The 57671-nt window shown below is 61.0% G+C and carries 49 protein-coding genes (1 of these 49 running past the window's edge); 30 read left to right on the top strand and 19 right to left on the bottom strand.

The features are described 5' to 3' along the window. On the bottom strand, nucleotides 1-177 hold the 5' portion of the coding sequence (gene mdcA / locus AO388_RS12715) for a malonate decarboxylase subunit alpha (protein ID WP_054081271.1). It extends 1500 nt beyond the left edge of the window; only the first 177 of its 1677 coding nucleotides appear in the window; it begins with the start codon at nucleotides 175-177; the stop codon falls past the left edge of the window. Between the two features lie 262 nt (nucleotides 178-439). On the opposite strand from mdcA, the gene AO388_RS12710 reads away from it, so the two are divergent. Next, on the top strand, nucleotides 440-844 hold the full coding sequence (locus tag AO388_RS12710) for a PAAR domain-containing protein (protein ID WP_003366077.1): 405 nt from the start codon (nucleotides 440-442) through the stop codon (nucleotides 842-844). Between the two features lie 186 nt (nucleotides 845-1030). Here AO388_RS12710 and AO388_RS12705 read toward each other — a convergent pair whose 3' ends face one another. Next, nucleotides 1031-1810: a ParA family protein gene (locus tag AO388_RS12705; protein WP_003432106.1), complete on the bottom strand. Its 780-nt coding sequence runs from the start codon at nucleotides 1808-1810 to the stop codon at nucleotides 1031-1033. A gap of 308 nt (nucleotides 1811-2118) precedes the next feature. Between AO388_RS12705 and AO388_RS12700 the strand changes: the two genes are divergently transcribed. From AO388_RS12700 to AO388_RS12615, 18 genes are all read left to right on the top strand, one after another. Next, the gene (locus AO388_RS12700; protein WP_003366073.1) at nucleotides 2119-2838 is read left to right on the top strand and encodes a beta-ketoacyl synthase chain length factor; all 720 of its coding nucleotides are present in this window, start codon (nucleotides 2119-2121) and stop codon (nucleotides 2836-2838) included. Next, a complete protein-coding gene (locus AO388_RS12695) occupies nucleotides 2814-3626 on the top strand; it encodes a lysophospholipid acyltransferase family protein (RefSeq protein ID WP_003366070.1) in 813 nt (270 codons plus the stop codon). The genes AO388_RS12700 and AO388_RS12695 overlap by 25 nt, the downstream gene beginning before the upstream one ends. Next, a complete protein-coding gene (locus AO388_RS12690) occupies nucleotides 3601-3861 on the top strand; it encodes a phosphopantetheine-binding protein (RefSeq protein WP_003316688.1) in 261 nt (86 codons plus the stop codon). The genes AO388_RS12695 and AO388_RS12690 overlap by 26 nt, the downstream gene beginning before the upstream one ends. Before the next feature lie 9 nt (nucleotides 3862-3870). After that, entirely contained in the window at nucleotides 3871-4125 is a 255-nt protein-coding gene (locus AO388_RS12685; protein WP_003432110.1) for an acyl carrier protein, read from the top strand. Further along, a complete protein-coding gene (locus AO388_RS12680; RefSeq protein ID WP_003432112.1) occupies nucleotides 4122-4667 on the top strand; it encodes a hypothetical protein in 546 nt (181 codons plus the stop codon). The genes AO388_RS12685 and AO388_RS12680 overlap by 4 nt, the downstream gene beginning before the upstream one ends. Nucleotides 4668-4677: 10 nt before the next feature. Next, complete coding sequence (locus AO388_RS12675; RefSeq protein WP_054081339.1) at nucleotides 4678-6360, top strand: acyl-CoA synthetase family protein; 1683 nt, start codon at nucleotides 4678-4680, stop codon at nucleotides 6358-6360. Then, nucleotides 6353-7087, top strand: a complete 735-nt coding sequence (locus tag AO388_RS12670) for a glycosyltransferase family 2 protein (protein WP_003366060.1) — start codon at nucleotides 6353-6355, stop codon at nucleotides 7085-7087. Before AO388_RS12675 ends, AO388_RS12670 begins: the two co-directional genes overlap by 8 nt. Further along, nucleotides 7084-8031, top strand: coding sequence for an LpxL/LpxP family acyltransferase (locus AO388_RS12665; RefSeq protein ID WP_058416550.1), 948 nt, complete (start codon nucleotides 7084-7086; stop codon nucleotides 8029-8031). Before AO388_RS12670 ends, AO388_RS12665 begins: the two co-directional genes overlap by 4 nt. Nucleotides 8032-8096: 65 nt before the next feature. Further along, nucleotides 8097-8546: an acyl-CoA thioesterase gene (locus AO388_RS12660; protein ID WP_003366054.1), complete on the top strand. Its 450-nt coding sequence runs from the start codon at nucleotides 8097-8099 to the stop codon at nucleotides 8544-8546. Further along, on the top strand, nucleotides 8543-9157 hold the full coding sequence (locus AO388_RS12655) for an outer membrane lipoprotein carrier protein LolA (protein ID WP_003432120.1): 615 nt from the start codon (nucleotides 8543-8545) through the stop codon (nucleotides 9155-9157). The genes AO388_RS12660 and AO388_RS12655 overlap by 4 nt, the downstream gene beginning before the upstream one ends. Further along, nucleotides 9141-11504: an MMPL family transporter gene (locus tag AO388_RS12650; protein ID WP_003432122.1), complete on the top strand. Its 2364-nt coding sequence runs from the start codon at nucleotides 9141-9143 to the stop codon at nucleotides 11502-11504. Before AO388_RS12655 ends, AO388_RS12650 begins: the two co-directional genes overlap by 17 nt. A 54-nt stretch (nucleotides 11505-11558) precedes the next feature. Then, a complete protein-coding gene (locus tag AO388_RS12645; RefSeq protein ID WP_058416549.1) occupies nucleotides 11559-12806 on the top strand; it encodes an NAD(P)/FAD-dependent oxidoreductase in 1248 nt (415 codons plus the stop codon). Then, nucleotides 12803-13537, top strand: coding sequence for a class I SAM-dependent methyltransferase (locus AO388_RS12640; RefSeq protein WP_058416548.1), 735 nt, complete (start codon nucleotides 12803-12805; stop codon nucleotides 13535-13537). Before AO388_RS12645 ends, AO388_RS12640 begins: the two co-directional genes overlap by 4 nt. Continuing rightward, complete coding sequence (locus tag AO388_RS12635; RefSeq protein ID WP_003366040.1) at nucleotides 13534-14016, top strand: hypothetical protein; 483 nt, start codon at nucleotides 13534-13536, stop codon at nucleotides 14014-14016. Before AO388_RS12640 ends, AO388_RS12635 begins: the two co-directional genes overlap by 4 nt. Then, the gene (locus AO388_RS12630; protein ID WP_058416547.1) at nucleotides 14013-15209 is read left to right on the top strand and encodes a beta-ketoacyl-[acyl-carrier-protein] synthase family protein; all 1197 of its coding nucleotides are present in this window, start codon (nucleotides 14013-14015) and stop codon (nucleotides 15207-15209) included. The genes AO388_RS12635 and AO388_RS12630 overlap by 4 nt, the downstream gene beginning before the upstream one ends. Continuing rightward, nucleotides 15206-15661, top strand: coding sequence for an ApeP family dehydratase (locus tag AO388_RS12625; RefSeq protein WP_003366036.1), 456 nt, complete (start codon nucleotides 15206-15208; stop codon nucleotides 15659-15661). Before AO388_RS12630 ends, AO388_RS12625 begins: the two co-directional genes overlap by 4 nt. Beyond that, a complete protein-coding gene (gene fabG / locus AO388_RS12620; protein ID WP_003366033.1) occupies nucleotides 15658-16386 on the top strand; it encodes a 3-oxoacyl-ACP reductase FabG in 729 nt (242 codons plus the stop codon). Before AO388_RS12625 ends, fabG begins: the two co-directional genes overlap by 4 nt. After that, a complete protein-coding gene (locus AO388_RS12615) occupies nucleotides 16386-17612 on the top strand; it encodes a beta-ketoacyl-ACP synthase (protein WP_058416546.1) in 1227 nt (408 codons plus the stop codon). Before fabG ends, AO388_RS12615 begins: the two co-directional genes overlap by 1 nt. A gap of 453 nt (nucleotides 17613-18065) precedes the next feature. Here the strand turns inward: AO388_RS12615 and AO388_RS29360 are convergent, their stop codons facing one another. Both AO388_RS29360 and AO388_RS12610 read right to left on the bottom strand, forming a co-directional pair. After that, on the bottom strand, nucleotides 18066-18350 hold the full coding sequence (locus AO388_RS29360) for a hypothetical protein (RefSeq protein ID WP_153003985.1): 285 nt from the start codon (nucleotides 18348-18350) through the stop codon (nucleotides 18066-18068). 13 nt (nucleotides 18351-18363) lie between these two features. Beyond that, nucleotides 18364-19254: a LysR family transcriptional regulator gene (locus AO388_RS12610; RefSeq protein WP_058397760.1), complete on the bottom strand. Its 891-nt coding sequence runs from the start codon at nucleotides 19252-19254 to the stop codon at nucleotides 18364-18366. A 115-nt stretch (nucleotides 19255-19369) separates the two neighbouring features. Here AO388_RS12610 and AO388_RS12605 point away from each other — a divergent pair, with 115 nt between their 5' ends. From AO388_RS12605 to AO388_RS12590, 4 genes are all read left to right on the top strand, one after another. Next, nucleotides 19370-20638, top strand: a complete 1269-nt coding sequence (locus AO388_RS12605; RefSeq protein ID WP_080376766.1) for an MFS transporter — start codon at nucleotides 19370-19372, stop codon at nucleotides 20636-20638. Between the two features lie 289 nt (nucleotides 20639-20927). Next, nucleotides 20928-22277 (top strand): GntP family permease, encoded by a 1350-nt coding sequence (locus AO388_RS12600; RefSeq protein ID WP_058416545.1) that lies wholly within the window; start codon nucleotides 20928-20930, stop codon nucleotides 22275-22277. Continuing rightward, the gene (locus AO388_RS12595) at nucleotides 22278-23138 is read left to right on the top strand and encodes a MurR/RpiR family transcriptional regulator (protein ID WP_058416544.1); all 861 of its coding nucleotides are present in this window, start codon (nucleotides 22278-22280) and stop codon (nucleotides 23136-23138) included. 3 nt (nucleotides 23139-23141) lie between these two features. Continuing rightward, nucleotides 23142-24617 carry an N-acyl-D-amino-acid deacylase family protein gene (locus AO388_RS12590; RefSeq protein WP_058416543.1) on the top strand — a complete coding sequence of 492 codons (1476 nt, stop codon included), beginning with the start codon at nucleotides 23142-23144 and terminating at the stop codon, nucleotides 24615-24617. A 60-nt stretch (nucleotides 24618-24677) separates the two neighbouring features. Here the strand turns inward: AO388_RS12590 and hemE are convergent, their stop codons facing one another. The 12 genes from hemE to AO388_RS12530 all read right to left on the bottom strand — a co-directional run bounded on the left by hemE (nucleotide 24678) and on the right by AO388_RS12530 (nucleotide 44226). Continuing rightward, a complete protein-coding gene (hemE, locus tag AO388_RS12585; protein WP_003366016.1) occupies nucleotides 24678-25742 on the bottom strand; it encodes a uroporphyrinogen decarboxylase in 1065 nt (354 codons plus the stop codon). A 139-nt stretch (nucleotides 25743-25881) separates the two neighbouring features. Beyond that, nucleotides 25882-29142: a dermonecrotic toxin domain-containing protein gene (locus tag AO388_RS12580; RefSeq protein ID WP_058416542.1), complete on the bottom strand. Its 3261-nt coding sequence runs from the start codon at nucleotides 29140-29142 to the stop codon at nucleotides 25882-25884. A 424-nt stretch (nucleotides 29143-29566) separates the two neighbouring features. After that, nucleotides 29567-30985, bottom strand: coding sequence for an FAD-dependent oxidoreductase (locus AO388_RS12575; protein WP_010438787.1), 1419 nt, complete (start codon nucleotides 30983-30985; stop codon nucleotides 29567-29569). Between the two features lie 121 nt (nucleotides 30986-31106). Continuing rightward, nucleotides 31107-35552, bottom strand: a complete 4446-nt coding sequence (gene gltB / locus AO388_RS12570) for a glutamate synthase large subunit (protein ID WP_058416541.1) — start codon at nucleotides 35550-35552, stop codon at nucleotides 31107-31109. 356 nt (nucleotides 35553-35908) lie between these two features. Further along, the gene (locus AO388_RS12565) at nucleotides 35909-37537 is read right to left on the bottom strand and encodes an SPOR domain-containing protein (protein ID WP_003432141.1); all 1629 of its coding nucleotides are present in this window, start codon (nucleotides 37535-37537) and stop codon (nucleotides 35909-35911) included. A gap of 10 nt (nucleotides 37538-37547) precedes the next feature. Continuing rightward, complete coding sequence (gene aroB, locus AO388_RS12560; RefSeq protein ID WP_044308720.1) at nucleotides 37548-38651, bottom strand: 3-dehydroquinate synthase; 1104 nt, start codon at nucleotides 38649-38651, stop codon at nucleotides 37548-37550. A 115-nt stretch (nucleotides 38652-38766) separates the two neighbouring features. Further along, nucleotides 38767-39285, bottom strand: coding sequence for a shikimate kinase AroK (aroK, locus tag AO388_RS12555; protein WP_003365999.1), 519 nt, complete (start codon nucleotides 39283-39285; stop codon nucleotides 38767-38769). Nucleotides 39286-39289: 4 nt separating this feature from the next. Then, on the bottom strand, nucleotides 39290-41395 hold the full coding sequence (pilQ, locus tag AO388_RS12550) for a type IV pilus secretin PilQ (RefSeq protein WP_024662382.1): 2106 nt from the start codon (nucleotides 41393-41395) through the stop codon (nucleotides 39290-39292). A gap of 47 nt (nucleotides 41396-41442) precedes the next feature. Continuing rightward, nucleotides 41443-41970, bottom strand: a complete 528-nt coding sequence (gene pilP, locus AO388_RS12545) for a type 4a pilus biogenesis lipoprotein PilP (RefSeq protein WP_003350151.1) — start codon at nucleotides 41968-41970, stop codon at nucleotides 41443-41445. Next, nucleotides 41967-42590 (bottom strand): type 4a pilus biogenesis protein PilO, encoded by a 624-nt coding sequence (pilO, locus tag AO388_RS12540; RefSeq protein ID WP_003432147.1) that lies wholly within the window; start codon nucleotides 42588-42590, stop codon nucleotides 41967-41969. Before pilO ends, pilP begins: the two co-directional genes overlap by 4 nt. Next, nucleotides 42587-43162: a PilN domain-containing protein gene (locus tag AO388_RS12535; protein ID WP_003365994.1), complete on the bottom strand. Its 576-nt coding sequence runs from the start codon at nucleotides 43160-43162 to the stop codon at nucleotides 42587-42589. The genes pilO and AO388_RS12535 overlap by 4 nt, the downstream gene beginning before the upstream one ends. Then, on the bottom strand, nucleotides 43162-44226 hold the full coding sequence (locus AO388_RS12530) for a pilus assembly protein PilM (protein WP_003365992.1): 1065 nt from the start codon (nucleotides 44224-44226) through the stop codon (nucleotides 43162-43164). The genes AO388_RS12535 and AO388_RS12530 overlap by 1 nt, the downstream gene beginning before the upstream one ends. Before the next feature lie 209 nt (nucleotides 44227-44435). On the opposite strand from AO388_RS12530, the gene AO388_RS12525 reads away from it, so the two are divergent. Continuing rightward, nucleotides 44436-46877 (top strand): penicillin-binding protein 1A, encoded by a 2442-nt coding sequence (locus tag AO388_RS12525; RefSeq protein WP_374271032.1) that lies wholly within the window; start codon nucleotides 44436-44438, stop codon nucleotides 46875-46877. Between the two features lie 353 nt (nucleotides 46878-47230). Here the strand turns inward: AO388_RS12525 and AO388_RS12520 are convergent, their stop codons facing one another. The 3 genes from AO388_RS12520 to rpmE form a co-directional block, all read right to left on the bottom strand. Continuing rightward, nucleotides 47231-48499, bottom strand: a complete 1269-nt coding sequence (locus AO388_RS12520) for a malic enzyme-like NAD(P)-binding protein (protein WP_003365988.1) — start codon at nucleotides 48497-48499, stop codon at nucleotides 47231-47233. A 182-nt stretch (nucleotides 48500-48681) separates the two neighbouring features. Then, on the bottom strand, nucleotides 48682-49485 hold the full coding sequence (locus AO388_RS12515; RefSeq protein ID WP_058416540.1) for a thermonuclease family protein: 804 nt from the start codon (nucleotides 49483-49485) through the stop codon (nucleotides 48682-48684). Nucleotides 49486-49498: 13 nt separating this feature from the next. Beyond that, nucleotides 49499-49720: a 50S ribosomal protein L31 gene (rpmE, locus tag AO388_RS12510; RefSeq protein WP_002551648.1), complete on the bottom strand. Its 222-nt coding sequence runs from the start codon at nucleotides 49718-49720 to the stop codon at nucleotides 49499-49501. A 169-nt stretch (nucleotides 49721-49889) separates the two neighbouring features. Here rpmE and AO388_RS12505 point away from each other — a divergent pair, with 169 nt between their 5' ends. The 6 genes from AO388_RS12505 to AO388_RS12480 all read left to right on the top strand — a co-directional run bounded on the left by AO388_RS12505 (nucleotide 49890) and on the right by AO388_RS12480 (nucleotide 57251). After that, nucleotides 49890-52109, top strand: coding sequence for a primosomal protein N' (locus AO388_RS12505; RefSeq protein WP_003365984.1), 2220 nt, complete (start codon nucleotides 49890-49892; stop codon nucleotides 52107-52109). Between the two features lie 97 nt (nucleotides 52110-52206). Beyond that, nucleotides 52207-53943 carry an arginine--tRNA ligase gene (argS, locus tag AO388_RS12500; RefSeq protein ID WP_003432149.1) on the top strand — a complete coding sequence of 579 codons (1737 nt, stop codon included), beginning with the start codon at nucleotides 52207-52209 and terminating at the stop codon, nucleotides 53941-53943. A 1-nt stretch (nucleotide 53944) separates the two neighbouring features. Continuing rightward, nucleotides 53945-54640 (top strand): SPOR domain-containing protein, encoded by a 696-nt coding sequence (locus AO388_RS12495; RefSeq protein ID WP_003432151.1) that lies wholly within the window; start codon nucleotides 53945-53947, stop codon nucleotides 54638-54640. 206 nt (nucleotides 54641-54846) lie between these two features. Continuing rightward, the gene (gene hslV / locus AO388_RS12490) at nucleotides 54847-55377 is read left to right on the top strand and encodes an ATP-dependent protease subunit HslV (RefSeq protein ID WP_003392345.1); all 531 of its coding nucleotides are present in this window, start codon (nucleotides 54847-54849) and stop codon (nucleotides 55375-55377) included. Between the two features lie 66 nt (nucleotides 55378-55443). After that, nucleotides 55444-56781, top strand: coding sequence for an ATP-dependent protease ATPase subunit HslU (gene hslU, locus AO388_RS12485; protein WP_024661527.1), 1338 nt, complete (start codon nucleotides 55444-55446; stop codon nucleotides 56779-56781). A gap of 92 nt (nucleotides 56782-56873) precedes the next feature. Then, complete coding sequence (locus AO388_RS12480; RefSeq protein ID WP_003316640.1) at nucleotides 56874-57251, top strand: gamma-butyrobetaine hydroxylase-like domain-containing protein; 378 nt, start codon at nucleotides 56874-56876, stop codon at nucleotides 57249-57251. The last annotated feature ends 420 nt before the right edge of the window (nucleotides 57252-57671 follow it).

Genomic DNA, 57671 nt, shown 5'->3' with positions numbered 1-57671 from the left:
ATTGTTGCCTTCAAGCACCACGCGGTCGCCGGAAACCAGCAGGGCCTCCAGCGCGGCGACGATATTGCCGGTCGGCAACACCACACCATCGGCCAACGCCCGCACTTGCTCCAGACGCCGCTGCTTCTCGCTGCGACGACGTGTCCAGCGTGCGTCGGGGGAAGTTGTTGTTGTCATGATCGCTCCACGATTTTGCTGTCGTCGGCCACCTTAGGAGCGATAGCGGTCAGGCATCAATCAAGCAGCGCGTCGAATCATTACGGCTGGAGTAACGATGGGGAAACGGACGTTTCGCCGGGTGCGTCGTCGCGCATGCAACATGCTCGAAACACCCGGCTGGTAATTGCGTAGGACCGGTCTTTAAAGGGCTCGGGGTGCTATCGGAATCCGTGTTTGCGCCTAGCCTTGAGGTTTTCCGTAACACAGAGGCAGTAGCGCGATGTCATTTATAGTCAGGGAAGGCGATCTCACTACCACCGGCGGCTTCGTGCTGGCCGCATCGGCAAGCGAAGTCATCGAACTGCGTCGTGTGGCGCGCATGGGTGACCCGGTGTGGTGCCCGGCCTGCAGGCAGATTGGCTTCATCGCCCAGGGAAACCCCACCTACATCGACGAACTTGTGGCGGTCGCTACTCAGGGTCATGAGGTGCAGTGTGGCTGTGCACCCGGCAGCAACACGCTGACCACCTCGCAGGAGCACGTCCGGGCCGACATGGACGCGACCGTCGCCATCCCCGAAGAACTGGCCTCGACAGCGCGACTCTATGCCGAACATCTGGCGCGCTCATTGAGAGACGGCAGCTATACGCCCGAAGTACTCAGGCCTCTTTCGCAGCCATGTTGAGTTGCGAATCTCGTGCCCATGCTCCGTATTCAGCATACACATGCTTTGTGGGAGTGAGCTTGCTCACGAATGCGCTGGTTTAAACGCCCTGCTTTCGGGGTCTGTACCGGCCCCTTCGCGAGCAAGCCCGCTCCCACATGACTTGCGTTTCAACTCTAGCGCCAAGGCTCCGTATAGGTATGCCCATCACGGATGGGCGTTGGTCTCGAGCAAGTGATGCAGTTCCATGAACTGCTGCGTCAGTTTGTGCCGTGGGTCGAGGTGGATCAGCGGCAGGTTGGCCTGATGCGACTCGCGCATTTTTACCGAGGCGTTGAGATAGACCGGCAGCACCGGCAGGCCTTCGGCAATCAGTTCGTCGAGCATCTGCTGCGGCAGGCTGGCTCTGGGCTGGAACTGGTTGACGATGATGCCTTCAACCTGAAGATCTTCGTTGTGGTCCTCTTTCAACTCCTCGATCTCGCGCATCAACCCATACAGCGCCTGTCGCGAGAAGCTGTCGCAGTCGAAAGGGATCAGCACCCGATCAGAGGCGATCAACGCCGAAACCGCATAAAAATTCAGTGCTGGCGGCGTATCCAGATAGATACGCTCGTAATCTTCGCTCAACTCGTCGAGCAGTTTGCGCAGCTTGTTGATCTTGTGCTTGGCCTCGAGCTTGGGCTGCAGGTCAGCAAGCTCTGCAGTCGCCGTGATCACGTGCAGGTTGTCGAACGGTGTTTCGTAGATATCGACATGGTTCTTTTTGGCGACCGGTGAGCCGGACAGCGTGTTCTTGAAGAACTCGGCAATCCCCATCGGAATGTCCTGACCGGTCAGGCCGGTGAGGTACTGAGTCGAGTTGGCCTGGGCATCGAGATCGATCAATAACGTCCGATAGCCTTCGTGAGCGCTGACTGCAGCCAGATTGCAGGCGATGCTCGATTTGCCGACACCGCCCTTCTGATTGAATACCACGCGACGCATGCTTTGGATTCCTTGAAAGATGAAGAAACAGCAGGAGTGGCCGATAACGACCGTAAGAGGAAATCGAGTCTAGACAGTGCATGTGACAACGGTGAGCTTAACGCAAAACAGTTGCTGGCCGGTTGTCATACAGAAAAACGACTTCAACCTTAAAATACACGCCTGTAAACGGTTTTTATGTAACAAATTTGCTAGTAATGAGCCCCATCAGGATAATGCGCGCACTCGGTCAATTACCGCACCCAGGCTGATATCGACCTGATATCGATGTAGCGAGAAACAAGCCCGCAGGGGCGGGAAGAGAAGCCTTGATCACCTTCAACATTGCACGATGGCAAGCCTGGGCGCCGGGCCTGGCGAGCGCGGAAGACTGGCAGCGATGGAGCCTCGATCCGACGCTGCTGGAAACCAGTGATGCAGCGCCAGACGTGTCTTTCCTTCCTGCGATGCAACGCCGCCGCCTGGGCCGCATGGCGAGAATGGCGTTTGCCGTCGGCTGGCCATTGACTGAAGGGCTGGAGCGCGTCCCGCTGGTGTTTGTCTCGCGCCACGGAGAAACCCCGAGGACCTTTGAAATCCTGCGTGATCTGGCCGCCAACGAGCCGCTTTCACCGACCCAGTTCAGCCTTTCAGTGCATAACGCCATCATTGGTCTGTGGTCGATCATGCGCGGTGAAACAAGTGAGATGACAGCCCTGGCCGCCACAGGCGACGGGCTGGAGTATGGAGCATTCGAGGCCGCAGCGTTGCTGGCCGAGGGAGCAGAAGCAGTATTGCTTGTGGTGACTGAAGAACAGCCGCCGCAAGCCTATGCCCAATGGATTGATGACGTGCCCTTTCCCTACGCGGTCGGCTTGCTGCTGACGCCGGGGAATGAGTGGCAACTGTCTCTGAACACCGATACGCAAGGCACCAAGCGCACTCAGTGGCCCCATGCCCTGAACCTGCTGCGGGCCTTGCACACTGATCAATCCGTCTGCCTGCACCCTTGGAATAACCGGTTATGGAACTGGCAACGCAGTCACTGAAAAAAGGTCGGGACGCCTATTACTGGCGTCTGCTGGCAACAGGCATCAGCTTTGCCCTGTTCGGGTTGAGCGGTTTATGCCTGCGGTTGTTCGTTTTTCCAGTATTGAGTTGCCTGCCTGGCAGTGTGGCCAGCCATCAGCGCCGCGCGCGACGGACCATCAGCCGCCTGTTCTGGCTGTTCATCCGCATCATGGCGCGCATGCGGGTGCTGACCTATGACGTACAAGGCGCCGAAAAGCTTGGTCGCCCAGGGCAGATGATCATCGCCAACCACCCGTCACTGATCGATGTCGTGTTTCTGATCGGGCTGGTGCGTGACGCCAACTGCGTGGTCAAACGCAGCCTGTGGGAGAACCCGTTCACCCGCGGCCCTGTGCGCTCCACCGGTTACATCAGCAACGACGGCAGCATGGAGATGCTAGACGCCGCCGTAGAGCGCCTGCAAAGCGGCCAGACACTGATCATTTTCCCGGAAGGCACGCGCACCCAGCCAGGCCAGCCGCCTGTCTTTCACCGCGGCGCGGCCGCCATTGCGCTGCGTGGCGCGAGCGTCATCACCCCGGTGACGATCAAGGTCCAGCCGACCACCCTGACCAAGGCCGAGCCTTGGTATCGCATTCCGCAACGCCGCGTGCACTTCACTTTGCGCGTCGGTGCCGATATAGAACCAACCGCCTTCAGTGCGCTAGGCCCACCGCCCCTGGCGTCCCGCAAGCTCAACGATTACCTGCATGACTATTTCACCAAGGAGCTCGCCTCAGATGAGCGATCTGCACCAGGACATTAAATTGTTGATCATCGATGCCCTGGGCCTCGAAGACATCACCCCGGAAGATATCGGCAACGATATGACGCTGTTTGGCGAAGGACTGGGACTGGACTCGGTGGATGCGCTCGAATTGGGCCTGGCCATCCAGAAGCGTTATGGCATCAGGATCGATGCCGATGCAAAGGACACCCGTAACCATTTCGCCAGCGTCGACAGCCTTGCGGCCTTCGTCAGCGCCAGACAACCGGCCTGAGAATTGAACATGCAAACCCGTGAAGACATCTTCGAAATCCTGCGCACCGCAATGGTGGAACTGTTCGAACTGGAGCCTGAGCGAGTCACGCTTGAAGCCAACCTGTATCAGGACCTGGAAATCGACAGCATCGATGCCGTGGACCTGATCGATCACATCAAACGCAAGACCGGCAAAAAGATTGCGGCTGAAGAGTTCAAGTCGGTGAGGACCGTGAATGACGTGGTAGAGGCCGTCTACAAACTGGTCAACACCGCCGAATGAAGCGGCTGATTGGCCTGATTCTGGTGCTGGCCGGCGTGCTCTATCCATTCGCCGTCTATTGGGGGACCGAGCATTTCGCCCCTTGGCAGTTCGCGCTGCTGCTGGGCAGCCTGTGGCTGGCGCGCGCCCTGACCGGAGAGCGCAGGCAAGGCAGCCTGGCGATGGCGATTGTAGCGCTGATCTTTTGCGCGGTGCTCGGCGCCCTCGACAGTCACATGATGCTGCGCTGGTACCCGGTACTGGTCAGCACCTTCATGCTCGGCCTGTTCGGCTCAAGCCTGGTCTACGGCCCGCCGATCGTGGAAAAGATGGCGCGCCTGAACCGTCCCGATCTGCCTGAGGCGGGTATCCGCTATACACGTAAAGTCACGCAGATTTGGTGCCTGTTCTTTCTCGTCAACGGCCTCACGTCAGCCATCCTGACACTGTGGGCACCGTTGTCATGGTGGACGCTGTACACAGGCCTGATTTCCTACGGCCTGATGGGCGTGTTATTCGCTGTTGAATGGATCGTCCGCCCACCCTCAGCGGGCGGCAAATGAAATGGATCGCATGAACTGGTTGAACCTGGAACACCTGCTGCTCGATGCGCTGCCCGACCGGCTGCTGACGCTGGCCCCGACCCTCGACCACGCGCAGTTTCGTGATCAGGCGCTCGGCGTGGCTGCGGGGCTGAACGCGCGCGGCATCACACGCCTTGCAGTGCACCTCGAGGATGCCGCCGACCTGGCCATTGCGTTGTTCGCGGCCTGGCGCGCAGGTGTGCACGTGTTGCTGCCCGCCGACTTGCAGGGCCAGACCCGCGAGCGCTGGGCGAATCAGGTCGACCTGTGGCTGACTGACCTGCCGGGTGACACCCACCTGAGCGACCTGCATGCCGCGCCTCTCCCCGCGGCAGCGCTGGACCTCGACCAGTGCCGGCTGAGCCTGTGCACCTCCGGCTCCAGCGGCGAGCCCAAACTGATCGAAAAACACCTGCGGCAACTGGCCAACGAAGTCTGCGGGCTGGAGCAGCTGTGGGGCGCGGAGCTCGGCACGGCATGCATGATCGGCAGCGTGGCGACGCAACATATTTACGGGCTGCTGTTTCGTTTGCTCTGGCCGCTGTGCGCGGCACGCCCGTTCGTGCGCCGTCAGTTGCCGTTCGCCGAAGACCTGCAACGCGCCAGCCGTGAATACCCGTCATTCGCCTGGGTCGCCAGCCCTGCGCTGCTCAAGCGCATGGGCGACAATCTCGACTGGCCGGGTCTTGCCGCCGTGCGCCGGGTGTTCTCTTCCGGCGGCGCATTGCCGGCCGAAGCCGCACAGAGCCTGCAGCAACGCCTCGGTCAGTGGCCGACGGAAATTCTCGGCAGCTCGGAAACCGGCGGCATCGCCTGGCGTCAGGGCGGGCAACGCTGGCAGGCCTTCGACGGCGTAGAGCTGAGTCAGGATGCGCAAGGTGCGCTGCGCATCAGCTCGCCCTATCTGCCGCCCGGCCATGTCGAGCAGACCGCCGATGCGGCGCTGATCGGTGCAGACGGGCGCTTCGAACTGCTGGGCAGGCTCGACCGCATCGTCAAACTCGAAGAGAAGCGCGTGTCCTTGCCGCTGATCGAGCAGGCCCTCGCGGCTCACCCGTGGGTGAGTGAAGCGCGCCTTGGCGTGGTGCAGGCAAACCGTGCCTCGCTGGGCGCGCTGCTGGTGCTGAGCGACGCGGGCTTGCTGGTCCTGCGCAATCAGGGCCGTCGGGCGCTCACCGAAGCCTTGCGGCAGTACCTGCAACCGCACTGCGAAACCATCGCCCTGCCGCGTCGCTGGCGTCTGCTGCGGCAGATGCCGCTCAACGCCCAGGGCAAGCTGCCTCAGGCAGAGGTCGAGGCGCTGCTGCTGGCGCCACGCTCGAAACAGCCGGAAGTGCTTGAGCAACAGAACGTCGAAGGCGAGCTGCACCTGCAATTGAGCGTCCCGCCCGATCTGGCGTTTTTCAGCGGCCACTTTCCCAAGGCGCCGATTTTGCCGGGCGTGGTGCAAGTCGACTGGGCGATCAGCCTGGGCCAGCGACTGCTCGACCTGCCATGCGGATTTGCCGGTATGGAGGTGCTCAAATTTCAACAACTGGTGCGTCCCGGTGATCGCCTCACGCTGACACTGCGCTTCGATGCGACACGCTCCAAGCTGCACTTCGCCTTTCGCAACGCCGACAACGCGCCCTGCTCCAGTGGCCGCATCCTCCTGGAGGACGACCATGCATAAGCCTTGCGTGATCATTCCGGTGTTTGACCACGAGCTGGCCGTGCCCAACGTGGTCAAGGCCGTGCGCAACGCCGGGTTGCCGTGCATTCTGGTGGACGATGCCAGCAGTCCGGCCTGCGAAGCCGTGTTACAGCAGTTGGCGCAGGGTGAGGCTATCCACCTGCTGCGCCTGCCGGTCAATCAGGGCAAGGGCGGCGCGGTAATGGCCGGCTTTCGCGAGGCGATCCGGCTGGGTTTCAGCCATGCGTTGCAGGTCGATGCCGATGGCCAGCATGATCTGAGTGATATTCCGGTGTTTCTGGAGCAGTCGCGCCAGCACCCGGATGCGCTGATCTGCGGTTATCCGCAGTTTGACGAGAGCGTGCCCAAAGGCCGTCTGTATGCACGCTACCTGACCCACGTCTGGGTGTGGATCAACACCCTGTCACTGCACATTCGCGATTCCATGTGCGGCTTTCGCCTCTATCCACTGGCCCCGGTCCTGGCGCTGATCGACAGCGTGCAGATCGGCAGACGCATGGATTTCGACTCGGAAATGCTCGTGCGCCTGTCCTGGCGCGGCCAGCCGATGCGCTGGCTGCCGACCCGCGTTCATTACCCGCAGGACGGCCTGTCGCATTTCCGCCTGTTTCATGACAACGCCCTGATTTCGAAAATGCACGCCAAGCTGTTCTTCGGCATGCTGCTACGCCTGCCAATGCTCCTGTGGCGACGGTGGCGGCCATGAGCATCGACAAGTCGCCCAAGGAGCATTGGGCCAGTCATCAGGAGCGCGGCAGCTTCATGCTCATGAAACTCACCGCCTGGGGCATGCGGGTGCTCGGTCGGCGCCTGCTCAGCCCGGTGCTGTATGGCATCGTCCTGTATTTCTTTGTCTTCGGCCGACGTGCCCGGCACAGCATCTGGCAATACCAGCAGCACCTGGCGGACTGGAGCGGCAAACCCGAACTGCGGCCCAGCCAGCGCCGGGTGTTCGGGCAGTTCATGGCATTCGCCGATGCCTTGCTCGACAAGCTCGACGTGTGGAACGGCAGGCTGGGTATCGATCAGATCGAGATCGTCGACCAGGCCTTGCTGCGCCAGAACCTGCGTGGCCAACGCGGACAGATGCTGGTCGGTGCGCACCTGGGCAACCTTGAAGTGTGCCGAGCGCTGGCCGAACTCGGCGAAAAGGTCACCATGAACGTGCTGGTGCACACCAAACATGCCGAACGCTTCAATCGCCTGCTCGGTGAAGCCGGCGCGACACATCTGCGCCTGATTCAGGTCAGCGAGCTGGACCCGGCCATCATGCTGCAATTAAGCCAGCGTCTGGACGAAGGCGAGTGGCTGGCCATCGCCGGTGACCGCGTCGCGCTGCATGGCGGGCGCAATGTGCAGGTCGACTTTCTCGGTCAGCCGGCCAACTTCCCGCAAGGCCCCTGGCTGCTGGCCGGGCTGCTCAAGTGCCCGGTCAACCTGTTCTTTTGCCTCAAGGGTGCGAAAGGCTATCGGGTAATTCTCGAACCGTTCGCCGACGCCATCGAGTGGCGGCGCAGCGACCGTGCCCAGGTCATCGAGCAGTGGACCACGTGTTATGCCGAGCGTCTTGGGCACTATTGCCTGGAAGCGCCGCAGCAGTGGTTCAATTTCTACCCATTCTGGAAGTCTGCCGATGAATCAGGCTCATGAGCTGATCGCGCTCGGCGGTCATGTGCTGCGTTGTAAAATCAGCGCGGATCGCCACAGGAGGTTACATGCGCAGTAAGGGTTTCCTGCACATCGACACTGAAATCGTCGTGCCGTTTTTCGACGTCGACATGATGAACATCGTCTGGCACGGGCACTACGTGAAGTACCTCGAAGTGGCGCGCTGCGCGCTGCTCGATCATATCGGCCATAACTACATGCAGATGCTCGAATCCGGTTATGGTTGGCCGGTGATCGATCTGCAATTGCGCTATGTGCGCAGCGCCGTGTTCGGTCAGACACTGAACGTGCGCGCCAGTCTGGTGGAGTGGGAGAACCGTCTGAAGATCAATTACCTGATCACCGATGCACACACCGGTGAGCGCCTGACCCGCGCCAGCACTGTGCAGGTCGCCGTCGACAGCCAGAGCCGGGAAATGCAACTGGCCTCGCCGCAGGTGTTCATCGATGCCGTCAAAACTGCCCTTGAGAGCACAATAGAGAGCGCCTCGCCATGAACCGCCCGCTTCGTACCTTGATTCTGCTGGGTCTGCTGTGCCTTTCTTCTCTGGCGCAGGCGTTCGATCTGCAACAACTGAGCGATCAGCTCGCCAAGCCTGCCGTGGTGCAGGGTCGTTTCGTTCAGGAAAAACACCTGCGCGCCCTGCCGCAACCGCTGCTCAGCAAGGGCCGCTTCGTGCTCGCCAGGGATTTCGGGCTGCTCTGGCTGCTGGAAACACCGCTCAAACAGGATTACCGCATCAATGCCGACGGTATTGCCCGTCGTGAAGCCGATGGCAATGTCAGCACCTGGAAGCCGGTGCCGAACAAGAACGCCGGCGCCGAGCAGAACCGTCTGTTCCTGGCGGTCTTGCAAGGCGACAGTAGCGGTCTGCAGCGGGATTTCGACTTGCAGCTCAAGGGCGAGGCGAATGCCTGGCACCTCACCCTGACGCCGCGTTCGATGCTGCTGCAACAAGTGTTCAAACAGATCAACATCGACGGTGGCGAACTGGTGCAGCGTATCGAGCTGCTGGAAACCCAGGGCGACAGCACGGTCCTGAAAATGATCGACAGCAGCAGTGCCCCGACCCTGACCGATGCGCAGCGTAATGACTTCAAAGACTGAGCGGCTGTTGCCGCGACTGTTCCTGCTGATTCTGGCGGGCGTACTGGCGCTCGCGGGCTGGCAGTGGCACGACCGCTCGCCGCTGTCGGCCAACCTGATGGAGCTGGTGCCGGGCACCGATAACGACGAACTGGTCGTGAGCGCCGAAAAGCGCATGCAGGAACCGCTCAACCGCGAAATGCTGGTGCTGGTGGGCCACAGCGATCGGCAGAAGGCTGTCGAACTGGCACGCAATCTGGCTGAACAATGGCAGTCGACCGGCCTGTTCGAGAAGGTCCAGTGGTCGCTGCAGGCCGATCTGCCCGCGTTGCGCACCCAGTTGCTGCAAGGGCGCATCGCCATGCTGCCGACAGCGGACCGCACACTGCTGATCGACGACCCGAAAACCTTCATCGAACAGCGCGTACAGACGCTGTTCGACCCGTTTGCCGGGTTCAGCCTGGTGCCTGGCCAGGATGACTGGCTGGGGCTGACCGGACGTATCCAGAACGGCCTGCCGAAGCAGGGCTCGGTCGAGGCGGACCTGGCCAGTGGCGCGCTGGTGGCCAGCGCCGAGGGCAAAAGCTGGGTACTGCTGCGTTCGCGAACCCGAACCGATGCCTTCGACATGCACCTGCCCGGCCAGGTCGCGGACCTGCTGGCGCAAGCGCGGGTGCAGGCCAGTCAGGCGGGTGGTCAATTGCTCGCGGCCAGCGGGCTGCTTTACGCTGCCGATGGGCAGAAGCAGGCCAGCCGGGAAATCACCTGGGTCGGCGGTGGCGCAACGGTCGGTATCCTGTTGTTGCTGTTACTCGCCTTCCGCCGCTGGAGCGTGCTGCTGGCATTCGTGCCGGTGGTGGTCGGCATGCTCTTCGGCGCGGTGGCCTGCGTTGCGATATTCGGCAGCATGCACGTCATGACGCTGGTGCTGGGCTCGAGCCTGATCGGGGTGGCGGTGGATTACCCGCTGCATTACCTGTCCAAGAGCTGGAGCCTCAAACCCTGGCGCAGCTGGCCCGCCTTGCGCCTGACCCTGCCGGGCCTGAGCCTGAGCCTGATCACCAGTTGCATCGGCTACCTGGCGCTGGCCTGGACGCCGTTTCCGGCACTCACGCAAATTGCGGTGTTCTCGGCGGCCGGCCTGATCGGCGCCTACCTGACGGCGGTGTGCCTGCTGCCCGCGCTGCTCGCAAAAGTCGAGATCAGCCCTGCCCAGTGGCCGCTGAAAATGGCGCAATTGATGCTCGATTGCCGCGCCGCCTTGCTGCTGCGCATCAGCACACCGATCCTGCTGGTGCTGCTGTTGGTCTTCTGTGGCGGCGGACTCTGGCACCTGACCACCAAGAACGATATCCGCCAATGGGTGGCAGCACCTCAGGCGTTGACCGATGAAGCCCAGGCCATCGCACGGATCACCGGTTATCAGCCCACCAGCCAGTTTTTTCTGGTGCGCGGCAAGGACCAACAGCAGTTGCTGGATCGGCAGTCCGAACTGACCCAACGGCTCGACCAGCTGGTCAGCATGGACAAGCTGCAGGGCTACATGGCACTCAACCAGTTGCTGGATTCGCCTGCCGAGCAGCAACTGACCCGTGATGCACTGGGCAAATTGCCGCAACACTGGGAGCCATTGGTACAGCTTGGCGTTCCGGCCAACGCACTGAAAACCGAACTCGCGCAATTGCAGGCACTGCCAACGCAAGACATTGATCAGGCGCTTCAAGGCCCGCTCAGCGAACCGTGGCGCACGCTCTGGCTGGGCGCCAGCGAAGATGCCGAAGGCGACGCTCAGGTAGCCAGCATCGTCAGCCTGCGTGGCATGAACAGCATGGCGTTGCTGCGCGTGCAGGCCATAGGACTGGAGGGCGTGCAACTGGTCGACCGCCTGGGTGAGCTCAACGAGGTGTTTGCCCACACGCAGATCAGCGCAGCGGAATTGAAGCTGGCATCGTGCGTACTGATCGTCCTGCTGCTGATCGCTCCGTTTGGCTTCGGCGGTGCGTTGCGCATCGTCGCCCTGCCCCTGCTGGCGGCCCTGTGCAGCCTCGCCAGCCTGGGCTGGCTCGGTCAGCCGCTGACTCTGTTCAGCCTGTTCGGCCTGTTGCTGGTCACGGCGATCAGCGTCGATTACGCCATCCTGATGCGCGAGCAGATAGGCGGCGCGGCAGTCAGCCTGCTGGGCACGCTGCTGGCAGCGGTCACCACTTGGCTGTCGTTCGGCCTGCTGGCCGTTTCCAGCACACCGGCGATCAGCAACTTCGGCCTGTCGGTCAGTCTGGGGCTGGCGTTCAGCTTCCTGCTGGCGCCCTGGGCCAGCCCGCGTAAAGCGCTTCATTCGCCAGCCAATGCTGAAGGGCCACACGCATGAGTCTTGCAGCGTTGTCGTCACTCCCAGCCACCGCCCAACCGAAAAGGAATACCTGTGCCCATCACTGATAGGGAAATTCGTCAGGTCGTCATCATCGGTGCCGGCCCGGCCGGTTCAATAGCGGCTGCCCTGCTCAAACGCCAGGGCCATGACGTGCTGATCATCGAGCGCCAGCTGTTTCCGCGCTTCTCCATCGGTGAAAGCCTGCTGTGCCACTGCCTGGACTTCGTCGAAGAAGCCGGGATGCTGGAGGCCGTGCAGGCCGCCGGTTTCCAGCCCAAAAATGGCGCAGCTTTCGCGCGTGGCGAGCAATACAGCGATTTCGACTTCAGCGATACGTTCAGCAACGGCAAGCCGACGACCTTTCAGGTGCAGCGCAGCGAGTTCGACAAACTGCTCGCCGATCAGGCTGCGCTGCAAGGCGTGGACATCCGCTATCAGGAAGAGATCGTCAGCGCCGACTTCGATGGTCCGCAGCCGGTTTTGCGTGTGAGGCGTGAGGACGGCAGCGAATACAGCGTGCAGGCCAGCTTCGTACTCGACGCCAGCGGCTATGGCCGTGTGCTGCCGCGCTTGCTGGATCTGGAAGCGCCGTCGGGTTTTCCGGTGCGCCAGGCGGTGTTCACCCATATCGAAGACCGCATCGAAAGCCCGCCCTTCGACCGCCGCAAGATTCTCGTCAGCATCCATCCGCAGCACAGCGATGTGTGGTTCTGGTCGATCCCGTTCAGCGAAGGCCGCTGTTCGATAGGCGTGGTCGCCTCGGCTGAACGCTTCAAGGACAAGCCCGAGGATCTGGATGCCTGCCTGCGCGCCTTTATCGATGAAACACCGCAACTGGCCAGCGTGCTGAAAAACGCAGTCTGGGATACGCCAGCGAGAACCATCGGTGGCTACTCGGCCAACGTCAAGACCCTGCACGGCAAAGGCTTTGCGCTGTTGGGCAATGCGGCGGAATTCCTCGACCCGGTGTTTTCGTCAGGCGTGACCATCGCCATGCGTTCGGCGAGCATGGCGGCTGGCGTGCTGAGCCGCCAGTTGCAGGGCGAAAACGTGGATTGGGAAAGCGAGTTCGCGGTGCCATTGAAACGTGGCGTCGACACCTTTCGCGCCTATGTCGATGGCTGGTACGACGGCACATTCCAGAGCGTGATTTTCTACCCCGGCAGCGCTCCGGACATCCGCCGCATGATCAGCTCGATTCTGGCCGGTTATGCCTGGGACGAACGCAATCCGTTTGTCAGCGAGCCCAAGCGCCGCCTGCGCACGCTTTCGGAAATCTGCGCGGACGGTGGTTCATGAGTCGACCGTTTCTGAGTGACAGTTATGTCGAGGAAACCCGCTTCGGCCTGTGGTTTCTGCGCAGCAACATCTGGCAGTACCGCGTGCTGCGCGTGGCGATAGACGACTTGCGCAGCCTGTTCGCCAGCCCGCCGCCGGTTGCGCCGGTGTTGCTCGACGCCGGGTGCGGGCAAGGCCGCTCGTTCCAGCATCTGAACAAGGTTTTTCAGCCGTCCAGGCTCATCGGTGTCGACGCCGATCCGCACAGCCTCGAGATGAGTCGCGAAGAGGCGCGTGCCAGAGGCGTAGAGGTCGAGCTGATCGGCAGCGACTGCGCAGCCCTGCCAGTACCCGACGCCAGCGTCGATTTGCTGTTCTGCCACCAGACTTTCCATCATCTGGTGGAGCAGGAACAAGCGCTGGCCGAGTTTTACCGGGTACTCAAACCGGGCGGCTACCTGCTGTTCGCCGAGTCGACCGAGGCGTACATCGACACCTGGGTAATTCGCTGGCTGTTCCGCCATCCGATGCATGTTCAGAAAAGCGCGGCGCAGTATCTGCAGATGATCCGCGACCAGGGTTTCGAGTTCGATGCACCGAATGTTTCGTACCCTTACCTGTGGTGGAGCCGCGCCAAGGACTTCGGCCTGCTCGAAGTCTTGAAACTGCAAAAGCCCAGGCCGTTCGGGCAACGTGAGGAAACGCTGGTCAATGTCGTGGCCCGCAAACCCCTGGAAGTGGAAGCATCATGATTCGCATACTGTTTTTAGCCTTCCTGCTGCTCGGCGGCTGTGCGGCACAAGCCCCGCTGCCGACCAGCGCACCGACCCTGCAATTGCCGATGCAACTGCACATCGAGCGTCGCCAGGCCGATCAGCATCAGGACTGGCTGCTGATCATCCAGCGCGAAAACGGCGGATTGCGCTGGTCGATGATGGACCCGCTGGGCATTCCCCAGGCGCGCCAGTTGCTGATCGACGGCAAATGGCAAGCCGACGGTTTGCTGCCGCCCAATCCCGAAGCTCGCGAGCTGTTCGCTGCGCTGATGTTCGCCATGACCCCGGACCTGGAAATGCATGGCCGCTACCCGACGGCTTACCGCCAGGGCATGCAGCGACGCCTGGACGATCGCTGGCTGGTCGAATATCAGTCGGCCAACGCGTTCACTATCCGCCTCAAGGACAGGCTGAGCTACAAGGTCACACCGCTGAACAACGAGAGCCTGCCATGACCGCCTATCTCAACGCGCTGGGCGTGATCTGCTCGCTGGGCGACAGCCGTGAAGAGGTGTCGCGCAGGCTGTTCGCAGGTGACAGCTCGGGCATGGTGTTCGAAAGCGGTTGGGTGCCGGAACGTGCGTTGCCGGTCGGTGCAGTCAAATCTGCATTGCCGCCCATTCCGCCTGCCGTGCATTTGCATCGCAGCCGCAATAACCAGCTGCTGCTGGCCGCCGCCCTGCAGATCGAGGAGGACATCAGCCAGGCCATCACCCGCTTCGGCGCCGGGCGGATTGGCGTGATCATCGGCACCAGCACCTCGGGCATCGATGAAGCGAGCGAGAGCATGGCCGTCTGGCTGCGTGAACGGACCTTCCCCGACGATTACGATTATCGGCAACAGGAACTGGGCGCACCGGCGAATTTTCTCGCCGCCTGGCTGCAATTGAGCGGCCCGGCCTACGTCATCTCGACAGCCTGCACCTCCAGCTCGCGGGCGTTGCTCAGTGCGCGGCGGGCGCTGGACATGGGCCTGTGCGATGCCGTGCTGTGCGGCGGCGTCGACAGCCTGTGCAGGCTGACCCTGCAGGGATTCTCGGCACTCGAGGCGATGTCGCCGCAGCTCTGCAATCCGTTCTCCAGCAACCGCAACGGGATCAATATCGGCGAGGCGGCCGCACTGTTCCTGATGACTCGCGAAGCCGACAGCAGGCACTCGATTGCCCTGCTGGGTGCAGGTGCCAGCTGCGACGCTCACCACATCTCGGCCCCCGAACCCACCGGCCGTGGTGCGCGCGATGCCATGCTGCAAGCGTTGCGCAATGCGCGACTCGAGGCGGAGCAGATCGGTTATCTGAACCTGCATGGCACCGCCACGCCGCACAACGATGCAATGGAGAGCCTGGCCGTGCAGGGCGTATTTCCCAACGGCGTGCCCTGCTCGTCAACCAAACCGCTCAGCGGCCACACCCTGGGCGCAGCGGGCGCGCTGGAAGCGGCGTTTTGCTGGCTGAGCCTGGCACCGCAGAATGCCGAACGGGCCCTGCCCCCGCACCTGTGGGACGGCGAGACCGATCCACTGCTGCCCGCGCTGCAATGGACACACGCAGGCTCGCGCCTGACACCTGAAAACGCTCGTTACATGATGAGCAATTCGTTTGCCTTCGGTGGCAACAACATCAGCCTGATTATCGGAGATGCCCCATGACCGAGTGGCCGCTCGCCGAACTCATCCCCCATGCCGGCGACATGATCCTTATCGATCAGGTGCTGAGCTTTGACGAAGAACAGATTCGAACCTGCCTGACCGTACGCGCCGACGGCCTGTTCAATCAAGCGGACGGCAGCCTGCCCGCATGGCTGGGCATAGAGCTGATGGCGCAGAGCGTCGCGGCCTATGCCGGTTGCAAGGCGCGCAACAACGGCGAAGCGGTCAAGCTGGGTTTTTTGCTTGGCAGCCGCAAGTTCGATTGCAACGTGACACGCTTCCCACTGGGCAGTGAACTGCACATCCATGCCGTGCGCTCCCTGCAGGACGACAACGGCATGGGCATGTTCGAATGCACCCTCACCGGCCCGGGTATCGAGGCTTTTGCCCGACTCAATGTATATTGCCCGCCCAACACTGCTGACTACCTGGCTGAAGGAGCCCCGGCATGACTGAATCGATACTGGTCACCGGCTCCAGCCGTGGCATCGGCCGCGCCATCGCCCTGCGTCTGGCGCAGGCCGGATACGACCTGATCCTGCATTGCCGCACTGGCCGCAGCGAAGCCGAAGCCGTGCAGGCCGAAGTCGTTGCGCTGGGCCGTCAGGCACGCGTGCTGCAATTCGATGTCTCGGACCGTGCCGCCTGCAAGGCAATTCTGGAACAGGATGTGGAGACGCATGGCGCCTATTACGGCGTGGTACTCAACGCCGGGCTGACCCGCGACGGCGCGTTTCCGGCGCTGAGCGACGATGACTGGGATCAGGTGCTGCGTACTAACCTGGACGGTTTCTATAATGTCCTGCACCCGTTGACGATGCCGATGATTCGCCGTCGTGCAGCAGGGCGCATCGTCTGCATCACCTCGGTTTCAGGGCTGATCGGCAATCGCGGCCAGGTCAATTACAGCGCTTCCAAGGCAGGGCTGATCGGTGCCGCCAAGGCGCTGGCCATCGAACTGGGCAAACGCAAGATCACCGTCAACTGCGTCGCGCCGGGGCTGATCGATACGGCCATGCTCGACGAGAACGTGCCCGTTGACGAACTGATGAAAATGATTCCTGCACAACGCATGGGCACGCCCGAGGAAGTGGCGGGGGCCGTGAATTTTCTGATGTCGGCCGAAGCGAGCTACATCACTCGTCAGGTTCTGGCCGTCAATGGGGGACTGTGTTGATGAAGCGTGTGGTAGTGACCGGCATGTCCGGCATCACTTCGGTGGGCAGCGACTGGCCGACTATCGATGCCAGCTTCACGGCCAATCGCAGCGGCATTCGCCGGATGGACGAGTGGAACCGTTTTGCCGAGCTCAATACCCGCCTGGCTGGCCCCATCGACGATTTCGTCGTGCCGGGGCACTGGACGCGCAAGCAACTGCGCAGCATGGGCCGCGTGTCCCGTCTGGCCGTGGCGGCTGCGGAGCAGGCCCTGATCGACGCCGGGCTGCTGAATGACCCGATCATTCGCGACGGCCGCATGGGCACGGCCTGCGGCTCGTCCACCGGCAGCACCGACGAGATCAAGGCTTTCGGCAACATGTTGATCAACTCGGTGGCTGTGGGCCTGAACGCCAACTCCTACGTGCGGATGATGCCGCACACCACCGCTGCCAACATCAGCATTTTCTTCGGCCTGACCGGACGCCTGATTCCGACCTCCAGCGCCTGTACCAGTGGCAGTCAGGGCATCGGCTATGCCTACGAGGCGATCAAGTTCGGCCGTCTGCCGCTGATGCTGGCGGGCGGGGCTGAAGAGCTGTGCCCGACCGAGGCCATGGTGTTCGACGCGCTGTACGCCACCAGCCTCAAGAATGATGCGCCCCACAGCACGCCACGCCCCTACGACAGCGGACGCGACGGCCTGGTGATCGGCGAAGGCGGCGGCATGCTGGTGCTTGAAGAGCTTGAGCATGCCCAGGCACGTGGCGCGCACATCTACGCCGAGATCGTCGGCTTCGGCAGCAACGCCGACGGCGCGCACAGCACTCGCCCCGAGCAGGCCACCATGCGCCGCGCGATGGAGCTGGCCCTCGAAGACGCCAACCTGCCGCCCGACGCCATCGGTTACGTCAACGGCCACGGCACCGCCACCGAACAGGGCGACATCGCCGAGACCCTGGCCACCAGCAGCCTGTTCGGCCCGCGCATGCCGCTCAGCTCGCAGAAAAGCTTCCTCGGCCACACGCTGGGAGCGTGCGGCGCGCTGGAGTCATGGTTCAGCATCGAAATGCTCAACAGCGATCGCTATATCCATACGCTCAACCTGGTCGCCATCGACTCACAGTGCGGTGAACTGGACTACATCGTCGGCGAACCAAGGTACATGAGCAACGAATACGTGATGAACAACAACTTCGCATTTGGCGGCGTGAACACCTCGCTGATCTTCAGGCGTTGGCGCTAAGGGTGTTCTCTGAGACGCCTGCCGCTCCTCATGCTCCAGTCCACACACTTGTCGTCCCACTCTCCGGCGTGGGAATGCAGCTCTGGTCGCTCTGCGTCCAATCTTTAGGTATCAACATGCCTACAAGAGAGGGCTGCTGCCCGCAGGACGTTCGGGACGTTAAGACCGGCTGAGAAGCGGCCCGGCCATGCCTGATGCACCGCATACACCGGTCCTGCTGCCGCTTCCCGGCAGATCGCGAGCAAGCTCGCTCCCACGGCCTGCGGCCAGAATCTCAACTATCGTGCGGCGCTCCGCTTCGTATGCCGTTCTGGACGCCCAGCGGCCCGGCCCACCGCATGCACCGGTCTTGCTGCCGGTTCCCGGCAGATCGCGAGCAAGCTCGCTCCCACGGCCTGCGGCCAGAATCTCAACTATCGTGCGGCGCTCCGCTTCGTATGCCGTTCTGGACGCTCAGCGGCCCGGCCCACCGCATGCACCGGTCTTGCTGCCGGTTCCCGGCAGATCGCGAGCAAGCTCGCTCCCACGGCCTGCGGCCAGAATCTCAACTATCGTGCGGCGCTCCGCTTCGTATGCCGTTCTGGACGCCCAGCGGCCCGGCACACCGCATGCACCGGTCTTGCTGCCGGTTCCCGGCAGATCGCGAGCAAGCTCGCTCCCACGGCCTGCGGCCAGAATCTCAACTATCGTGCGGCGCTCTGCGTCGCATGCCGTTCTGGACGCTCTGCGTCCTATCATCAGTACCCTTGAATCACCCCACATTGCGCGTTAACAGCTCGGTGAACGCCTTGGCCATGGGCGATTGTTCGTCCTTGCGTTGCACCAGCCACACCGCGCTGGTTGCGCCGGGGTCGAGGACGTTGCGGTAGACCACGCCGTCGATGCGCATTCGCCGGTAGGACGCAGGCAGTACGGTGACGCCCAATCCTGCTGCAACCAGGCCGATGATAGTCATCACTTCGCCCGCTTCCTGGGTGATCAGCGGGCTGAACCCCGCGGCGCGCGCCAGGCTCAGGACTTGCGCGTAGATGCCGCTGCCGTAGGTACGCGGGAAGAACACGAACGGCTCGGCGGCCAGCGCCGCCATGTAGATCCCTTCCTCGCTCCCTGCCGCCAGAGGATGGTCGGCACGCATGATCGCCACCAGCGGTTCACTGAGCAATTCGAACACCACCAGTGAATCGGGCAATGCCAGCGGGCGCATGATGCCGACCTGAATGGTTTTGTCCTCAAGACCTGCCGCCACTTCCTGACTGGTGATCTCGGTCAGGGTCAGGTGCACGTCCGGGTAGGCCTGGCGGAAAGCAAAAATCGCCTGCGGAATGCTCGACGTAAACGGCGCAGACGAGGTAAAGCCGATCTTCAGCTCGCCGATCTCACCCAATTGCGCACGCCGCGCCACGTCAGTGGCCTTGTCGACCTGCGCCAGCACCAGCCGTGCTTCGTCGAGAAACAGCCGCCCGGATTCGCTCAACTCGACGCGCCGGTTGGTGCGCTCGAACAAGCGCGTGCCAAGTTCCTGCTCCAGCGTCTGAATCTGCTGGCTGAGCGGCGGTTGCGAAATACCCAGCGCCTGCGCGGCGCGGCCAAAATGCAGCTCTTCGGCAACCGCGATGAAGTAACGCAGATGACGCAATTCCATGCGGCCTCCATTAAGTCGTTTTACCTATCAAACAGGTCGAACAATATATTGGATGGAATGATTAGCGAGCTATATGATTTTTTCATCGCCTGCTCAATCATGCCCTGAGGTCTTTGTGAACCCTGCCGTCGCCCCGCCCACCCCAGACCTGAACACCCCGGCCGTACAGTCGTCGACACTGCCCGGCGATACCTACATCGAAAAGAACACGCCGCTTTTCAAACGCACTGCGCTGGCGCTGTTCGCTGGCGGGTTTTCGACCTTTACCCTGCTGTACTGCGTTCAGCCGATGATGCCGACGCTGTCCAGCGAGTTCTCCCTGACGGCGGCACAAAGCAGCCTGATCCTGTCCGTCGCCACGGCAATGCTCGCCATCGGCCTGCTGATCACCGGGCCGATATCCGATCGGCTGGGGCGCAAGCCGGTGATGGTCATGGCGCTGTTCTGTGCGTCGCTGTTCACCATCGCCAGCGCCTTGATGCCTAGCTGGGAGGGCGTACTGATTACCCGCGCCCTGGTAGGCCTGTCACTGAGCGGCCTCGCGGCGGTGGCCATGACCTACCTGAGCGAGGAGATCCACCCCACCCATCTGGGTCTGGCGATGGGGCTGTATATCGGCGGCAGCGCCGTCGGTGGTATGAGCGGAAGGCTGATCGTCGGGGTGATGATCGACTATGTCAGCTGGCATGCGGCAATGCTGGTAGTTGGCGGGCTGGCGCTGATCGCCGCAGCGGTGTTCTGGAGGATCCTGCCGGCGTCACGCAACTTCCGCCCGCGCTCGCTGCACCCTCGCAGTCTGCTCGACGGGTTTGTGGTGCAGTTTCGCGATGCAGGCTTGCCGCTGCTGTTTCTGACCGGCTTTCTGCTGATGGGCGCATTCGTCACGCTGTTCAACTACATCGCCTACCGCTTTCTGAGCGCACCCTACAACCTGAGCCAGGCCGTGGTCGGGGTGTTTTCCGTGGTGTACCTGTCGGGCATCTACAGCTCGGCAAAGATCGGCTCGCTGGCTGACCGCCTTGGCCGCCGACAGGTGCTCTGGGCCGTGATCGTGATGATGCTGGCCGGCCTGCTGCTGACCCTGTTAACCCGGCTGCCGCTGGTGATCGTCGGCGTACTGATCTTCACTTTCGGCTTCTTCGGCGCACATTCGGTGGCCAGCAGCTGGGTCGGACGCAGGGCCACCACCGCCAGAGGCCAGGCCGCGTCCCTGTACCTGTTCTGTTACTACGCAGGCTCGAGCGTAGCCGGAACCGGCGGCGGCGTGTTCTGGCACTACGCGGGATGGAACGGCATCGGGCTGTTTATCGGCGTGTTGCTGCTGATCGCACTTGGGGTAGCGCTGCGGCTGGCAAGGTTGCAGCCGCTGGGGGCGAAGGTTTAGTCACCCGGCAGACGCAGGCGGATGGGGGGACGCAATGGCACTCCCATCAGCCACCTAACCCCTTCCAAGAAATTTATTTTCATATATTTGTTTATATTTCGTTTTCGTGTAATTTATTTTCATCACGAAAGCAGAGATAAAAACAATGAATACCTGTGATCGCCCTGAAACGCCCCTGCTCCACCTTATTGCGTCATCCCTGCCGAGTACCCCCGAGTCGCCTTCAGGCTGACGGCTTCAGCCGTCGGTATTGCGCTCTCGCCTACCCATTCTGCAAGGAACCGCCGCTATGTCGCCGTCTCCCGGTATTTCGCTGTTGGTCTACGCCGCTGTCGCCATCATCGCCTTGATCGTGCTGATCGCGCGTTACCGCCTCAATCCGTTTATCGTCATTACGCTTGTTTCGGTCGGTCTGGCCCTGGTCGCGGGAATGCCGGCCAGTGGCGTGGTCGCCTCCTATGAAGCGGGGGTTGGCAAGACGCTGGGGCATATCGCGCTGGTCGTGGCGCTGGGCACCATGCTTGGCAAGATGATGGCCGAGTCTGGCGGCGCCGAGCAGGTGGCGCGCACTCTGATCGACCGCTTTGGCGAACGTAACGCGCACTGGGCCATGGTCTGCATCGCGTTTCTGGTGGGCTTGCCACTGTTCTTCGAAGTCGGCTTCGTTCTGCTGGTGCCGATTGCCTTTACCGTGGCCCGGCGTGTCGGGGTGTCGATTCTGATGGTCGGCCTGCCGATGGTCGCCGGTCTCTCGGTGGTGCATGCGCTGGTGCCGCCACACCCTGCTGCGATGCTCGCGGTGCAGGCGTATCAGGCGTCGGTGGGGCAAACGCTCTTCTACGCCATCCTGATCGGCATCCCCACGGCGATCATCGCCGGTCCGGTGTATGCCAAATTCATTGTGCCGCGCATCCACTTGCCAGCTGAAAACCCGCTGGCCAAGCAGTTTCTCGACCGCGAACCACGCCAGAAGCTGCCCAGCTTCGGCCTGACCATGGCAACGATTCTGCTGCCGGTGGTGCTGATGCTGCTGGGTGGCTGGGCCAACCTGATCAGCACACCGGGCAGTGCGTTCAATGGCTTTTTGCTGTTCATCGGCAACTCGGTGATCGCCCTGCTGCTGGCCACCCTGTTGAGTTTCTGGACGCTGGGCATCGCTCAGGGTTTCAACCGCGACTCGATCCTGAAATTCACCAATGAGTGCCTGGCACCGACTGCCAGCATCACGTTGCTGGTCGGTGCCGGTGGCGGTTTGAACCGTATTCTGGTCGACAGCGGTGTCACCAACCAGATCGTTGGTCTGGCGCAGGACTTTCATCTGTCACCCCTGCTGATGGGCTGGTTGTTTGCGGCACTGATGCGCGTTGCAACGGGCTCGGCGACGGTAGCAATGACCACCGCATCGGGCATTGTTGCGCCTGTCGCGCTGGGGCTGGGTTACCCGCACCCCGAATTGCTGGTGCTGGCGACGGGCGCAGGCTCGGTGATCTTTTCCCACGTCAACGACGGTGGTTTCTGGCTTATCAAGGAGTATTTCAACATGACCGTCGCGCAAACGTTCAAGACCTGGACGGTCTTGGAGACGCTGATTTCTGTCGTCGCTTTTGCCCTGACGCTGGGCCTGGCGCAGGTGCTTTGAGTGGACATTCTGTACCAGATACGTGCCCGTCAGGATTCCCTCAGCGCGGGAGAGGGACGAATCGCCAAGCTGTTGCTCAGCGATATAGCCTTCGCGGCCAGTGCCAGTCTGGATGAGCTGGCCAGCCGCGCCGAGGTCAGCAGTGCGACGCTGTCACGCTTCGCACGCAGCATCGGTTGTCGGGATCTGCGCGATTTGCGCCTGCAACTGGCCCAGGCCAGCGGCGTCGGCAGCCGCTTCCTTCATCCTGAACCGGCGCCGGAGCAGTCGGCGTTTTTCACCCGGATCGTCGACGACATCGAAGCGACCCTGCGCCAGCACCTGGCAGGCTTCGATGCAACACGCTTTGCCGCCGCCATCGCCTGTGTCGCCGACGCACGCATGATTCACACATTCGGCATGGGCGGTTGCTCCAGCCTGTGCAGCGAGGAACTGCAAACCCGGCTGGTGCGCCTGGGTTACCCGGTGGCCGCCTGCCGCGACCCGGTGATGATGCGCATGGTCGCCGCTACGCTTGGCCCGCAACACAGCCTGATTGTCTGCTCGCTCAGCGGGCGCACACCGGAACTGCTCGACGCCGTGACCCTGGCCCGCAGCTATGGTGCCCGCGTGCTGACCATCACGCTGCCTGACTCACCGTTGGCACAACTGGCCGAGGTTGTGCTGCCGCTGCAAATTGCTGAAACCAATTTCATCTATAAACCTACCGCAGCGCGCTACGGCATGCTGCTGACCATCGATGTGCTGGCCACTGAACTGGCGCTGGCGAGCCCTGAAGACAATCAGGAGCGGCTGCGCCGGATCAAGCTTGCGCTGGATGAATACCGTGGCGGTGAAGATGGCCTGCCGCTGGGAGACTGAACCATGCTTTATGACCTGATCATTCGCAACGCACTGGTCATCGACGGCAGTGACACGCCGGGGGTACGCGCCGATGTGGCGATCAGCGAAGGGCGCATCCAGCGCATCGGCAGTCTGACCGGTGCCAGTGCCCGGGAAGAAATCGATGCGGCCGGTCGCGTGCTGGCCCCCGGATTCATCGATGTGCATACCCACGACGATACGGTGGTCATCCGCAAACCCGAGATGCTGCCGAAAATCAGCCAGGGCGTGACGACCGTCATCGTCGGCAACTGCGGGATCAGCGCTTCGCCGGTCTCGCTGAGCGGCAATCCGCCCGACCCGATGAACCTGCTGGGCGACGCCGCGGCGTTCGTCTATCCACGTTTCACCGACTACCGCGCGGCGGTTGAAAACGCCCGGCCCGCCGTTAACGTGGCGGCCCTGATCGGCCATACCGCCTTGCGCAGCAACCACATGGATGACTTGTTGCGCAGCGCCAGCCCGGAAGAAATCGCCGCGATGCGCGAGCAGTTGCGCGACAGCCTGGAAGCGGGCGCGCTGGGGTTGTCGACCGGCCTTGCCTACGCTTCGGCGTTCTCGGCCGAAACCAGCGAGGTCAAACAACTGGCTGAGGAACTCAGCGCGTTCGGCGCGATTTACACCACCCACCTGCGCAGCGAATTCGAGCCGGTGCTTGAGGCCATGGCAGAAGCATTCGATATAGGTCGCCATGCGCGCTCACCGGTCATCATCTCGCACATGAAATGCGCCGGTGCCGGCAACTGGGGACGCAGCCCGCAACTGCTGGCGGCCCTGGAAGAGGCCGCGCAGGACCATCCGGTAGGCTGCGACTGCTATCCCTATGCGGCCAGTTCTTCAACGCTGGACCTTAAACAGGTGACTGACGCATTTCGCATTACCATCACCTGGTCTACGCCACACCCGGATCAGGGCGGCAGGGATCTGCAGGACATTGCCGCCGACTGGGGGCTGTCATTGCTGGACGCCGCACGCAAGTTACAGCCTGCGGGTGCGGTGTACTACGGCATGGATGAGGGCGACGTCGAACGCATCATGTCTCACCCGCTGGCGATGATCGGCTCCGATGGCCTTCCGGAAGACCCGTTTCCTCATCCGCGCCTGTGGGGCGCGTTCCCGAGGGTGCTTGGGCATTTCAGCCGGGACAAGGGGCTGTTTGCGTTGCACACCGCCGTACACAAAATGACCGGGCTGTCAGCCGCGCGCTTCGCCTTGCACGAACGCGGCCTTATTCGCGAGGGTTACTGGGCGGATCTGGTGTTGTTCAACCCGCAAACCGTGCGCGACGTGGCGGATTTCAAAGACCCTCAGCGAGCGGCGCAGGGCATCGACGGTGTCTGGGTCAACGGTCGCCTGAGCTACGCAGAAGGCAAGGCGCAAGGCGAGCGCCAAGGTAGATTCCTGCCACGCAGCGGTTCGCTGCGGCAGAGCTTTGCGGATGCAAAAGCGCCGACGTAGTCGTCGGCGCTTAAATCAATCGATGCGTCTTGAGGCATCGACGCCTCGTTGGCTCGGCAATTACTGGTGATACTGCGCCGACAACTCGTGCACCGCATTGATGAACGCGCCGGCATTGGCCGGGTCGACTTCAGGGGTGATGCCGTGGCCGAGGTTGAAGACGTGCCCGGTGCCGCTGCCGTAGCTGGCAAGGATGCGTGCGACTTCCTGGCGGATGGCTTCCGGGCGGGCGTACAGCACGGTCGGGTCCATGTTGCCTTGCAGCGAAACCTTGCTGCCGACACGCTGACGCGCTTCGCCGATGTCACAGGTCCAGTCCAGCCCGAGGGTGTCCGCACCGATGTCGGCAATGCTTTCCAGCCACAGACCGCCACCTTTGGTGAACACGATCACTGGCACCTTGCGCCCGTCGTTTTCGCGAATCAGGCCGTTGACGATCTTACGCATGTAGGCCAGCGAGAACTCCTGATACGCCGCCGAAGACAGGCTGCCGCCCCAGCTGTCGAAGATCTGCACGGCTTGCGCACCGGCCAGAATCTGGCCATTGAGGTAGGAGGTCACTGACTGCGCCAGCTTGTCGAGCAGCAGGTGCATCGCTTGCGGGTTGTCATAGAGCATGGCCTTGGATTTGCGGAAGTCTTTTGACGAACCGCCCTCGACCATGTAGGTCGCCAGCGTCCACGGGCTGCCGGCGAAACCGATCAGCGGTACGCGACCGTTGAGTTCGCGGCGAATGGTGCTGACCGCATCCATCACGTAGCCCAGGTCCTGCTGCGCATCGGGGATCGGCAACGCTTCGATGTCAGCCAGCGTGCTGACGGTTTTCCTGAAGCGCGGGCCTTCGCCGGTTTCGAAGTACAGCCCCTGACCCATCGCATCGGGAATGGTCAGGATGTCGGAGAACAGAATCGCCGCGTCCAGCGGGTAGCGATCCAGCGGCTGCAAAGTGACTTCACAGGCGAACTGCGGGTTCTTGCACAGGCTCATGAAGTCCCCGGCACTGGCGCGGCTGGCGCGGTATTCCGGCAGGTAGCGACCTGCCTGACGCATCATCCATACCGGCGTGACGTCTACGGGTTGCTTGAGCAAAGCGCGAAGGAAACGGTCGTTCTTCAGGGCAGTCATGTCGGCATCCGCAATAAAAGTGCCGGCATTTTCTCAGAGCTCGACGCAAAAGGCACGGCGAGAGCCGTGCCTTTTGTCTATCGTGCCGATTTGCTGTCGTTATGCACGGGCATGCGCCTTCAGAACCGGCTGATTTCCGTCACATTTGCTTATGGTTGAGGATATCGAAAGGCTCGAGCAGGCCTTTTTCCACTCGCTTGAGCACCAGACGCCAATCCCCTCTCCCGGTGCTATCGCCAATGGAGGGCAAGTCCAGGAAAAAAAACTTTGCGTTTTTATCCAGTTTATTTTTTGCAGTGGGTTTCCATCTATGCAGGTGAGCAGCGCCATCAAGAACGTACTTCTCAACAGCATTCCTGACTGAGGCTTCCAGGTCTTTGGCCTGTATCTCCTTATCCGCTCTTTTGAATTCGGCAGCGTTGAAAAAATCACTCATGTGTATTTTGTACCTGAGTTTTCCAGCACTCTTGCCCGGTGTATCCGTACCGTTCCCTGTTTCCGTGGGCAGCTTGGTTATCCGGTGTCTGCCGCCACCGCGCAAACCGGCCGACGCGTGTACCCAGACACCTTGATCGTCGAGCTGGATCGGCAGTTGGTAATACGCATCCGGTCGCCGCGAATCAATAACCCGCCATGCCGCACAATCTGAGTCGTATCTGACGGCATAGACTTTTTCCTGTTGCACGGCGTAAAAGCGGCTCGGTACACCTTCTTGAGCTTTCTCATGGATGCCCCGGTAAATCCCGTCACTGCGCGCTTTCAGCCCGACAGGCGTTTTGGATACCGCTGTTTTCGGATCGAGCACAGAGCGGCCAACCGTTGCCGTAGAAGATGTTCTGACCCGCCGCCCTTTTGACAACGTCAGCCCATCGGCCAGCAACAATGCCGCCTGAACCAAATACAACGGGGCACTCCCCTGTTCGCTGGACTTCTTTCCAACGCCCTGCCAGATAGCGTAAAAACTGCGAAGGGCAGCGATCGGCAGTTGCACTTTAAAAGGTGTGAAGGTGAGGAGGATGTCGCCAACGGTTTTGGTGATTTCCCAGGCACTTTCCCAATAGGTTTCCCAGTTGGTATTGGTCTGTTCATCGACAGCAGAAATGACCCGCGCGACTTCAGACTCATAGACCACCTCAAGAAAACTCCCGGTACACGGCTGCAGTTCCATGAACAGCGTGTCACGGCCAGCGGTCAGTACCTGCCTGACATCGGCCTGTGAGGCCAAAGGTGCCCTGCTCACCAGGTAGTTCAGCAATTCGGGCTCAAGCAATATCCGCTGCCGGAACTCCTGCGTATCGCTCATTTCCCGGAAGCACATGCCGTCAGGAGCCTGCGGGGTAAAAACCACCACGTTGGCGACGCTGGAGCGCGACTCGGTGCCGATCACCAATACACCGCTCAATGACACACCATTGATGGATAACTGGCTGACCTGAATACGATGCCCCTCCACCGTTGCGCGATCATCACTGTCAACTGGGTGATCGAGCACAGCGGCAACCCATTTGTAGCCTCTGTTCGCCAGCTCGGGAGGAAGCCCGCCATCACCCAGAAAGTCTCCCGCCATTTTCGCCTCGATCGCGTCGAGGCGCATTTGTGCGCGCATGACGCGTGCATAACGCTCACGGTGCCATTGTCCTGCCGCCGACGTGGACAGGACTATGCTGAGATACCTTGAGTAATCCTCACCAATGTTCAGCTCACGAATCAGGCCGAACAGATAACCGGCGTTGAGGAAACTGAGCAGTTGCCCCTGATCGTCAAACGCGCGACCGGTGAGTAGAAAGTTGATATTGGTGAGTGCAATGTTCTCCAGCGACAGATCTGTAAGGCTGCGCTCTTGCGTTTCGTAATGCGGCTCCAGCTCGGAAGGGCCGACATATTCATAATCGATATCAATGCCGATGCCCGGATCAATCTCGACGCTGGTGGTATGAACGCTGATGCGGTCAGGATCCACTGTAATGCCGTGATCGAGCAAAATTCGTTCTTGCAGTTTTCCCCGCGCGTAGTTACGCAACCGGTCAGGCTGTCCGTAAACGGAAGGATCCGGCAGGTCAGGTGCCTGGGCTTCGAGCAACGCCTGGCTGTAGTCCTGCACCGCCACTTTCCAGCTTTGTTTTTCGACATCGGTCGCGTTCGCGAACCAGTCAGGCAGACAATCGTTTTCGATTTCAGTGGGTTGCTCAGGGTCGAACCAGCCGCGATTTTTCTCAATGGCACGCCGGGTCAGAACGTCGCGAATGCCTTTCACATCCTGCTCGAACTGCATGCCCAGCGCAAAACGCTCTTCGGCTTTCAATTGCGAACTGATCGCAAGATAGAAGCTGTCGGTACCCGGCTTGAATGAGAAAAACCCGCCGCTTTCGGTGTCCCGAGCACTGTAGTTGCCGTAGCCGTCATGCAGCAGAACGATACGGGTATCGTCAGGGTCTTCCGGAAAATACTCGCTCTCGCCGGGTTCGAAGATCACCAGCTCTCGCCCCGATTCGGCAGTCAGCAACTCTCTGATGATCTCGCGGGCCAGCTCATCCGTGTAGGTATTGAAGCTCCGCGTTCGCGACAGGCCGTCGATAGCCAGACTGCTGCTCCACTCATCCAGAGAAATGCTCATCGCCTCGTCGAAAGACTCCGGCAGAACAACATTATCCAGAAAGTCAGCTTCTTCCTGCTCTGTCAGCGGCATCTGCTCCAACAGTCCTTCAAGACGACCGGCCGGAACATCCGGGTATAAAGCGCATAGCTCGCTCAGGACCGCAGAAAGCAGAGTCTGCTGACGAACCCACAGTGGCAGGAAAGGATTACGTGTGCGGGTATCCAGTTGCCCCTTCGAGGCGCCCTCATCGGCCGCCACCAGTGCATCGAATAACAGCGGCCTTTGGTCATTTGCCAGACCCGCTATTTGCTCGCGCAGGGTAACGATTCGTCCGTCATCACTGTGACTGCCGGGAAAGTTGCCACCCATGCCGACACTGGAACCTGCCGGCAACTGACTGAACACCCAGTGCAGCAAAGGCTCATCATTGGAGACCGGAACATCATCCGGAACGATATAGGCATCGGCGTTTTGCATCAGGACGATGCTGCCTTGAACGGCGCTTTCATCGCTGCCTTTCAAAAAGACCGCGAGCACTTCGTCGTTTTCGTTGTGAATTCTGATAGACAGGTCGGCAGGCCAGTCAGGCAACTGAACCAGCAAGGCGAATAACGCATCTTCACCGCCTTCAGGGAAAAAGTTCTTCTCTGTAAAGCGCCCGACGAATTGGTCGATTATCCGGTCCGCGCGTTCTCGAGCCCGGTGTTCGCGTACGGCAACCGTACTGGGCGTGAACCTGTCCGGCCCGAGAAGTTTCTGTTCTTTGGATAGAGCAAGTTTGCCCATGGGGGCGGCTTTCAACATGGCTATTTCCTTATAGCGACATGGATGGCGGGAGTGCCTGCACGGCAATTGGCCTCCCGATGAAAGCGCAACAGCGTAACGCCTTCCGGAAGCAGAAACCGAGGGCAGAAACAAGGCGTTAACAATCGAGTATCGCGCCCCTTACGAACAGGTCGTGATCGGAAAATCGGGGTTGTTTCAGAAGATCTCAAACCCGCCACGTCGAGCGCACACGCGCCTGACGCATTCAAAGCGCAGGAAACAGGCAAAAACGACTATTCATCACTGCCTTCCCCGGTGGAAACGCTCTTCCTGAGCGAGTTACACCGAGTCCAGAGAGTAAGTGCCGGGCGGGATGTCAGAGACATTGGCACAGTGCATGCGAAGGGTAGACGCTTGTTGTCGGGGTGCGCGTCAGTAACGACACACCCCGGCAACACCAGACTCAGACGCCCAGGTAATCCAGAATCCCTTCAGCCGCATTACGGCCTTCGAAGATAGCGGTCACCACCAGGTCGGAGCCGCGCACCATGTCGCCACCGGCGAATATCTTCGGGTTGCTGGTCTGGTGCTTGTACTGCGCCTGTTCCGGGGCCACGACACGGCCCTGGCTGTCGGTGCTGATGGTGAACTGCTCGAACCATGGCGCCGGGCTTGGGCGGAAGCCGAAGGCGATGACCACGGCTTCTGCCGGGATGATCTCTTCGGAGCCCGGAATCGGCTCGGGACTGCGACGACCACGGGCATCCGGTTCGCCCAGGCGCGTCTCGACCACTTTCACGCCTTCAACCTTGCCCTCGCCGATGATGGCGATAGGCTGACGGTTGTAGAGGAACTTCACGCCTTCTTCCTTGGCGTTTTTCACTTCCTTGCGCGAGCCAGGCATGTTTTCTTCGTCGCGGCGGTAGGCGCAGGTCACTGACTTGGCGCCCTGGCGGATCGAGGTGCGGTTGCAGTCCATCGCCGTGTCACCACCGCCCAGAACCACGACCCGCTTGCCCTTCATGTCGACGAAGTCTTCCGGCGCCTTTTCGAAGCCCAGGTTGCGGTTGACGTTGGCAATCAGGAAGTCGAGCGCATCGTGCACACCCGGCAGATCCTCACCGGGGAAGCCGCCTTTCATGTAGGTGTAGGTGCCCATACCCATGAAGACCGCATCGTATTCTTCGAGCAATTGATCGATGGTGACATCCTTGCCGACTTCGGTATTTAGCCGGAATTCGATGCCCATGCCGGTGAACACTTCACGGCGATGGCTCAGCACGGATTTCTCCAGCTTGAATTCCGGGATGCCGAAGGTCAGCAGACCGCCGATTTCCGGGTTCTTGTCGAACACCACCGGGGTCACGCCGCCACGCACCAGCACGTCGGCACAGCCCAGGCCCGCAGGCCCTGCGCCGATGATCGCGACGCGCTTGCCGGTGGGCACGACTTTGGACATGTCCGGACGCCAGCCCATGGCGAAAGCAGTGTCGGTGATGTACTTCTCGACCGAACCGATGGTCACCGCACCGAAACCGTCGTTCAGTGTGCAGGCACCTTCACACAGGCGATCCTGCGGGCACACGCGGCCGCAGACTTCCGGCAGGGTGTTGGTCTGGTGCGACAATTCCGCAGCCGCGAGGATATTGCCCTCGGCGACCAGCTTGAGCCAGTTGGGAATGAAGTTGTGCACCGGGCACTTCCATTCGCAGTACGGGTTGCCGCAGCCCAGGCAGCGGTGCGCCTGATCGGCAGACTGCTGGGGCTTGAAAGGCTCGTAGATTTCCACGAACTCTTTCTTGCGTTGACGCAGCAGTTTCTTCTTCGGGTCTTTACGTCCGACGTCGATGAACTGGAAGTCGTTACTGAGACGTTCAGCCATTCTCTGGAGCCTCTTTGCAGCAGCTTCAGGTTACAAGCCTGAAGCTGCGGGAATCATGATCGCAGGCAATTGGCGCACTGCTGTTAACGTGCGGCGTGAAGCTCGCCGCTCGCAGCTGCTGTTATTGCGGGTTGGCCCGAGTGCTGGAGAGCAGCGATTTCAGGTTGGCAGCCTTGGGCTTGACCAGCCAGAAACGACGCAGGTAATCGTCCAGGTTTTCCGCGATATTACGGCCCCATTCGCTGTCGGTTTCCGCGACGTACTCATTCAGGACGCTTTGCAGGTGAGTGCGGTAAGCCTCCATCGATTCGCCGCTGATACGCTGGATCTCGACCAGTTCATGGTTGACGAGGTCAACGAAGGTGTTGTCCAGGTCGAGCACGTAGGCAAAACCACCGGTCATGCCGGAACCGAAGTTATAGCCGGTCTTGCCCAGTACGCAGACGAAACCACCCGTCATGTATTCGCAGCAATGATCGCCAGTGCCTTCAACGACAGTGTGGGCACCGGAGTTACGCACAGCGAAACGCTCGCCAGCCGTGCCCGCTGCAAACAGCTTGCCGCCAGTTGCGCCGTACAGGCAGGTGTTACCGATAATCGCGCTTTCGTTGGTCTTGAACGGGCTGCCCTTGGGCGGCACGATCACCAGCTTGCCAGCGGTCATGCCCTTGCCGACGTAGTCGTTGGCATCGCCTTCCAGATACATGTTCAGGCCACCGGCGTTCCACACCCCGAAGCTCTGGCCGGCAGTGCCCTTGAAGCGGAAGGTGACAGGTGCCTTGTTCATGCCCTGGTTGCCATGCAGTCTGGCGATTTCGCCGGAGATGCGCGCGCCGATCGAACGGTCGCAGTTGCAGATCTCCAGTTCGTAGTCGCCGCCGCTGAGCGCCTCGATGGCCGGCCTGGCCATCTCCACCATCTTCTCGGCCAGCAGGCCCTTGTCGAACGGCGGGTTGCGATCCACCAGGCTGAACTGAGGCTTGTCGGCCGGAATATGGTCGCTGCCCAGCAAGGGTGTCAGGTCCAGATGCTGCTGCTTCTCGGTTTCGCCCGGCAGGATGTTCAGCAGGTCGGTACGGCCAATCAGCTCTTCCAGCGAGCGAACACCCAGCCTGGCCAGCCATTCGCGGGTTTCTTCTGCCACGTAGGTGAAGAAGTTGATCACCATGTCGACGGTGCCGATGTAGTGGTCCTTGCGCAGCTTTTCGTTCTGGGTCGCTACGCCGGTGGCGCAGTTGTTCAGGTGGCAGATACGCAGGTATTTGCAGCCCAGCGCGATCATCGGCGCGGTGCCGAAGCCGAAGCTTTCGGCCCCGAGGATGGAAGCCTTGATCACGTCCAGGCCGGTTTTCAGACCACCGTCCGTTTGTACCCGAACCTTGCCGCGCAGGTCGTTGCCGCGCAGGGTCTGGTGAGTTTCGGCCAGCCCGAGCTCCCACGGTGCGCCGGCGTATTTGATCGAGGTCAGTGGCGATGCACCGGTGCCACCGTCGTAACCGGAAATGGTGATCAGGTCGGCGTAGGCCTTGGCGACACCGGCGGCAATGGTGCCGACGCCCGCTTCTGCCACCAGCTTGACCGACACCAGCGCCGCCGGGTTGACCTGTTTCAGGTCAAAAATCAGCTGCGACAAGTCTTCGATGGAATAGATGTCGTGGTGCGGTGGCGGCGAAATCAGCGTCACACCCGGCACCGCATAACGCAGCTTGGCAATCAGCCCATTGACCTTGCCGCCCGGCAATTGCCCGCCCTCGCCCGGCTTGGCGCCCTGCGCAACCTTGATCTGCAGCACATCGGCATTGACCAGGTACTCGGGCGTCACGCCAAAGCGGCCCGTCGCGATCTGCTTGATCTTGGAGCTGCGGACCGTGCCGTAACGAGCCGGGTCTTCGCCACCCTCACCGGAGTTGGAGCGCGCGCCCAGACGGTTCATCGCCTCGGCCAGCGCTTCGTGGGCCTCGGGCGACAAGGCACCCAGCGAAATACCGGCCGAGTCGAAGCGCTTGAGGATTTCGCTCAGCGGCTCGATTTCGTCGATGTTCAAGGGCTGATCGAGTGTCTTGACCTTCAGCAGGTCGCGAATCATCGACACCGGACGCTGGTCCACCAGCGAGGTGTATTCCTTGAACTTGCTGTAGTCGCCCTGCTGCACGGCAGCCTGCAGGGTGCTGACCACGTCCGGGTTGTAGGCGTGGTATTCGCCACCAAACACGAACTTGAGCAGGCCGCCTTGCTGGATCGGCTTGCGCGGGCTCCAGGCTTCGGCAGCCAGCGCCTTCTGTTCGGCTTCGATGTCGACGAAGCGCGCGCCCTTCAGGCGGCTCGGCACACCGCGGAAGCTGACATCGCAGACTTCCTCGGACAGGCCGATGGCTTCAAACAACTGCGCGCCACGGTAGGACGCAACGGTCGAGATGCCCATCTTCGAGAGGATCTTGAGCAGGCCCTTGGTGATGCCTTTGCGATAGTTCTTGAAGACTTCGTACAGATCGCCCAGCACTTCGCCGGTACGGATCAGGTCGCCCAGCACTTCGTAAGCCAGGAACGGATAGACCGCCGAGGCGCCGAAGCCGATCAGCACGGCGAAATGGTGCGGGTCACGCGCCGTCGCGGTTTCGACCAGAATGTTACTGTCGCAGCGCAGGCCCTGTTCGGTCAGACGGTGGTGAACCGCGCCGACCGCCAGTGAAGCGTGCACCGGCAGTTTGCCCGGTGCGATGTGTCGGTCGCTCAACACGATCAGCGTATGACCGGAACGCACGGCCTCTTCGGCCTGGTCGGCAACGCTGCGCACAGCGGCTTCAAGACCCAGGCTTTCATCGTAGTTCAGGTCAATGATATGACGCTCGAAGCCCGGACGCTCCAGGTTCATCAGCGACCGCCACTTGGCTGGCGAAATGACCGGCGAACTGAGGATCACGCGCGAGGCGTGCTCCGGCGATTCCTGGAAGATGTTGCGCTCGGCACCGAGGCAGATTTCCAGCGACATGACGATGGCTTCGCGCAGCGGGTCGATCGGCGGGTTGGTCACCTGCGCGAACTGCTGGCGGAAGTAGTCGTAAGGCGAACGCACACGACGCGACAGCACGGCCATTGGCGTGTCATCACCCATCGAGCCTACGGCTTCCTGGCCCTGCTCACCCAGCGGACGCAGCACCTGATCACGCTCTTCGAACGTGACCTGATACATCTTCATGTACTGCTTGAGCTGCTCGCTGTCGTAAAAAGCCGAACCGTGGTCGTTGTCTTCCATGGTGGCCTGAATGCGCAGGGCATTCTTGCGCAGCCATTGCTTGTACGGATGACGCGACTTGAGGCGGTTGTCGATGGCGTCGGTGTCGAGGATCTGACCGGTTTCGGTGTCCACGGCAAAGATCTGCCCAGGGCCGACGCGGCCCTTGGCGATGACGTCTTCAGGCTTGTAGTCCCATACGCCGATTTCCGACGCCAGGGTGATGTAGCCGTTCTTGGTGGTGACCCAGCGCGCCGGGCGCAGGCCGTTGCGGTCGAGCAGGCAGACCGCATGACGACCTTCGGTCATGACCACGCCCGCAGGGCCGTCCCACGGCTCCATGTGCATGGAGTTGTACTCATAGAACGCCCGCAGGTCCGGGTCCATGGTCTCGACGTTCTGCCACGCAGGCGGAATGATCATGCGCACGCCACGGAACAGGTCGATGCCGCCGGTGACCATCAGCTCGAGCATGTTGTCCATGCTCGACGAGTCAGAACCCACGCGGTTGACCAGCGGGCCCAGCTCGTCCAGGTCCATCAGATCGTTGGTGAACTTGGTGCGTCGCGCCTGCGCCCAGTTGCGGTTGCCGGTAATGGTGTTGATCTCGCCGTTGTGGGCGAGGAAGCGGAACGGCTGCGCCAGCGGCCATTTCGGCAGGGTATTGGTGGAAAAACGCTGGTGGAACACGCAGATAGCGGTCTGCAGACGCTCGTCGCTCAGGTCCGGGAAGAAGGCCGTGAGGTCGGCCGGCATCATCAGGCCTTTATAAATGATGGTCTTGTGCGAAAAGCTGCAGATGTAGTGATCGGTATCTGCGGCGTTGGACACCGACGAGCGGCGACGCGCACTGAACAGCTTAATGGCGAATTCCTGATCGCTCAGGCCTTCACCGCCAATGAATACCTGCTCGATTTTCGGCAGGCGCTCCAGCGCCAGACGACCCAGAACGCTGGTATCGATCGGCACCTGACGCCAGCCCACCAGATCCAGGCCCTCGGCGAGGATTTCACGGTTCATGTTTTCGCGTGCGGCGTCGGCCTTGGCGTCGTCCTGATTGAGGAACACCATGCCCACAGCGTATTGGCGGGGCAGATCGACGGCGAAGTGTTCCTTGGCGATCGCACGCAGGAAGCCGTCGGGCTTCTGAATCAACAGACCGCAACCGTCGCCGGTCTTGCCGTCGGCGTTGATACCGCCACGGTGGGTCATGCAGGTCAGGGCCTGAACGGCCGTCTGCAACAGGTGATGACTGGGCTCGCCCTGCATATGAGCGATCAGGCCGAAGCCGCAGTTATCCTTGAATTCATCTGGTTGGTACAGACCTGCTTTCATAGACACTTTCTCACCAGGCTGCCTCTATTCGAGGCAAATTTCCTTTTAATTCAACCAATTACCTGTCACGCCGAACGTGCGCCAGCTTCGGACAGGCAAAACGGAGGTCATTGTACACAGCGACACAAGGGCTAACAAATTTAACGACGACTGGCTGATAATCAATGTCGCAATTATGAAAGTTTTAAAACGGGTCGCTGTGCTAGTCAAAGTATTTCTTCGTGAATCTGACTGACGCGACGGGAGACTGTAAGGCGCTTGTAACGCAGACGCCGCAAGGCGCGCCGACATGCGGCGCGCTCAGGCGGGTTAAGTCAGGTAGGTCGGCGGGCGGCCCGGGTAGGGCCGCTGCGACTTCAACGAGTGGCGCCGAGCTCTTGTTGGACGCTGGCGACAGTACGAGGCCAAGGTTTACCAGCCTGAACCTTGGCTGGCAATACCTTGATGGCTGCCAGGGCGGCAGCACGGTCAGGAAAGTTGCCGTACGTCACGACGTACAGCGGCTTGCCCTGCAGGGTTTTCTTGAAATAACGATACTCGCCACCCTGCTCTGCAACGTAGGCCTGAGCCGTCGCTTCGGAGCTGGTGCCGAGGATCTGGACCACGTAGTGACCGGGTGCCTGGCTGCTGTACCAGCTACCGCCGGCAGCCGGTTTGGCCGCCGCCGCTGCCGGTTTTTCAGCAGGCTTGGCAGCCGGAGCCGGAGTCGGGGCAGGCTTGGCTGTCGCGACCTGAGTCTGCGCAGGGGCCGGCTTGGCGGCTGGCGCAGGTGCCGGGGTCGGTGCAGGGATGGACGAGCGAGGCGTCTGTGCTGCGGCCTGACCTGCCGGTACACCCGCTGGCGGCGCCGTAGTGGTGACGGTCGGCGGCTGTGCAGGCGAACCTGTCGGCACTGCGTCTTCGTCGGAATCACTGGACCCGGCAGCCTCGGCCAGAGGACCGCGCATCACCGGCTGAGAGCCATTCATCGGTAGCGGCATCGGCTGGGAGTTACCAGCGAATTCGATGGCCGGGCTGCCGTTATTCGATTGTTGAGCAGTTGGCTTGCCTTCACCCAGCGGCAGTTGCGCCTGAGCGGAAGCCGGGGCATTGGCGGGTGTACCCGTCTTGTCGCCGCGACCCGGGATCAGCACGGCTGCTGCCACGGCCACTATGACAACGGCACCCAAGGCCAATACGTGTTTTTTCGGCATTTTGAACCCCACACTTGGGCGCTTGACCGCGGAACGACTCGCGATCATCGCCTCGATCATTGAATCGCGGGCTACCTGGTTGATTGCGCCAGGCCAGCCATCGGACTGTTCATGAATATCGGTGATCTGGTCGGCGGTGAACAACGCGATTCCCTGCCCTGCACCCTCCAGACGCTGAGCCAGATACTCCCGGGTTTCCTCTTCCGTATAGGGTTGCAGCTCGATGACGTGAAAGCGTTCGCCTTCGACATCACCCTGCAGGTCGGCACACATCTGATCGAGACGATCGAGCAGCGATGGCTCTCCGAACAGGAATACATGCGGACGCCCTTCAGGCGTTCCCGCAGCAAGACCCAGCAACGCTTCGAGCGCCGAATCGCCAAGTTGTTCCGCATCGTCAACCAGCAGGTAGACTTCCTGGCCGGTCAGCCCGAGCTGCACGACCTGCGACAGGATCGACTGCATTTCAGCCTGCGCGACGCTCAGCGCCTGCGCGACCTGCTGCAGCACGCCTGCCGCATCACCTGCACCGCGCGCAGAAATCACGACACTTTGCACCGACTGCTTGTTGGTGCTCGCCACCAGCGCCTGGCGCAGCAGGGTCTTGCCGCTGCCCTGAGGCCCGGTGACCGCCAGCAGCAGCTGGCTGTAGCGCGCCAGATGATGAAGCTGACCCAGCACAGGCTTGCGTTGGGCAGGAAAGAATTTGAAGCCAGGTACCCGCGCAGCAAAGGGGTCATGACTCAACTGATAATGGCCGAGGAAGGCCTCGTCGGCATGCAAACTAGTCATGGGGTTTCCGTTAACCTCTGAGCTGATCCACCAGGGCGCGATAATCCGCAACCAGGGTGGCCTGTAATACTTCTTTTGGATAATCGTCCGTGATGACCGCTTCACCCATCCGGCGCAACAGCACCAGACGCAGGCGACCGTCGATGACTTTCTTGTCGATCGCCATGTGTTCGAGGAAATTGTCTTCCGTCATGTCCTGCGGTGGCACGACCGGCAGCCCGGCACGCTGAAACAGACGAATGCCGCGATCCCGCTCCTGCGTGCTGATCCAGCCCAGGCGCGAGGACATTTCCAGCGCCATGACCGTACCGGCAGCAACCGCCTCGCCATGCAGCCAGACACCATAGCCCATATGCGTCTCGATGGCGTGCCCGAATGTGTGACCCAGGTTCAATGTCGCACGAACGCCGGACTCGCGCTCATCGGCGCCGACCACCAGCGCCTTGGCGGCGCAGGAACGTTCGATGGCTACGGTCAGCGCCGCCTGGTCCAGGCCGCGCAGTGCATCGACATGCTCTTCGAGCCAGGTCAGGAAGGGCTCGTCGCAGATCAGGCCATATTTGATGACTTCGGCCAGCCCGGCGGACAGTTCACGCTCGGGCAGAGTATTGAGCGAAGCGGTATCGATCAGCACCACGCTCGGCTGATAGAAGGCACCCACCATGTTCTTGCCCAGCGGATGATTGATACCGGTCTTGCCGCCGACCGATGAGTCCACCTGAGACAGCAGCGTGGTCGGGATCTGGATGAAGTTCACGCCGCGCTGATAACAGGCGGCGGCAAACCCGGCCATGTCGCCGATCACCCCGCCGCCCAGAGCGATGACCGTGGTGCGACGGTCATGGCGAGCGGTCAGCAAGCCATCGAAAATGGTCTGCAGGGTTTCCCAGTTCTTGAACGCCTCGCCATCGGGCAGAACAATCGGCAGAACGTTGTAACCGGCCAGGGTTTGCGTCAGGCGCTCCAGGTACAGAGGTGCCACTGTCGTGTTGGAAACGATAGCCACCTGACGCCCGACGATATGCGGGGTCAGGAGCTCTGGCTGATCCAGCAGGCCTTCGCCAATATGGATCGGGTAGCTACGCTCACCAAGCTCGACCTTAAGTGTCTGCATGTGTCCCCACATTTATTACCGATTGGACGGTTTGTGCTTCAGCATCTCATGACGCAAGGCCATGAACCGACGCTGTTTTGCTGGTCGACGAGAATAGCGCATTTTCGCCTGCGCTTTAACGGGGAGGAAGCTCTGCCAGTCGCGCCAGTATCTCGAGAACCACCATTCGGGGAGGCCGCTCATCGGTTTCAATCACGATATCGGCGATTTCCCGATAGAACGGGTCGCGGATGGCCAGCAGCTCGCTCAGTACCCGGGCAGGATCGGCGGTACGCAGCAAAGGACGATTGCGATCACGCGCGGTGCGCCCCACCTGTTGCTCGATCGAGGCATGCAGATACACCACGCGCCCGCCGGCCCGCAGAGCCTGGCGATTTTCGCCGCGCATGACCGCGCCACCGCCGGTCGCCAGAACCACGCCATCGGCGTCGCACAGTTCGGCAATCATGGCCTGCTCGCGATCACGAAAACCCGGCTCGCCTTCCTTGTCGAAGATCCAGGGAATGTTGGCGCCCGTACGCAGCTCGATTTCCTTGTCGGAATCCTTGAACGGCAGTCGCAATTCTTTGGCAAGCAAACGGCCGATGGTGCTCTTGCCAGCACCCATCGGCCCCACAAGTATTAAATTTCGCACAAAATCAACGACTCACAGAAATCGCCTGGTTGTTCATGATACGCGGAGTCAGAAATACCAACAGCTCGGATTTGGACTCGGATACCACATCGCGCCTGAAAAGCCGGCCAAGATACGGTACATCGCCAAGAAATGGCACTTTATCGACAACTTTACTTTGCGTATTCGAGAACACACCACCGATGACGATGGTTTCGCCGTCGGAAATCAGCACCTTGGCGTTGACCTCGTTTTTCTTGATCGGCGGTACGCCCAGCACCGCATTCAGGTAGTCCGGCTCGTCCTTGGTAACCTTCACTTCCATGATGATGCGGTTGTCCGGCGTGATCTGCGGCGTTACCTCAAGCGACAGGGAGGCCTCCTTGAAGCTCACGGTGGTCGCACCGCTGGAGCTGGATTCCTGATACGGGATCTCCGTACCCTTGAGGATCTTGGCGGTTTCCTTATCGGAGGTGACCACCTTGGGCTGGGAGACGATTTCACCGTTACCGGTTTTCTCCATGGCACTCAGCTCAAGGTCCAGCAGCGTGTTATTGGTCACGAAGCCCAGGCCGATACCGGTCGTCGCATTAGCTGCGCCCAGGTCCACGAACGGCACGTTGGAGGTAGTACTGCTGCCGGTGTTACCGGCCTCGTCACCGTTATTATCCAGCCCGTAGGTTGTCCATTTGCCGCTGCCGCTGGTGTTGGTAGAACCGCCCCAGCGAACCCCGAGTTGCTTGTTGTAATCGACGTTGGCCTCGACGATGCGCGCCTCGATCATCACCTGGCGTACCGGGATGTCCAGTTGCGACACGATACGACGCAGCTCGTCGAGGCGCTCTTGGGTCTGGTAGGCAATGATGTTGTTGGTCCGGTCGTCCACCGTGATCGAACCGCGCTCGTCGGCCTTGGACTCGGCACTGGTCACGGACTGGAACAGCTTGGCGATGTCGGCAGCCTTGGCGTAATTGACTTGCAGCAGCTCACGACGCAGGGGCGCCAGCTCGGCGATCTGCTTGAGCGACTCCAGCTCCTGACGCTCGCGGGCGGCAATTTCATCGGCTGGCGCAACCAGCAGCACGTTGCCGACCTTGCGCTTGTCCAGGCCCTTGGTTTTCAGCACCAGGTCCAGCGCCTGATCCCATGGCACATTCTGCAGACGCAGGGTGATACCGCCCTGGACCGTATCACTGGCCACCAGATTGAGGTTGGTGAAGTCGGCAATCAGTTGCAGTACCGAGCGTACGTCGATGTCCTGGAAGTTCAGCGACAGCTTTTCACCGGTGTACACCGGTTTGTCAGCGGCGCGGCGGTCCAGATCCTCATTGGTCAACGGGCGCACGCTGATCGTCAGCTTGTTTTCGGTCTGGAACGCCGAGTAGTCGAAGGCACCCGACGGCTCGATCAGAATACTGGCCTTGTCACCCGACGCCGAAGCACTGACGAACTGTACCGGCGTGGCGAAGTCCTTGACGTCCAGCCGGACGCGCAGCGGTTCGGGCAGCTGGGTCTTGGCGAAGTCCACGCGGATCTTGCCGCCCTGCTCCTGAATATCCGGGGCAATGCTGGGGTTGCTCAGGTCGATGACCACATTGCCCTCACCCAGCTCGCCACGCTGGAAATCGACATTGCGGATGGCCTTGACGCCTGCGGGGATGAACGGTTTGGCGGATGCAGGCGTGGGCGGTGGCACCGCGACCCGTTGCGCCCCCATTGCGGTGGTCGGTTGGGAAGCTTGCGCGGCGCCGGCACCCTGGCCGATGACCACGAACAGGTTGTTGCCATCGACGCGGGAGCTGTACGGCGAAAGCGTGGTCAGGTTGATGATCACCCGGGTGCGGTCCTGAGCCTGTACCACAACCACACTGCGCGCATTACCGGTGCCCAGGTCACGACTTTTGGTCGCCAACTGGCTGGTAACACCCGGCAGATCCAGCGCAATGCGCGCTGGTTGCGACGTGGTGTAACCGCGCGGTGCCGGCACCGGGGCGTCGAATGCCAGCTTCAGCTCGATGCGGTCACCCGGCAGGGCGGCGACATCCAGGGTCTTGAGGTTGGCAGCCTGGAGAACCGGCGCCAGCACCGCGATGCATAACGACACGCCGATAATCGAGAGAATCCGGGTCATGATCAATTTCCGTTGAGCGCTACTGTGCATACTTGGCCTTGCCCACTTCATGAGCGTTCTTTGAGGGCGATAGTGCGTGGCCTTTCCAGCCACGCCCCCTCTCCATCAGGAACAATTTCGATGACATCAACCTGCGCGTCGCCGATCGACACTACCCGGCCGTTGTTACGCCCCAGATAATCGCCCACCTTGACGCGATGAACACCTCCGGCACCGCGCAGCAGGGCAAACGTCCCCGACTCGTTGCCAATCGTGCCGACCATCTCGAACGACTCGATATTGAAACCTTCAAGAAACTGCCTGACCCGGTGTTCGTCCGGCGCCACCAGCCGTGAACCCTTCTGGCGGTTGAGCAGGTCGATCTTGACCGGCGGCTGGAAAGGACTACGCAGCGTGGAGGCGTTGTAGGTGAACGCCTCGTACGGCCGAAACTTGGGTAAAGGTTCGATGTTGCCACTCGGGCGGGCTCTGGCCTGATCCATGAATTCGGACAGATCGGCAAAATCATTGTCATTACCGCAACCGGCCAGCCCTGCCAGAACCACACTGACGCACAGCAATCGCGCCGCCCTCATTTCTTCAGCCCTTCATCGTTGTAGCGGTAGGTCTTGGCCAGAATGCTCATGCGCAACTTGGTCGGCACCTTGGGATCGACCGGCTTGATCTCGAAATCATGCAGCGTGACGATGCGCGGCAGGCTGGCTACACCGCTGACGAAGGTCGCCAGGTCGTGATAACCACCGACCACGGTGATCTGTATCGGCAGCTCGATGTAGAACTGCTGGACCGCCTCGGGCAGCAGCTTGATTTCCTCGAACTCAAGCCCGCTTCCCAGCCCGGTGCGGGTGATGTCCTCAAGCAGGCCGGGCACTTCGGTGTCGCTGGGCAATTGCCGCAGCAGGGCGCCGAAGGTGTTTTCCATCTCTTCCATCTGCTTCTTGTACGGCTCGAGGTTGGCCGCCTGGAAGGCCTTGTTGGAGAACTGCTCCTTGAGCGTCACCTCGCTGTTCTGAGCGCTTTCCAGTTGGGTTTCCAGGTCCTGGATAAAGAAGAAATAGCCCAGTGCGAAAATCATGACCGCAACCAGGAGCCCGGCAATGGCCTTGACCGCTGCGGGCCATGAGCCCAGGTTGTTCAGGTCCAGCTCGCTCAGATCGACCTTGCGCAACCCTTCCAGCCATTCGGACATATTCATGGCTTGGCTCCTGGGGCAGCGGCAACCGGCGGCTGGGTCTGGCGTACGGTCAGCTGAAAGACATTGGCCTGATCCACGGCACCGGCCGTGGTGGCCTTGACCTCGGTCAGGCTCGGCGCTTCCAGCCAGTCAGAGGCTTCAAGATTACGCATCAGGTCGGAAACCCGGTTGTTCGACTCGGCAGCGCCATTGATGGCAATCAGCTTGTCGGTCATTTTGACCTGTGAGTAGTAGACGCCGTCCGGCAGGGTCCGCGCCAGTTGATCGAAGACGCGCCCGGTGATCGGGCGGTTGCCTTGCAGGTCCTGAATGATCTTCATGCGCTCGAGCAGCTGTTTGCGCCGAGCCTTGAGATCACTGATCTCCTTGATGCGGATATCGAGCTGGGCAATCTGCGTCTGCAGAAAGGCATTGCGCGCCATCTGATGCTCGATGGCATTGCTGACGTAACGATCGATCAGAAACAGGATGCCGACTGACACCACCAGCACGCCGACCAGTGCGGTCAGGAAGCGTTTCTTTCGTTCTTCGCGAAGCTCTTCGCGCCACGGTAATAAGTTGATCCGCGCCATCAGTCGAAGCTCCTCAACGCCAGACCACAGGCGATCATCAGGGCTGGCGCGTCACTGGCCAGGGCCCCGGCATTGACCTTGGCGCTCAGGGCCATGTCGGCAAACGGGTTGGCGACCATGGTCGGAGTGCCGATGCGTCGCTGGATCAGATGCTCCAGCCCTGAAATCGAAGCCGTGCCGCCTGCCAGCATGATGTGATCCACAGAGTTGTATTGACCGGCCGCGAAGAAGAACTGCAGGGAGCGGGAAACCTGCTGCACCAGCGCTTCCTTGAAGGGGTCGAGCACTTCGCTGACGTAGTCGTCGGGCAAGCCGCCCTGCTTCTTGGCAAGCCCGGCTTCCTCCATGGAGAGCCCATAGCGGCGCTGGATTTCGTCAGTCAGCTGGCGCCCGCCAAACAGCTGCTCGCGGGTATAGATGATCCGGCCGTGATGCAGCACGCTCAGGGTGGTCATAGTGGCGCCGATATCGACCACGGCCACCGTCAGTTCGTCATGGCCGTTGCCCAGTTGCGCAGCCAGCAACCCGAACGAGCGCTCAAGGGCGTAGGCCTCGACATCGACGACGCGCGCGGTTAGCCCGGCCAGTGCCAGCGCGGCCTCGCGCACTTCGACGTTCTCCTTGCGGCAGGCAGCCAGCAACACTTCGACGCGCTCGGGGTTGCGCACCGAGTAGCCCTGCACTTCGAAATCGATGGCGACTTCTTCCAGCGGATAGGGGATGTACTGGTCAGCCTCAAGCTTGAGCTGGTTTTCCATGTCATCGTCGGAAAGACCGGCGTCCATCTCGATGGTCTTGGTGATCACCGCCGAACCGGCCACGGCAACCGCCACGATCTTGACGCTGGTCTTGGCCTTGACGAGTACGCGTGACAACGCCTGCCCGACCCCTTCGAGTTCGGCAATGTTCTTTTCGACGACAGCGTTGGCCGGCAAGGGCTCTACTGCGTAAGACTCGACCTTGTAACGGGTGCCGGAACGACTCAATTCCAGGAGTTTTACCGAGGTGGAGCTAATATCGATCCCTAGAAGGGTGTTGGCCTTCTTACTGAAGAGTTCGAACACAACCTGATTCCTATGAGTTTCCGTCACTTACGGAGTTATTTCGGGCCAACGTCACTGTCGACAGCCTTGACAGTAGCGCAAATCACGCTTGGGGACGAAAAATGCTTATAATGCCCAGCGTTTTTTTCATTTAACAAAGCTTCAAGGCGTGTTCATTTGTAAATGCCTGCGCTTAACCCATTATTTTTTCTGGAAATCCAAAAGCCTTGATACGCCTGCTGAAGTTTTTCTGGTGGTCCCTCGTCGCGGTATTCTGCTCGCTGTTGCTTGGCCTGAGCGGCGCGTTTCTTTACCTGAGCCCGACCCTGCCATCCGTTGACGCGCTGCGAAGCATTCAACTGCAAATCCCCCTGAGGGTGTTCACCAGCGACGGCAAGCTGATTGCCGAGTTCGGTGAAATGCGCCGCACGCCGATTCGCTTCGCGGAAATCCCGCCCAATTTCATCAACGCACTGCTGTCGGCCGAAGACGACAACTTCGCCAACCACTATGGCGTCGACCCGGGCAGCCTGATGCGCGCAGCCACTCAGCTGGTCAAGAGCGGCCATATCCAGTCAGGCGGCAGTACCATCACCATGCAGGTCGCGAAAAACTTCTTCCTGACCAGCGAGCGCAGCTTTTCGCGCAAAACCACCGAGATTCTGTTGGCCTTGCAAATCGAGCGCCAACTTACCAAGGACGAGATTCTCGAGCTGTACGTCAACAAGATTTATCTGGGTAACCGCGCCTACGGGATCGAGGCGGCGGCGCAAGTCTACTATGGCAAGTCGATCCGTGATGTAAGCCTTGCGCAAATGGCCATGATTGCCGGTCTGCCCAAGGCACCGTCACGTTTCAACCCACTGGCCAACCCGACCCGTGCCAAGGAACGTCGCGACTGGATCCTGGGCCGCATGTATCGCTTGGGCAAGATCGACCAGACCGCTTACCAGGCCGCGTTGAATGAGCCGCTCAACGCCAGTTATCACGTGCCGACGCCGGAAGTGAATGCACCGTACATCGCTGAAATGGCGCGGGCTGAAATGGTCGGCCGTTATGGCAGCGAGGCCTATACAGAAGGCTTCCGCGTTACCACCACTGTGCCGAGCGACCTTCAGGAGCACGCCAACAAGTCCATTCAGCAGGGCTTGATCGATTACGACCAGCGCCACGGCTACCGTGGTCCGGAAAGCCGCTTCCCGGGCATGACCCGCGCCAACTGGGTACAGGAACTGACCAAGCAGCGCATGATCAACGGCCTCGAGCCCGGCATCGTGACGCAGGTCGACAAGACCGGTCTACGCGTTCTGACCCGCAACGGCGAGAAGGAAGAAACCGTCGACTGGGCCACCATGAAGTGGGCGCGCCCTTACCTGAATACCAACAGCCTGGGCGCCAATCCGAAGCAGCCGGCTGACGTTGCCAAGGTCGGCGACCTCGTTCGTCTGCTGCGCCAGGACGATGGCTCGCTGAAATTCAGTCAAATTCCCGTCGCGCAGAGCGCCCTGGTGTCGCTTGATCCGCAAAACGGTGCCATTCGCGCCCTGGTCGGCGGCTTTGCGTTCGAGCAGAGCAACTACAACCGCGCCATGCAGGCCAAACGTCAACCGGGCTCCAGCTTCAAGCCGTTCATCTACAGCGCTGCGCTCGATAACGGTTACACCGCTTCCAGCCTGGTGAACGACGCGCCTATCGTGTTCGTCGACGAATACCTGGACAAGGTATGGCGTCCGAAAAATGACACTAACACCTTCCTTGGGCCGATCCGCCTGCGCGAGGCGCTGTACAAGTCTCGTAACCTGGTATCGATCCGCCTGCTCCAGGCCCTCGGCATCGACAGCACCATCGACTACATCACCCGCTTCGGCTTCTCCAAGCAGGATTTGCCGCGCAACCTGTCGCTGGCACTGGGTACGGCGACATTGACCCCGATGGAAATCGCCACCGGCTGGGCGACCTTCGCCAACGGCGGTTACAAGGTCAGCCCTTATCTGATCCAGACCATCGAGAACCGTGACGGCCAGACCCTGTTTGTCGCCAACCCGCCAAGCGTCCCGGTCAATGACGTCAATACCGCGCCCAACACCTCGACCTTCGCGGTACATGACAGCCCGAGCGTGGTCACCGGTGAGCCAGGGGCACCTGCTCAGCCTCAGGCGCCCGCAGTGGCAGAGCGTGTGGTCGATGCGCGCACCACGTACATTCTGAACAGCATGCTGCAGGACGTGATCAAGCGCGGCACCGGGCGCCGCGCACTGTCCATGAACAGACCGGACATCGCCGGCAAGACCGGTACCACCAATGATTCCAAGGATGCCTGGTTCTCCGGGTATAACGCGGACTACGTGACCACGGTGTGGAGTGGTTTCGATCAGCCTGAAAGTCTTGGCCGTCACGAATTCGGTGGCACGGTCTCGCTGCCGATCTGGATGGACTACATGAGCGCCGCGCTCAAGGACAAGCCGCCGCATCAGCAGGCCGAACCGCCAGGCATTCTCAGCCTGCGCGTCGACCCATTGAGTGGCCGCGCCGCCACGCCAAGCACGCCGAACGCATTCTTCGAGCTGTTCAAAAGCGAAGACACACCGCCAAGCGTCAACGAACTGGGCGGCAGCAGCGCACCGGGCAGCCCGTTGCCGGCAGATGAGTCAGCGCCGATCGATTTGTTCTGATAGCACAGACTTAATGGATCAGTAGATTTTCAGCGGCTGCACAGGCCTCTTCGTGAGCAAGCTCACTCCCACGGATTCGGGGACTTTCAGGATGATCCGAAGCTTTGTGGGAGCGAGCTTGCTCGCGAAGGCGTATTAGTGGGTCAGTAGATTTTCAGCGGCTGCATAGGCCTCTTCGTGAGCAAGCTCACTCCCACGGACACGGGGACTTTCAGTACGATCCGGGGCTATGTGGGAGCGAGCTTGCTCGCGAAGAGGCTAGTTCAATCCCTGAAAATGCCCCACAAGAGCAGGGCATCCAAGGCATAAAAAAACCCCTGCATCGCTGCAGGGGTTTTTTATTGGGTCAGGGATCAGCCCTTGAACACATCATCCACGCTGGTCAGCGGGTAGTGCTTCGGATACGGCAGGGTGGCAACGCCGCTTTCGATAGCGGCCTTGGCCACTGCATCGGCGATCAGGCCCAGCAGGCGGGTGTCCATTGGCTTCGGAATGATGTACTCACGACCGAATTCCAGTTTGATGCCGCCGTAGGCGTCGCTGACTTCCTGTGGCACAGGCAGCTTGGCCAGTTCGCGCAGGGCGTTGGCCGCGGCGATTTTCATTTCTTCGTTGATGCGCTTGGCGCGAACGTCCAGAGCACCGCGGAAGATGAACGGGAAGCCCAGTACGTTGTTGACCTGGTTCGGGTAGTCCGAACGGCCAGTGGCCATGATCACGTCACTGCGCGTGGCGTGAGCCAGTTCCGGGGAGATTTCCGGATCAGGGTTCGAGCAGGCGAACACGATCGGGTCCTTGGCCATCAGCTTGAGGTTTTCAGCGCTCAGCAGGTTAGGACCGGACAGGCCTACAAATACGTCAGCGCCATCCAGCGCGTCAGTCAGCGAGCGCTTCTCGGTAGCGTGAGCGAACGCAGCCTTGTACTGGTTAAGGTCGGTACGGCCGGAGTGGACAACGCCAGTACGGTCGACCATGAAGATGTTTTCGATCTTCGCGCCCATGCTCACCAGCAGCTTCATGCAGGAGATGGCCGCAGCGCCAGCGCCCAGGCAGACGATCTTCGCCGAATCGAGGGTCTTGCCGACGATTTCCAGCGCGTTGATCATGCCGGCCGCTGTCACGATAGCGGTGCCGTGCTGGTCATCGTGGAAAACCGGGATGTCGCACTGTTCGATCAGCGCTTTCTCGATTTCAAAGCACTCAGGTGCCTTGATGTCTTCCAGGTTGATGCCACCGAAGGTGATGGAGATACGTTTTACGGTGTCGATGAAGGCCTGTGGGCTTTCGGAATCGACTTCGATATCGAAAACGTCGATACCGGCGAAGCGCTTGAACAGAACGCCTTTACCTTCCATGACCGGCTTGGAAGCCAACGGACCCAGATCGCCGAGGCCGAGAATCGCGGTGCCATCGGAAATAACTGCTACCAGGTTGCCTTTGCCGGTGTACTTGTAAGCCAGCTCGGGGTCACGGGCAATTTCACGCACGGGTTCAGCAACGCCAGGGCTGTAGGCCAGAGCCAGGTCACGAGCGGTTGCGGTCGGCTTGGTGAGTTCGACGCTCAGCTTCCCCGGACGAGGATTGGCATGGTATTCGAGCGCGGCAGTTTTCAGATCTGACATGTATTGGATTCCGCTTTTTTTACTGTGGGACAGACGGACCGCCGAGGATACGCAAGATGCATAGTCCTAACAAGACTGACCAGTCACTGCTGTCAATAGGCTCGGGCTTAGACTTTACGCTTAGAGACCTGAAACGTGAACACTCGGTCACGCTCGTCAGATCACCGGTTTGAAGGCCGCGTCTAGCGACGTGAAACGTCCAGCATTGCGGGATGGGTCAGTGGCAGCAGCCAGCGGGACTGCCCCGCTTCAAGGCCTCCGCGTCGGGAGCGATCGACGACCCAGCCACGCGCTTCGACCTGCTGCCCTTCGAGGTGCTGGAGCATCGCCGTATCGAAGGCACTCAGGTGGTCAGGCGCGACACGCAAGACCAGCGAGCCCTGCAACTCGATCCAGATACCACCGCGGTTGCGCTGCACACGCCTGACCTGACCGGACACAATCGCGAACCCGCTTTTATTCAGCCGGGTCGAGGACTGCACTGGCGAATTACGCCATACACCCAGACGCGCCTGACGTGCCTGACGCTCCGCGCCCTGCTGGCAAGCGACCAGCCTGACATTGGGCGCAACGGCCACCAGATAGCCCAGCCCTTCGCTGAGCAACTGCGCCTCAAGGTTGGCGCCTTTACGGTCATAGACGTTGGCCAGCGTGCGACCGTAATGATCCTTGCCCTGCTGACCGATACGCAGACCAACCTTGCCGCCGCTTTCATTCACCAGCGCCTGCAAGCGCTTTTTGGCAGCCTCGGCAAACGGTTCGGCAGACCGGCCTTTCCTGCCGGTTTCAGGCGTATTGAGCCCGATCATCCGCACGCTGCGGCCATCGATCAGCTTCAAGGTGTCGCCGTCGACTACACGCTGTACCTGTGCGACCGGCAACGAGGCAGGTGCCGGGCAGAAGGCCTGCGCGCCGGACACCCAAATCACGGGCATAAAAAAGACGCCCACAAGGAGCGCCTTTTCAAGCAGTCTGGAGATGCCCATAGGGCAGCCAGTCTTACTTCGCTTTGGTAGCGCCGAACGCACCGAAACGGGATTTGAACTTGTCGACACGGCCGCCAACGTCAAGCGTCTTCTGCTTGCCGGTGTAGAACGGGTGGCACTCGTTGCACACGTCCAGGCTCAGAGGAGCGGCCAGGGTGGAACGGGTCTTGATGACATTGCCGCAGCTGCAGGTAGCGTCAATGGCTTCGTAAACTGGATGGATATCAGCTTTCATCGGTACTTCCTCGGTCTAACGCGCCGCCACTCAACACTATTGTTGAATACCGCACGGAAATAGGCTGCGGATAGTACCAGACAATTGCAACGACGCAAGCGAACCTTCACACCGGTCGTCTGCTAAGATCGCGCCTCCGTCATCACTTATCACCACAGGAAAACACCGCGTGCCCGACGCCATCCTGCGCCTTGCCCTGCCCTCGCCGCTTCGCCGCCTGTTCGACTACCGCGCCCCAGCGGGCGTGTCGCGCAGCGCCTTGCAGCCGGGCATGCGTCTGCGAGTGCCGTTCGGACGCCGGGAAATGATCGGCATTCTGGTGGAAGTGGTCGATCACAGCGAAGTGCCCGCCGACAAGCTCAAGCCGGCAATCGCCCTGCTCGACAGCGAAGCGCCGCTGCCACCTGCGCTGTTCAAACTGTGCCTGTGGACCTCGCAGTATTACCAGCACAGCCTGGGCGACACGCTGAGCTGGGCCTTACCGGTGTTGCTGCGTCAGGGCGAACTGGCCGAAAGCCGCCAGGAACGCTTCTGGCACGTTGCACCGGGTGCCAGCGTCGACGATCCGCGCATCGCCCGCGCGCCCAAGCAGCGCGAGGCCCTGACCACCCTTGCCCAGCACCCGCACGGGGTGGCGCATCAACTGCTCAGCAAGCTGATGCTCAACAAGGACAGCCTCAACCTGTTGCTGGCCAAGGAGCTGGTGTACGTCGAGGTCCGCAGCCATGCGCCCAGCGCACGCCATGAACACTGGCTGGCCCAGCCTGAATTGCCGCTCAACACCGAACAACGCGCCGCTTACGAAGCGATCCGCGCCGGGTTCGACAGCTTTCATGCGTTCCTGCTGGCCGGCGTCACCGGCAGCGGCAAGACCGAAGTCTATCTGCAACTGATCCGCGAGACCCTCGAGGCGGGCAAGCAGGCGCTGGTGCTGATCCCGGAAATCAACCTCGGCCCGCAGACCCTGGCGCGCTTCGAGCAGCGCTTCAATGCGCGCATTGCGCTGGTCCACTCGGCGGTCAACGACCGCGAACGGCTGGATGCTTGGCTGGCGGCTCGCGATGGCGAGGCGGACATCATCATCGGCACGCGTTCGGCGCTGTTCACGCCGATGAAAAACCCCGGGCTGATCATCATCGACGAGGAACACGACGGCTCCTATAAACAGCAGGAAGGTCTGCGCTATCACGCCCGCGATCTGGCCCTGGTGCGGGCGCGTCAGGAAAACATTCCGATTGTCCTGGGCTCGGCCACTCCGTCCCTGGAAAGCCTGCATAACGCCTACACTGGCCGCTACGGCCTGCTGCGCCTGAATCAGCGCGCGGGCGGCGCACAGCAGCCGCGTTTCATGCGCCTGGACGTCAAGAGCCGACCGCTGGACAGCGGCATCTCCGGGCCCATGCAGCAGGCCATCGGTCAGACGCTCGCGGCAGGCCAGCAGGTCTTGGTGTTCCTCAACCGTCGCGGCTTTGCACCCACCTTGCTGTGCCACGACTGCGGGTGGATGTCCGGCTGCCAGCGCTGCGATGCACGCATGACCGTGCACCAGCGCTCGGGCGAACTGCGCTGCCATCACTGCGGGTATGTCGAGCGTGTACCGCGCCAGTGTCCGTCGTGCGGCAAGGTGGATTTGCGCCCGGTAGGCGCCGGCACCGAGCGCGCCGAAGAGCGCCTGGCGATTCTGTTTCCAGACTACCCCGTGCTGCGTGTCGACCGCGACAGCACGTCGCGCAAGGACGCCATGAACCAGCTGTTCACGACGATCCAGCGCGGCCAGCCATGCATTCTGGTCGGCACGCAAATGCTCGCCAAGGGCCATCACTTTCCCCGGGTCACGCTGGTATCGATTCTGGACGCCGACGGCGGGCTGTTTTCCGGCGACTTCCGCGCCAGCGAGCGCATGGCGCAACTGATCGTTCAGGTGGCAGGCCGTGCCGGGCGCGCCGAAGAACCTGGCAAGGTGATCATCCAGACCCACCTGGCCGACCATCCACTGCTGATTCAGCTGACCGAGCAGGGTTATTTCGCCTTTGCCGAACAGGCCTTGAGCGAGCGCCGTTCGGCGGGTCTGCCACCGTTTTCACACCTCGCACTGCTGCGCGCCGAAGCGCACAAGCCGGGACAGGCCGAGGCCTTTCTCGATCAGGCCTGCAGCGATGCGGAGCAACTGGTTGCGCAGATGGCGCTGGGCGGCATTGAGCTGCTGGGCCCGGTTCCGGCACCGATGGAACGCCGCGCCGGACGTTATCGCGCGCAGTTGCTGGTGCAGTCCAGCGCCCGTGCGCCCTTGCATAAATTGCTTGCCACCTGGCTGCTCGCGCTGGAGCAAATGCCCAGCGGCCGGCAGGTCAGATGGTCGCTGGATGTGGATCCTGTGGATCTTTATTAAGTCACGCCGTTGGCAAGCAGGCTTGAGCAACGGATAATGCGGAGTTTTTCCACCCGCGCATCGAAGCGCCACCGCGCTTGCGGTCGAAGAGAGCACCATGAAAGACACGATTCGCCAGCTGATTCAACAAGCCCTGACCCGTCTCGTCACCGAGGGCGTCTTGCCAGAAGGGCTGACGCCGGCGATTCAGGTGGAAAACGCCCGCGACAAGACGCACGGCGACTTCGCCAGCAATATCGCGATGATGCTCGCCAAGCCTGCCGGCATGAAACCGCGCGATCTGGCTGAAAAGCTGATCGCCGCACTGCCGGCCGACGAGCAGGTCAGCAAGGTCGAAATTGCCGGGCCGGGCTTCCTGAACTTCTTCCAGAACACTGCCGCGCTGGCCGCACGCCTCGACGCTGCACTGGCCGACGCGCACCTGTCAGTCCGCAAGGCGGGCGCTGCACAGCGCGTGGTCGTCGATCTGTCGGCACCGAATCTGGCCAAGGAAATGCATGTTGGCCATTTGCGCTCGACCATCATTGGCGACGGCGTGGCGAACGTCCTGACGTTTCTCGGCGACACGGTCATTCGTCAGAACCACGTGGGCGACTGGGGCACCCAGTTCGGCATGCTGCTGGCCTATCTGCAGGAAAAGCCAGCGACCAGCGACGAGCTGTCCGACCTGGAAAACTTCTACCGCGCCGCCAAGCAGCGCTTTGACGAGTCCGAAGAGTTCGCCGAGCGTGCTCGTGGTCTGGTGGTCAAGCTGCAGGCCGGCGATGCCGAGTGCCTGGCGCTGTGGACGCGCTTCAAGGACATCTCGCTGTCGCACTGCCAGGAGACCTACGAGCGCCTTAACGTCAAGCTGACCCCGGCCGACGTGATGGGCGAAAGCGCCTATAACGATGACCTGGCCAATGTGGTCAACGACCTGAAAGCCACAGGCCTGCTGGTCGAGAGCAATGGCGCACAATGCGTGTTCCTCGAAGAATTCCGCACCGCCGATGACACGCCGTTGCCGGTCATCGTGCAGAAGGCCGGTGGCGGTTATCTCTACGCCACCACCGACCTGGCAGCGATCCGCTATCGCAGCAAGGTGCTCAAGGCCGACCGCGTGCTGTATTTCGTCGACCAGCGTCAGGCCCTGCACTTCCAGCAGGTGTTCGAAGTGGCGCGCCGCGCCGGTTTCGTCCACGACGGCATGCAGCTCGAACACATGGGTTTTGGCACCATGAACGGCGCCGATGGCCGCCCGTTCAAGACCCGCGACGGCGGCACGGTCAAACTCATCGACCTGCTCGATGAAGCCGAAGAACGTGCATACACGCTGGTGAAGGAAAAGAACCCGGAAGTCGCTGAAGCAGAATTGCGCAGCATTGCCAAGGCCGTGGGCATCAGTGCGGTGAAATACGCCGACCTGTCCAAGCACCGCGCCAGCGATTACAGCTTCAACTTCGATCAGATGCTCAGTTTCGAGGGCAACACCGCGCCCTACCTGCTGTACGCCTACACCCGTGTGGCGGGCGTGTTCCGCAAGCTGGGCAGCGCGTTTGACGCCAGCAAGGGCCAGATTGTCCTCGCAGCGCCGCAGGAACAGGAACTGGCCGCACGTCTGGCGCAATTCACCGAAACACTGAACAACGTCGCAGAAAAAGGCACACCGCACGTACTTTGTGCTTACCTGTATGACCTTGCGGGTCTGTTTTCGAGCTTTTACGAAAACTGCCCGATCCTTGGTGCGGAAAACCCCGATCAGCAACAGAGCCGTCTGCGTCTGGCTGCCCTGACCGGCCGCACCCTCAAGCAAGGCCTGGACCTGTTGGGTCTGGAAACTCTGGAGCGTATGTAAGTTGGCAGTTGCGAAGAAGAAACCGGCACCCAAGCGGGGCGCCAGCCGTTATCAGGCACCCGCGAAGAAGCCGATTCCAGGATGGTTGTGGCTGGCGATTGGCTTGACCGTGGGCGCATTCGTGGTCTTTTTGATGAAGCTCGAGCCCGGTGGCGATGACGTCAAGCGGGTCAAGGCGGACGCCAAGGCCGCGAAGATCGCCGAGGCGAATAAAACACCACCGAGCCCGACGGCTCCGGTCAAGCCGAAGTACGACTTCTACACATTGCTGCCGGAATCGGAAGTGATCGTGCCTAACGAAGCCGTGCCGGAGAAGACACCGCCGCCTGTGGCACCGACAGCACCGGTCTCGCCGGAACAGGCAGCCAAGATCGACACGGCACGCGCCCAGGCAGCCCTCAGCGGCTTGACGCCTCCGCCAGCGCCACCGGTTGCGACCACCAAGCCGGCCGCGGTGACGACGTTCTTCCTGCAGGCGGGCTCGTTCCGCAAACAGGCTGACGCCGAGAAGGTTCGTGCGCAAATCATCCTGCTGGGCCAGACCTCTACCGTCGAGTCGGGCACCGTCAAGGATGAAACCTGGTACCGCGTACTGGTCGGCCCGTTCAGCAACCGCGAACAACTGACCACCGCCCAGAAACAACTGGCAAGCGGCGGATTTAGTAACCTGTTGTTGCAACAGCGCCAGAGCCGCTAGCTGAAACAGAGCGCGCAAAGCGCTCTGCGCTATAGGTGGGAGTGAACTTGCTCACGAAGAGGCCGTTACAACTGCCGGAGATTTATGCCTCCGGCAGTCAGCTGCCAGTTATCCCCGCTGTTCATCCTCAAGGTTGAAATACTCACCCACACCCCCATATGAGTTTGCATCAGGGCATTTTCGCCCCGCAGTGTGGAGACTCTCCCTTGACCACCATCGTTTCAGTGCGCCGCCACGGTAAAGTCGTCATGGCTGGCGACGGCCAGGTTTCTCTGGGCAACACCGTCATGAAAGGCAACGCCAAAAAGGTACGCCGCCTGTATCACGGTGAAGTGATCGCCGGCTTCGCTGGCGCGACCGCCGATGCATTCACGCTGTTCGAACGCTTCGAGGCCCAACTGGAAAAACACCAGGGGCATCTGGTTCGTGCAGCCGTCGAACTGGCCAAGGACTGGCGCACCGATCGCTCACTGAGCCGTCTTGAAGCCATGCTGGCCGTCGCCAACAAGGACGCCTCGCTGATCATCACCGGCAACGGTGACGTGGTCGAGCCCGAGGACGGCCTGATCGCCATGGGCTCCGGCGGCGCATTCGCTCAGGCCGCAGCACGCGCCCTGCTGCTCAAGACCGACCTGTCGGCCCGCGAAATTGCCGAGACTTCACTGCATATCGCCGGCGACATTTGCGTGTTCACCAACCACAACATCACCATTGAGGAGCAGGACCTCGCTGGCTAAGCCGCTGCCGGGCCGCACACCCTGTGGCCCCATCGACTTGCCCGCAACAGAGGACCGTGAATAACCATGTCAATGACTCCCCGCGAAATCGTCCATGAACTTAATCGCCATATCATCGGCCAGGACGATGCCAAGCGCGCCGTGGCCATTGCCCTGCGCAATCGCTGGCGCCGCATGCAGTTGCCTGAAGAACTGCGTGTCGAAGTAACCCCCAAGAACATTCTGATGATCGGCCCGACCGGTGTCGGCAAGACCGAAATCGCTCGCCGTCTGGCCAAGCTCGCCAACGCACCGTTCATCAAGGTCGAAGCCACCAAATTCACCGAAGTGGGTTATGTGGGTCGTGACGTAGAGTCGATCATCCGTGATCTGGCCGACGCTGCGATCAAGCTGCTGCGCGAACAAGAAATCGTCAAGGTGCGTCACCGCGCCGAAGATGCCGCCGAAGAGCGCATTCTCGACGCCCTGCTGCCACCGGCCCGGGTCGGCTTCAACGAAGACCCGGCGCAGAGCAGCGATTCCAATACCCGTCAGCTGTTCCGCAAGCGCCTGCGCGAAGGCCAGCTGGATGACAAGGAAATTGAAATCGAGATTAATGAAGCCGTTGGTGTCGATATCTCCGCGCCGCCTGGCATGGAAGAGATGACCAATCAGTTACAGAGCCTGTTTGCCAACATGGGCAAAGGCAAGACCAAGAGCCGCAAGCTCAAGGTCAAGGAAGCGCTCAAGCTGGTACGCGAAGAAGAAGCTGGCCGTCTGGTCAATGAAGAAGAGCTGAAAGCCAAGGCACTGGAAGCGGTCGAGCAGCACGGCATCGTGTTCATCGACGAAATCGACAAGGTTGCCAAGCGCGGTAATTCGGGCGGTGTCGACGTGTCCCGTGAGGGCGTGCAGCGCGACCTGCTGCCGCTGATCGAAGGTTGCACCGTGAACACCAAACTGGGCATGGTCAAGACCGACCACATCCTGTTTATTGCGTCGGGCGCATTCCATTTGAGCAAACCGAGCGATCTGGTCCCCGAGCTGCAGGGCCGCCTGCCGATTCGCGTTGAACTCAAGGCGCTGTCGCCACAGGACTTCGAGCGTATCCTCAGCGAGCCGCATGCGTCGTTGACCGAACAGTACCGCGAGCTGCTCAAGACCGAAGGTCTGAAGATCGAGTTCAAGCCTGAAGGCATCAAGCGTCTGGCCGAGATTGCCTGGCAGGTCAACGAGAAGACCGAGAACATCGGTGCCCGCCGCCTGCATACGCTGCTTGAGCGCCTGCTTGAGGAAGTCTCGTTCAGCGCCGGAGACCTGGCCATCAACCCTGACGCAGCGCCGATCAAGATCGACGCGGAATACGTCAATAGTCACCTGGGTGATCTGGCAGAAAACGAAGACCTGTCGCGTTATATTCTCTAAGCCACACGCGGTTGGCATTTCAGGCTGCAAGAGGTTGTTCACTCTTGCAGCTTTTTGCTTCTGCCCGACGCTTAAAACCCGAGACTGCAGCCATGCCCGCTCTGCCCACTGCCATCCAGTTGCACAAGGCCTCCAAGACCCTGACGCTGAAATACGCGCCGGATGAGGAATACCATTTGCCCGCAGAGTTTCTGCGGGTGCATTCCCCTTCTGCGGAAGTTCAGGGCCACGGCAGGCCGATCCTGCAATTCGGCAAACTGGGAGTCGGCCTGACCAAGGTCGAGCCTGCCGGGCAATATGCGCTTAAGCTGACCTTCGATGACGGCCATGACAGCGGCCTGTTTACCTGGGAATACCTGTACGAACTGGCCACACGCCAGGCTTCGCTGTGGGAAGACTACTTGCAGGAGCTTGAGAAAGCCGGCAAATCCCGCGACCCTTCCGAACACGTCATCAAACTGATGCTCTGACCCCGCCTTACAGGTGTCCGCATGAACAGCATCGTGCCGATGCTGGAGCGTTAGGAACGATAGTCGCCCGTAAGAACACCATCGTGCCCATGCTCCGCGTGGGTATGCCGTCGGGACGCTCTGCGTCCTCCCTGAACACGGTTGCGGCGTAGATGTGACGCAGAGCGTCACAAAAGGCATTCCCACGCTGGAGCGTGAGGAACGATAGTCGCCCGTAAGAACACCATCATGCCCATGCTCCGCGTGGGTATGCCGTTCGGGACGCTCTGCGTCCTCCCTTGAGCAGGTGGCGCGGCGTTGGTCTGTGACGCGGAGCGTCACGAAATGCATTCCCACGCTGGAGCGTGAGGAACGATAGGTGCCCGCAAGAACACCATCATACCCATGCTCCGCGTGGGTATGCCGTTCTGGACGCTCTGC

Origin of the sequence: Pseudomonas sp. ICMP 10191 (assembly GCF_001467335.1) — a bacterium.
In the GTDB taxonomy this organism is placed as follows: domain Bacteria; phylum Pseudomonadota; class Gammaproteobacteria; order Pseudomonadales; family Pseudomonadaceae; genus Aquipseudomonas; species Aquipseudomonas cerasi.
This window is presented reverse-complemented; position numbering and strand designations above follow the sequence as displayed.

Excerpts from the sequence above, each read along its gene's own strand:
- AO388_RS12710 (WP_003366077.1), top strand. The coding sequence starts at position 440 with ATGTCATTTATAGTCAGGGAAGGCGATCTCACTACCACCGGCGGCTTC.
- AO388_RS12705 (WP_003432106.1), bottom strand. The coding sequence starts at position 1,810 with ATGCGTCGCGTGGTATTCAATCAGAAGGGCGGTGTCGGCAAATCGAGC.
- AO388_RS12695 (WP_003366070.1), top strand. The coding sequence starts at position 2,814 with ATGGAACTGGCAACGCAGTCACTGAAAAAAGGTCGGGACGCCTATTAC.
- AO388_RS12690 (WP_003316688.1), top strand. The coding sequence starts at position 3,601 with ATGAGCGATCTGCACCAGGACATTAAATTGTTGATCATCGATGCCCTG.
- AO388_RS12685 (WP_003432110.1), top strand. The coding sequence starts at position 3,871 with ATGCAAACCCGTGAAGACATCTTCGAAATCCTGCGCACCGCAATGGTG.
- AO388_RS12680 (WP_003432112.1), top strand. The coding sequence starts at position 4,122 with ATGAAGCGGCTGATTGGCCTGATTCTGGTGCTGGCCGGCGTGCTCTAT.
- AO388_RS12675 (WP_054081339.1), top strand. The coding sequence starts at position 4,678 with ATGAACTGGTTGAACCTGGAACACCTGCTGCTCGATGCGCTGCCCGAC.
- AO388_RS12670 (WP_003366060.1), top strand. The coding sequence starts at position 6,353 with ATGCATAAGCCTTGCGTGATCATTCCGGTGTTTGACCACGAGCTGGCC.
- AO388_RS12665 (WP_058416550.1), top strand. The coding sequence starts at position 7,084 with ATGAGCATCGACAAGTCGCCCAAGGAGCATTGGGCCAGTCATCAGGAG.
- AO388_RS12660 (WP_003366054.1), top strand. The coding sequence starts at position 8,097 with ATGCGCAGTAAGGGTTTCCTGCACATCGACACTGAAATCGTCGTGCCG.
- AO388_RS12655 (WP_003432120.1), top strand. The coding sequence starts at position 8,543 with ATGAACCGCCCGCTTCGTACCTTGATTCTGCTGGGTCTGCTGTGCCTT.
- AO388_RS12650 (WP_003432122.1), top strand. The coding sequence starts at position 9,141 with ATGACTTCAAAGACTGAGCGGCTGTTGCCGCGACTGTTCCTGCTGATT.
- AO388_RS12640 (WP_058416548.1), top strand. The coding sequence starts at position 12,803 with ATGAGTCGACCGTTTCTGAGTGACAGTTATGTCGAGGAAACCCGCTTC.
- AO388_RS12635 (WP_003366040.1), top strand. The coding sequence starts at position 13,534 with ATGATTCGCATACTGTTTTTAGCCTTCCTGCTGCTCGGCGGCTGTGCG.
- AO388_RS12630 (WP_058416547.1), top strand. The coding sequence starts at position 14,013 with ATGACCGCCTATCTCAACGCGCTGGGCGTGATCTGCTCGCTGGGCGAC.
- AO388_RS12625 (WP_003366036.1), top strand. The coding sequence starts at position 15,206 with ATGACCGAGTGGCCGCTCGCCGAACTCATCCCCCATGCCGGCGACATG.
- fabG (WP_003366033.1), top strand. The coding sequence starts at position 15,658 with ATGACTGAATCGATACTGGTCACCGGCTCCAGCCGTGGCATCGGCCGC.
- AO388_RS12615 (WP_058416546.1), top strand. The coding sequence starts at position 16,386 with ATGAAGCGTGTGGTAGTGACCGGCATGTCCGGCATCACTTCGGTGGGC.
- AO388_RS29360 (WP_153003985.1), bottom strand. The coding sequence starts at position 18,350 with ATGATAGGACGCAGAGCGTCCAGAACGGCATGCGACGCAGAGCGCCGC.
- AO388_RS12610 (WP_058397760.1), bottom strand. The coding sequence starts at position 19,254 with ATGGAATTGCGTCATCTGCGTTACTTCATCGCGGTTGCCGAAGAGCTG.
- AO388_RS12600 (WP_058416545.1), top strand. The coding sequence starts at position 20,928 with ATGTCGCCGTCTCCCGGTATTTCGCTGTTGGTCTACGCCGCTGTCGCC.
- AO388_RS12590 (WP_058416543.1), top strand. The coding sequence starts at position 23,142 with ATGCTTTATGACCTGATCATTCGCAACGCACTGGTCATCGACGGCAGT.
- hemE (WP_003366016.1), bottom strand. The coding sequence starts at position 25,742 with ATGACTGCCCTGAAGAACGACCGTTTCCTTCGCGCTTTGCTCAAGCAA.
- AO388_RS12580 (WP_058416542.1), bottom strand. The coding sequence starts at position 29,142 with ATGTTGAAAGCCGCCCCCATGGGCAAACTTGCTCTATCCAAAGAACAG.
- AO388_RS12575 (WP_010438787.1), bottom strand. The coding sequence starts at position 30,985 with ATGGCTGAACGTCTCAGTAACGACTTCCAGTTCATCGACGTCGGACGT.
- gltB (WP_058416541.1), bottom strand. The coding sequence starts at position 35,552 with ATGAAAGCAGGTCTGTACCAACCAGATGAATTCAAGGATAACTGCGGC.
- AO388_RS12565 (WP_003432141.1), bottom strand. The coding sequence starts at position 37,537 with ATGACTAGTTTGCATGCCGACGAGGCCTTCCTCGGCCATTATCAGTTG.
- aroB (WP_044308720.1), bottom strand. The coding sequence starts at position 38,651 with ATGCAGACACTTAAGGTCGAGCTTGGTGAGCGTAGCTACCCGATCCAT.
- pilQ (WP_024662382.1), bottom strand. The coding sequence starts at position 41,395 with ATGACCCGGATTCTCTCGATTATCGGCGTGTCGTTATGCATCGCGGTG.
- pilP (WP_003350151.1), bottom strand. The coding sequence starts at position 41,970 with ATGAGGGCGGCGCGATTGCTGTGCGTCAGTGTGGTTCTGGCAGGGCTG.
- pilO (WP_003432147.1), bottom strand. The coding sequence starts at position 42,590 with ATGAATATGTCCGAATGGCTGGAAGGGTTGCGCAAGGTCGATCTGAGC.
- AO388_RS12535 (WP_003365994.1), bottom strand. The coding sequence starts at position 43,162 with ATGGCGCGGATCAACTTATTACCGTGGCGCGAAGAGCTTCGCGAAGAA.
- AO388_RS12520 (WP_003365988.1), bottom strand. The coding sequence starts at position 48,499 with ATGTCAGATCTGAAAACTGCCGCGCTCGAATACCATGCCAATCCTCGT.
- AO388_RS12515 (WP_058416540.1), bottom strand. The coding sequence starts at position 49,485 with ATGGGCATCTCCAGACTGCTTGAAAAGGCGCTCCTTGTGGGCGTCTTT.
- rpmE (WP_002551648.1), bottom strand. The coding sequence starts at position 49,720 with ATGAAAGCTGATATCCATCCAGTTTACGAAGCCATTGACGCTACCTGC.
- argS (WP_003432149.1), top strand. The coding sequence starts at position 52,207 with ATGAAAGACACGATTCGCCAGCTGATTCAACAAGCCCTGACCCGTCTC.
- hslU (WP_024661527.1), top strand. The coding sequence starts at position 55,444 with ATGTCAATGACTCCCCGCGAAATCGTCCATGAACTTAATCGCCATATC.
- AO388_RS12480 (WP_003316640.1), top strand. The coding sequence starts at position 56,874 with ATGCCCGCTCTGCCCACTGCCATCCAGTTGCACAAGGCCTCCAAGACC.